The 56,075-nt window shown below is 70.1% G+C and carries 54 protein-coding genes and 1 tRNA gene (2 of these 55 running past the window's edge); 34 read left to right on the plus strand and 21 right to left on the minus strand.

Going from position 1 to position 56,075, the window contains the following annotated elements:
- Positions 1-147, plus strand: the 3' end of a protein-coding gene (locus ACFW22_RS07120) for a helix-turn-helix domain-containing protein (RefSeq protein WP_386400138.1). Its footprint begins 597 nt before the window's first position; 147 of the gene's 744 nt are visible here — the last part of the coding sequence; its start codon lies off the left edge, out of view; the stop codon is at positions 145-147.
- Positions 148-207: 60 nt separating this feature from the next.
- Here the strand turns inward: ACFW22_RS07120 and ACFW22_RS07125 are convergent, their stop codons facing one another.
- The 3 genes from ACFW22_RS07125 to ACFW22_RS07135 form a co-directional block, all read right to left on the minus strand.
- Entirely contained in the window at positions 208-744 is a 537-nt protein-coding gene (locus tag ACFW22_RS07125; RefSeq protein WP_386400141.1) for a hypothetical protein, read from the minus strand.
- Positions 745-784: 40 nt separating this feature from the next.
- Positions 785-1,270, minus strand: coding sequence for an Imm21 family immunity protein (locus tag ACFW22_RS07130; RefSeq protein ID WP_386400143.1), 486 nt, complete (start codon positions 1,268-1,270; stop codon positions 785-787).
- Positions 1,271-1,430: 160 nt separating this feature from the next.
- On the minus strand, positions 1,431-3,284 hold the full coding sequence (locus tag ACFW22_RS07135; RefSeq protein ID WP_386400147.1) for a TerD family protein: 1,854 nt from the start codon (positions 3,282-3,284) through the stop codon (positions 1,431-1,433).
- A gap of 712 nt (positions 3,285-3,996) precedes the next feature.
- Between ACFW22_RS07135 and ACFW22_RS07140 the strand changes: the two genes are divergently transcribed.
- The gene (locus ACFW22_RS07140) at positions 3,997-6,144 is read left to right on the plus strand and encodes a hypothetical protein (RefSeq protein WP_386400150.1); all 2,148 of its coding nucleotides are present in this window, start codon (positions 3,997-3,999) and stop codon (positions 6,142-6,144) included.
- On the opposite strand, the gene ACFW22_RS07145 is transcribed toward ACFW22_RS07140, so the two are convergent.
- Positions 6,068-6,487 (minus strand): SUKH-3 domain-containing protein, encoded by a 420-nt coding sequence (locus tag ACFW22_RS07145; RefSeq protein WP_386400153.1) that lies wholly within the window; start codon positions 6,485-6,487, stop codon positions 6,068-6,070. The genes ACFW22_RS07140 and ACFW22_RS07145 overlap by 77 nt on opposite strands.
- Before the next feature lie 96 nt (positions 6,488-6,583).
- On the opposite strand from ACFW22_RS07145, the gene ACFW22_RS07150 reads away from it, so the two are divergent.
- Entirely contained in the window at positions 6,584-7,333 is a 750-nt protein-coding gene (locus ACFW22_RS07150; RefSeq protein ID WP_386400155.1) for a DUF6928 family protein, read from the plus strand.
- 15 nt (positions 7,334-7,348) lie between these two features.
- Here the strand turns inward: ACFW22_RS07150 and ACFW22_RS07155 are convergent, their stop codons facing one another.
- Positions 7,349-7,834, minus strand: coding sequence for a DUF4265 domain-containing protein (locus ACFW22_RS07155; protein WP_386400157.1), 486 nt, complete (start codon positions 7,832-7,834; stop codon positions 7,349-7,351).
- Between the two features lie 61 nt (positions 7,835-7,895).
- Between ACFW22_RS07155 and ACFW22_RS07160 the strand changes: the two genes are divergently transcribed.
- From ACFW22_RS07160 to ACFW22_RS07170, 3 genes are all read left to right on the plus strand, one after another.
- A complete protein-coding gene (locus ACFW22_RS07160) occupies positions 7,896-8,408 on the plus strand; it encodes a hypothetical protein (protein WP_386400159.1) in 513 nt (170 codons plus the stop codon).
- A gap of 331 nt (positions 8,409-8,739) precedes the next feature.
- Positions 8,740-9,234, plus strand: a complete 495-nt coding sequence (locus ACFW22_RS07165; RefSeq protein WP_386400161.1) for a hypothetical protein — start codon at positions 8,740-8,742, stop codon at positions 9,232-9,234.
- A gap of 82 nt (positions 9,235-9,316) precedes the next feature.
- Positions 9,317-9,442, plus strand: a complete 126-nt coding sequence (locus ACFW22_RS07170; protein ID WP_386400163.1) for a hypothetical protein — start codon at positions 9,317-9,319, stop codon at positions 9,440-9,442.
- Positions 9,443-9,597: 155 nt separating this feature from the next.
- On the opposite strand, the gene ACFW22_RS07175 is transcribed toward ACFW22_RS07170, so the two are convergent.
- A complete protein-coding gene (locus ACFW22_RS07175; RefSeq protein ID WP_386400165.1) occupies positions 9,598-10,614 on the minus strand; it encodes an IS481 family transposase in 1,017 nt (338 codons plus the stop codon).
- On the minus strand, positions 10,611-11,789 hold the full coding sequence (locus ACFW22_RS07180) for a Cmx/CmrA family chloramphenicol efflux MFS transporter (protein WP_386400167.1): 1,179 nt from the start codon (positions 11,787-11,789) through the stop codon (positions 10,611-10,613). The genes ACFW22_RS07175 and ACFW22_RS07180 overlap by 4 nt, the downstream gene beginning before the upstream one ends.
- A gap of 2,359 nt (positions 11,790-14,148) precedes the next feature.
- On the opposite strand from ACFW22_RS07180, the gene ACFW22_RS07185 reads away from it, so the two are divergent.
- The 3 genes from ACFW22_RS07185 (at position 14,149) to ACFW22_RS07195 (ending at position 17,171) form a co-directional block, all read left to right on the plus strand.
- A complete protein-coding gene (locus ACFW22_RS07185) occupies positions 14,149-16,020 on the plus strand; it encodes a tetratricopeptide repeat protein (protein ID WP_386400169.1) in 1,872 nt (623 codons plus the stop codon).
- A gap of 129 nt (positions 16,021-16,149) precedes the next feature.
- Positions 16,150-16,593, plus strand: a complete 444-nt coding sequence (locus ACFW22_RS07190) for a winged helix-turn-helix domain-containing protein (protein ID WP_386400171.1) — start codon at positions 16,150-16,152, stop codon at positions 16,591-16,593.
- A gap of 11 nt (positions 16,594-16,604) precedes the next feature.
- Positions 16,605-17,171: an HD domain-containing protein gene (locus tag ACFW22_RS07195; RefSeq protein WP_386400174.1), complete on the plus strand. Its 567-nt coding sequence runs from the start codon at positions 16,605-16,607 to the stop codon at positions 17,169-17,171.
- Here ACFW22_RS07195 and ACFW22_RS07200 read toward each other — a convergent pair.
- The gene (locus ACFW22_RS07200) at positions 17,159-17,632 is read right to left on the minus strand and encodes an NUDIX domain-containing protein (RefSeq protein WP_386400176.1); all 474 of its coding nucleotides are present in this window, start codon (positions 17,630-17,632) and stop codon (positions 17,159-17,161) included. The two genes, ACFW22_RS07195 and ACFW22_RS07200, sit on opposite strands and share 13 nt — an antisense overlap.
- Positions 17,629-18,399 (minus strand): helix-turn-helix domain-containing protein, encoded by a 771-nt coding sequence (locus ACFW22_RS07205; protein WP_386400178.1) that lies wholly within the window; start codon positions 18,397-18,399, stop codon positions 17,629-17,631. The genes ACFW22_RS07200 and ACFW22_RS07205 overlap by 4 nt, the downstream gene beginning before the upstream one ends.
- Before the next feature lie 768 nt (positions 18,400-19,167).
- Here ACFW22_RS07205 and ACFW22_RS07210 point away from each other — a divergent pair.
- Genes ACFW22_RS07210 through ACFW22_RS07225 form a run of 4 tightly spaced genes read left to right on the plus strand, consistent with a single transcriptional unit; the run spans position 19,168 to position 20,787 of the window.
- Complete coding sequence (locus tag ACFW22_RS07210; protein ID WP_386400180.1) at positions 19,168-19,434, plus strand: DUF6284 family protein; 267 nt, start codon at positions 19,168-19,170, stop codon at positions 19,432-19,434.
- Positions 19,431-19,619, plus strand: a complete 189-nt coding sequence (locus ACFW22_RS07215) for a hypothetical protein (protein WP_386400183.1) — start codon at positions 19,431-19,433, stop codon at positions 19,617-19,619. The genes ACFW22_RS07210 and ACFW22_RS07215 overlap by 4 nt, the downstream gene beginning before the upstream one ends.
- Positions 19,616-19,921 (plus strand): hypothetical protein, encoded by a 306-nt coding sequence (locus ACFW22_RS07220; protein ID WP_386400184.1) that lies wholly within the window; start codon positions 19,616-19,618, stop codon positions 19,919-19,921. Before ACFW22_RS07215 ends, ACFW22_RS07220 begins: the two co-directional genes overlap by 4 nt.
- On the plus strand, positions 19,918-20,787 hold the full coding sequence (locus ACFW22_RS07225; protein ID WP_386400186.1) for a protein spdB: 870 nt from the start codon (positions 19,918-19,920) through the stop codon (positions 20,785-20,787). Before ACFW22_RS07220 ends, ACFW22_RS07225 begins: the two co-directional genes overlap by 4 nt.
- Before the next feature lie 13 nt (positions 20,788-20,800).
- Here the strand turns inward: ACFW22_RS07225 and ACFW22_RS07230 are convergent, their stop codons facing one another.
- Entirely contained in the window at positions 20,801-20,965 is a 165-nt protein-coding gene (locus ACFW22_RS07230) for a hypothetical protein (protein ID WP_386400188.1), read from the minus strand.
- Between the two features lie 41 nt (positions 20,966-21,006).
- Here ACFW22_RS07230 and ACFW22_RS07235 point away from each other — a divergent pair, with 41 nt between their 5' ends.
- From ACFW22_RS07235 to ACFW22_RS07280, 10 genes are all read left to right on the plus strand, one after another.
- Positions 21,007-21,396 carry a DUF6251 family protein gene (locus ACFW22_RS07235; protein WP_386400190.1) on the plus strand — a complete coding sequence of 130 codons (390 nt, stop codon included), beginning with the start codon at positions 21,007-21,009 and terminating at the stop codon, positions 21,394-21,396.
- Between the two features lie 81 nt (positions 21,397-21,477).
- A complete protein-coding gene (locus tag ACFW22_RS07240; RefSeq protein ID WP_386400192.1) occupies positions 21,478-21,690 on the plus strand; it encodes a DUF6257 family protein in 213 nt (70 codons plus the stop codon).
- A gap of 90 nt (positions 21,691-21,780) precedes the next feature.
- Entirely contained in the window at positions 21,781-23,853 is a 2,073-nt protein-coding gene (locus tag ACFW22_RS07245) for a cell division protein FtsK (protein WP_386400194.1), read from the plus strand.
- A gap of 149 nt (positions 23,854-24,002) precedes the next feature.
- Positions 24,003-24,248, plus strand: coding sequence for a hypothetical protein (locus tag ACFW22_RS07250; RefSeq protein WP_386400197.1), 246 nt, complete (start codon positions 24,003-24,005; stop codon positions 24,246-24,248).
- Between the two features lie 160 nt (positions 24,249-24,408).
- The gene (locus ACFW22_RS07255) at positions 24,409-24,597 is read left to right on the plus strand and encodes a hypothetical protein (RefSeq protein WP_386400199.1); all 189 of its coding nucleotides are present in this window, start codon (positions 24,409-24,411) and stop codon (positions 24,595-24,597) included.
- Between the two features lie 11 nt (positions 24,598-24,608).
- The gene (locus tag ACFW22_RS07260) at positions 24,609-24,962 is read left to right on the plus strand and encodes a hypothetical protein (RefSeq protein WP_386400201.1); all 354 of its coding nucleotides are present in this window, start codon (positions 24,609-24,611) and stop codon (positions 24,960-24,962) included.
- An 84-nt stretch (positions 24,963-25,046) separates the two neighbouring features.
- The gene (locus tag ACFW22_RS07265) at positions 25,047-25,919 is read left to right on the plus strand and encodes a DNA primase (protein WP_386400203.1); all 873 of its coding nucleotides are present in this window, start codon (positions 25,047-25,049) and stop codon (positions 25,917-25,919) included.
- 1 nt (position 25,920) lies between these two features.
- The gene (locus tag ACFW22_RS07270) at positions 25,921-27,396 is read left to right on the plus strand and encodes an ATP-binding protein (protein ID WP_386400205.1); all 1,476 of its coding nucleotides are present in this window, start codon (positions 25,921-25,923) and stop codon (positions 27,394-27,396) included.
- Between the two features lie 488 nt (positions 27,397-27,884).
- A complete protein-coding gene (locus tag ACFW22_RS07275) occupies positions 27,885-28,082 on the plus strand; it encodes a helix-turn-helix transcriptional regulator (protein WP_386400206.1) in 198 nt (65 codons plus the stop codon).
- A complete protein-coding gene (locus tag ACFW22_RS07280) occupies positions 28,082-29,479 on the plus strand; it encodes a tyrosine-type recombinase/integrase (protein ID WP_386400208.1) in 1,398 nt (465 codons plus the stop codon). The genes ACFW22_RS07275 and ACFW22_RS07280 overlap by 1 nt, the downstream gene beginning before the upstream one ends.
- A gap of 167 nt (positions 29,480-29,646) precedes the next feature.
- Here ACFW22_RS07280 and ACFW22_RS07285 read toward each other — a convergent pair.
- Positions 29,647-29,719: transfer RNA gene (locus ACFW22_RS07285), tRNA-Arg, on the minus strand.
- A gap of 302 nt (positions 29,720-30,021) precedes the next feature.
- Between ACFW22_RS07285 and ACFW22_RS07290 the strand changes: the two genes are divergently transcribed.
- From ACFW22_RS07290 to ACFW22_RS07305, 4 genes are all read left to right on the plus strand, one after another.
- Positions 30,022-31,632, plus strand: a complete 1,611-nt coding sequence (locus ACFW22_RS07290; RefSeq protein WP_386400279.1) for a dynamin family protein — start codon at positions 30,022-30,024, stop codon at positions 31,630-31,632.
- 1 nt (position 31,633) lies between these two features.
- Positions 31,634-33,445: a GTPase gene (locus tag ACFW22_RS07295; protein WP_386400210.1), complete on the plus strand. Its 1,812-nt coding sequence runs from the start codon at positions 31,634-31,636 to the stop codon at positions 33,443-33,445.
- Between the two features lie 169 nt (positions 33,446-33,614).
- Positions 33,615-34,106 carry a single-stranded DNA-binding protein gene (locus tag ACFW22_RS07300; protein ID WP_386400213.1) on the plus strand — a complete coding sequence of 164 codons (492 nt, stop codon included), beginning with the start codon at positions 33,615-33,617 and terminating at the stop codon, positions 34,104-34,106.
- Between the two features lie 224 nt (positions 34,107-34,330).
- Complete coding sequence (locus tag ACFW22_RS07305) at positions 34,331-35,773, plus strand: LAETG motif-containing sortase-dependent surface protein (RefSeq protein ID WP_386400216.1); 1,443 nt, start codon at positions 34,331-34,333, stop codon at positions 35,771-35,773.
- A 317-nt stretch (positions 35,774-36,090) separates the two neighbouring features.
- Here the strand turns inward: ACFW22_RS07305 and ACFW22_RS07310 are convergent, their stop codons facing one another.
- A complete protein-coding gene (locus ACFW22_RS07310) occupies positions 36,091-36,996 on the minus strand; it encodes a restriction endonuclease (protein ID WP_386400218.1) in 906 nt (301 codons plus the stop codon).
- Positions 36,997-37,389: 393 nt separating this feature from the next.
- On the opposite strand from ACFW22_RS07310, the gene ACFW22_RS07315 reads away from it, so the two are divergent.
- The 3 genes from ACFW22_RS07315 to ACFW22_RS07325 are packed head-to-tail and all read left to right on the plus strand — an operon-like array spanning position 37,390 to position 38,174.
- The gene (locus tag ACFW22_RS07315; RefSeq protein WP_386400220.1) at positions 37,390-37,593 is read left to right on the plus strand and encodes a hypothetical protein; all 204 of its coding nucleotides are present in this window, start codon (positions 37,390-37,392) and stop codon (positions 37,591-37,593) included.
- Positions 37,594-37,634: 41 nt separating this feature from the next.
- Positions 37,635-37,904 carry a hypothetical protein gene (locus ACFW22_RS07320; protein WP_386400222.1) on the plus strand — a complete coding sequence of 90 codons (270 nt, stop codon included), beginning with the start codon at positions 37,635-37,637 and terminating at the stop codon, positions 37,902-37,904.
- 9 nt (positions 37,905-37,913) lie between these two features.
- A complete protein-coding gene (locus ACFW22_RS07325; protein ID WP_386400224.1) occupies positions 37,914-38,174 on the plus strand; it encodes a hypothetical protein in 261 nt (86 codons plus the stop codon).
- A gap of 363 nt (positions 38,175-38,537) precedes the next feature.
- On the opposite strand, the gene ACFW22_RS07330 is transcribed toward ACFW22_RS07325, so the two are convergent.
- Together ACFW22_RS07330 and ACFW22_RS07335 are read right to left on the minus strand one after the other, a co-directional pair.
- The gene (locus ACFW22_RS07330; protein WP_386400226.1) at positions 38,538-39,431 is read right to left on the minus strand and encodes a hypothetical protein; all 894 of its coding nucleotides are present in this window, start codon (positions 39,429-39,431) and stop codon (positions 38,538-38,540) included.
- Positions 39,432-39,836: 405 nt separating this feature from the next.
- Positions 39,837-40,760, minus strand: a complete 924-nt coding sequence (locus ACFW22_RS07335; protein WP_386400229.1) for a restriction endonuclease — start codon at positions 40,758-40,760, stop codon at positions 39,837-39,839.
- Between the two features lie 348 nt (positions 40,761-41,108).
- Between ACFW22_RS07335 and ettA the strand changes: the two genes are divergently transcribed.
- The 3 genes from ettA to ACFW22_RS07350 are packed head-to-tail and all read left to right on the plus strand — an operon-like array spanning position 41,109 to position 43,860.
- Entirely contained in the window at positions 41,109-42,773 is a 1,665-nt protein-coding gene (gene ettA, locus ACFW22_RS07340; RefSeq protein ID WP_386400231.1) for an energy-dependent translational throttle protein EttA, read from the plus strand.
- A 5-nt stretch (positions 42,774-42,778) separates the two neighbouring features.
- Positions 42,779-43,204 (plus strand): acyl-CoA thioesterase, encoded by a 426-nt coding sequence (locus ACFW22_RS07345; RefSeq protein ID WP_384878603.1) that lies wholly within the window; start codon positions 42,779-42,781, stop codon positions 43,202-43,204.
- The gene (locus ACFW22_RS07350; protein WP_386400234.1) at positions 43,201-43,860 is read left to right on the plus strand and encodes a hypothetical protein; all 660 of its coding nucleotides are present in this window, start codon (positions 43,201-43,203) and stop codon (positions 43,858-43,860) included. Before ACFW22_RS07345 ends, ACFW22_RS07350 begins: the two co-directional genes overlap by 4 nt.
- Before the next feature lie 93 nt (positions 43,861-43,953).
- Here the strand turns inward: ACFW22_RS07350 and ACFW22_RS07355 are convergent, their stop codons facing one another.
- The 4 genes from ACFW22_RS07355 to ACFW22_RS07370 all read right to left on the minus strand — a co-directional run bounded on the left by ACFW22_RS07355 (position 43,954) and on the right by ACFW22_RS07370 (position 51,774).
- The gene (locus ACFW22_RS07355; protein WP_386400237.1) at positions 43,954-44,922 is read right to left on the minus strand and encodes an ABC transporter ATP-binding protein; all 969 of its coding nucleotides are present in this window, start codon (positions 44,920-44,922) and stop codon (positions 43,954-43,956) included.
- On the minus strand, positions 44,919-47,720 hold the full coding sequence (locus ACFW22_RS07360; RefSeq protein WP_386400281.1) for an FtsX-like permease family protein: 2,802 nt from the start codon (positions 47,718-47,720) through the stop codon (positions 44,919-44,921). Before ACFW22_RS07360 ends, ACFW22_RS07355 begins: the two co-directional genes overlap by 4 nt.
- Before the next feature lie 77 nt (positions 47,721-47,797).
- Complete coding sequence (locus ACFW22_RS07365) at positions 47,798-51,154, minus strand: FtsX-like permease family protein (protein WP_386400239.1); 3,357 nt, start codon at positions 51,152-51,154, stop codon at positions 47,798-47,800.
- Positions 51,155-51,369: 215 nt separating this feature from the next.
- Positions 51,370-51,774 (minus strand): globin, encoded by a 405-nt coding sequence (locus tag ACFW22_RS07370; protein ID WP_386400241.1) that lies wholly within the window; start codon positions 51,772-51,774, stop codon positions 51,370-51,372.
- Between the two features lie 190 nt (positions 51,775-51,964).
- Here ACFW22_RS07370 and ACFW22_RS07375 point away from each other — a divergent pair, with 190 nt between their 5' ends.
- Complete coding sequence (locus tag ACFW22_RS07375; RefSeq protein ID WP_386400243.1) at positions 51,965-52,939, plus strand: methyltransferase domain-containing protein; 975 nt, start codon at positions 51,965-51,967, stop codon at positions 52,937-52,939.
- A 3-nt stretch (positions 52,940-52,942) separates the two neighbouring features.
- On the opposite strand, the gene ACFW22_RS07380 is transcribed toward ACFW22_RS07375, so the two are convergent.
- The 3 genes in view from ACFW22_RS07380 to ACFW22_RS07390 are tightly spaced (at most 51 nt apart) and all read right to left on the minus strand, a layout consistent with a single transcriptional unit that may run on beyond the window.
- The gene (locus ACFW22_RS07380; protein ID WP_386400245.1) at positions 52,943-54,172 is read right to left on the minus strand and encodes an FHA domain-containing protein; all 1,230 of its coding nucleotides are present in this window, start codon (positions 54,170-54,172) and stop codon (positions 52,943-52,945) included.
- A gap of 41 nt (positions 54,173-54,213) precedes the next feature.
- A complete protein-coding gene (locus ACFW22_RS07385; protein ID WP_386400247.1) occupies positions 54,214-55,533 on the minus strand; it encodes a VWA domain-containing protein in 1,320 nt (439 codons plus the stop codon).
- 51 nt (positions 55,534-55,584) lie between these two features.
- Positions 55,585-56,075 carry the end of a PP2C family serine/threonine-protein phosphatase gene (locus ACFW22_RS07390; RefSeq protein ID WP_386400283.1) on the minus strand. It continues 835 nt past the right edge of the window, so only the last 491 of its 1,326 coding nucleotides appear in the window; its start codon lies off the right edge, out of view; its stop codon occupies positions 55,585-55,587.

The raw sequence follows: 56,075 nt of genomic DNA on the forward strand, positions 1-56,075 counted from the left end.
CACACCCCGGCCGCCGTCCGCCTCGAAAACATCGCACGCTTCCTCGACTTCGTCTCCGAAAGCATCGTCCGGGCGGCGGAGCAGGCCCGGGAGGTCCTCCACGCGAAGTCCGTCCCACCCGTCCCACCGGCCGCCGACCACCCGTAGGAGTGCTCCACCGGCACCGCGCCCCCCGGCGGAGGGCGTGCTCCGTGCCGGCGAGGGGCGTCACTCGACCGAGGCGTCGTACGGTTCGGCGTCCTCGGGGATCCGGGGAAAGGCGATCCATGGGTACGCGGTCGACCGGCCCCGCAGGTCGAAGGCGAGGACGGCGTCGACGAACTCCCGAGGCGGAAGGTAGTCGTGGTCCACCACGTAGTGCCCGATCGGGGAAGGCGCCGCATAGGCGGTCCCCGGCGTCCCGGGCACCCGGATCCCACCCGTACCGGCGCTCGCGCACCGGTGCCCCGGCCGGGGTTCGTACCAGGGGCGGGCGTCGTCGAGCGGTTCGGGGCACAGGTCGCACTCGTGCAGGCCCAGGGCCTGGTTCACGGCCTGCTCCTCCGGCACCACCAGAAGCTTGGACCTGAACTCCGCGGGTGCCGGCCCCGCGGTCCAGGGCCGCCCGGCCTCCCACCAGCCGATGGCGAGCCGCCGGTAGGCGTTCCGCACGGTGACGAACCGCACGCCGGTGCTGACCTCGGTGAACACGTCCCCGTCCTCGGTGACGGGGCAGGCGTAGGGACTGAGGTCGGCGTAGTGCACGGCCGCATCCCATCACGGGGCGACCCGACGGGTCCCACGATCATTCGGGCAGCAGTCGGTCCAGCACGAACCGCGTGTCCGGGGCGGGCTCGACGGTCAGCGACTGGACGCGGTAGCGCCCCGGCGCCAGTTCGACGCGCAGCGCCGCCACCGGCTGCCGTGCGCCCCGCAAGGAGCCCAGGATCTCATCGGCGTCGTACCCGGCGTCGGTCAGGACGTACCGGCCGCCGAGCGCGACGGACAGGACGTCCTCCCAGGCGTCGGAATCCACGGCCCCGTGGACCGCGGGCAACAGGCCCGCGTCGCCGTCGGCCTCGTACCAGCGTGCGAACGCGAGGGGTTCGGCGAGCCAGGTGACGGGCAGCGGCTCGCCGCCCAGCGTCAGGACGTCGTGACCGGCGAGCCGGAAGGCCGAGACGCACTCGTGGATCACGTCCTCCGCCTCGTTCCCCTCCCATCCGGGAAGGAGCTCTTCCGGGATGGGCGCGTAACGGGCGAAGTCGGTGCCGTCGATCCAGGTGGTCATGTGGGTGATCATCACCCCCGTGCCGGAAGGGCGTCGGGCGTGACGGCGGACCGGAAGGAGGCGGCCGCACGGAGGGGCCCGCACCGGCAGCACGGCAAGAACCGTTCCTCCCGGATCCGGCCCACCGGGCCGCCCCTCGCCGTCCGGTGGGCGACGGGAGTCACTCCACGTCGACGCCGTATCCACGGACGAGGGTCTCCAGGCCGTGGTCGTAGCCCTGACCGACGGCACGGAAGCGCCACTGCGGGCCCCGACGGTAGATCTCGGCGAGGAGCAGGGTGCGTTCACTGGTGGCGGCGTCCAGGGCGGCCTGGGCCGTGACCGGAGCGTCGACGCCCGGCGCGAGGGTGATCTGGATCGCCCCGATCTCCCCGAAGGCTGCGGCACCGTCGATGGCGGCGGCAATGGCGATCCTGTGTGCGGAGGGAGGGAGCGCCGCGAGGTTGATGCTGACGGTTTGTTCGGTCGGACCGTCACAGAGGAGACGGGTGGCTCCGTCGGGGCTTTCCGGCGCGCCGTAGAAGACGAAGTCCCCGTCGCAGGAGACCTGTTCGTCCTCGTCGAGGACGAGGGCGACGACGTCGACCTCGCAGTCCGTCCGCTGTGCCCAGGAGGCGCTCACGTGCCACCGGTCGGCGGTGAGGAGCGGGGGAAGGTCGATGACCCCGCCGCGCGGCAGGACATGGCCCCTCGCATCGCTCCGGGCGTGGATGCCGGGCGGCTCGGGGGCGAGCGCTGCTCCAAGCCAGGCGTGGGCGTGGACCGGGAGCTCCAACGCGGTGACGCGGGCCATGCGGCGGTCGAGTTCGCCCCCGGGAAAGAGGACGACGTCGGTGACGCTCGCCGAGAGGTTGATCGCGGCGGCCCCGCCCAGCTCGACGACCCTGGCCCGGGCGGCGGACGCCTCCTCGTGGGTGCCGCCCAGGACCAGGACCCGTCGGCGGCCGAACGGCTTGGGGCGGGGCGTGCCCCCGGGGCGCCCGGGGGCGGAGAGGTCTGCGGTCGCAGCGGCGGGGGGCGTCGTCGGCGTCGACGGTGTGGCCGGGGGCGTGGCCGGGGGCGTGGTTCCTGTGGGGCCCTGCGGTGTTCGATCCTGGTGAGGGGTCCCGGGGCGCACTTCTCCCAGCAGCTTCAGGAAGGTGTGCTCGTCGACGACCGTGACGCCTTCGGCCATCGCACGCCGTGCCTTCGCCGAGCCCGAGGCCGGGTCATTGGTGACGAGGACGCTGGTGTGCCGACTGACCGACGACATGACGTTCAGGCCGGCGTCGACGCACCGGGCCACCAGCTCGGCCCGGGAGGTCGCGGTCTCGCCCGTGATGGCGATCTTCATGCCCTGGACGAGCGGACCGTCGGGTGTCAGGCGGCCGGGGTTCCGGTAGGCGCACGGGGTCTTCGGCGGATTCGGCGCGAACTGCGGATCCTGCCGGGGAGGGCAGGCCACCAGCGGCAGCGGGACGTCCAGCCGCGCGGCTTCGGAGAGCGAGGAACGGAAGATTCCCGCAAGGACTCGCGTGTCGTCCAGCGCGTCGTGGGCGTTCGTCTGCGGCACGCCGTAGTGAGCGGCCAGCGACGCCAGGCTGAGGTCGACGGAGGGCGGATCCACGCGCCGGTTCAGCGCCAGGGTGCACAGCCGCTGGGCGACCGGGAGGTGGAGCCGTGCGCGGGCGAACTCATGGGCCAGGAAGTCGTAGTCGAACTGCGCGTTGTGAGCCACCATGACGCGGTCCTGCAGGAGTGCTCCGATCCGTCCGGCCACCTGCTCGAAGGTCGGGGCACCGTCCAGCCGTTCCGCGGTCAGGCCGTGGACGTGCACGGGGCCGGGGTCGCAGCCCGGGTTCAGCAGGGTGGAGTACTCGTCGATCCGGGTTCCGTCCGGCCCGAAGGTCAGCACTGCGATCGAGAGGATCCGGTCACGCCGTGCGATCAGGCCGGACGTCTCGACGTCGACCAGGGCCCAGTCGTACGCGTAGTCGGGCAGGTGTGACACGTCGAGCGCGGCGGCGGGAGACATGACGGCAAGCATGATCCCGGTGTGCTGACGGCTTCAACCAGAACGGCGATTTGTCCGCTCTCGTCCTGCTGGGGATCGCCTCGAAACCACGGGCCGCTTCCCTGGCCGAACGGCCGCCGAAAGCCGCTTCCGACCCGTTCCAGCCGACGGACCGGGCCGTACCCGAGCCCTTCCCCGGCTCCCGCACCGGCGCATTCGTCGTCGATCGCTGCACGCCGCCGCCACGGACACGTTGCGGCACGGCCGCCTTCGGACCGCGCCCCCGCCGGGGCAGTCGCGTACGGAGAGCTCCGCCACGGCGACGTCCCGCACCCGTTCGAGGCCGGGGAGGTACGGCGGGGTGTCCGGCAGGGGAGTGCAGAACGTGCCCCGGGCGGTCAGGAGGTCGTCGTCAAGGCTGCCGAGGGACAGCGACACGCCCGCCCGCACCTCGTCGTGGCCGAAGTGATCGCGCGTTGCCCGGTCCGCGGCTGCCTTCGAGCGTCGGCCCTGCCCGTGCCGCGGCCTCTTCGGCGAGGGGTGCTCGGGCCGGGGCTTCTTGGCGCGACGCCCCTCGCGCCTTGCCGACGGAGCTGCGCCGTGAAGGCCGTTCCGTGCGATGTGCCGTCGTGTGACGGGGCCGGTGCACTCCAACCAGTCGGAAGGGTGTCCGACGAGCCGTGCCACCGGCCGTGGGAAGGCCCTGTCAGAGCCGGATGGCACCATGCCCCGCATGGATCCCGCACACCCGCTCGACGGCCTGGACGCTTTGCCCTGGGCCTCCTTCTCCCACGCGTACGGCAGCGCGGAGGACGTCCCCGACGCGCTTCGGGCCCTGACGGGTACGGACGCCGCCGCGGCGTCCGAAGCGTTGTCGGAGCTGTACGGGAGCTTGCTGCACCAGGGGACGGTCTACCCGGCCAGCGCGGAAGCGGTGCCGTTCCTCGCCAGGGTCGCCGCGGCCGGCCACCACGCGGCTGACGTCCTCGGGTTCCTCGGTGACATGGCCGAGAGCGAGGACGAGCACGACGTGGCACCGGGGGGCGTTCGGGCCTCCGTGACCGCGCAGTTGGAGCTCCTTCTGCCGTTGCTGGCCGACGCCGAGCCGGACGTCCGGCGGACCGCCGCCTGGGCGGTTTCGCACACCTGCGCCGGCAGGACCGTCCTGTCCGCGCTGGGGACCCGCTGGGCGGAGGAGACCGAACCCGCCGTCCGGGCCGAGGTCCTGGCCGGGATCGCTCGGCTCGACCCGCAGCGCGGAGCGGCTGAGGCGGCTTCCGTCCTGGACCCGTCCCAGCCTGCCGTGGTGCGGCTGGCCGCCCTCTTCGCCCGCCTCGATGCGGATGCTTCGTGGACCGACTCCCTGCACGCGACGATGCTGTCGCTCCTGCCTGCCGACTCCTTGCGTTCCGACTTCGACCTCGAACGCGGCGAGCCCCTGGCCGCCGTCGTCGAAGCCCTCCTGGGTCGGGACCTCGGGCGGGAACGGGAGGCGGCGTCGGCCCTCGTCGACGCGGCCCTGCGTGACGATCGAGCGGAAGTCCGGGCCGAAGGCCTCTGGGCGGCCGACCGTGCCTGCATGCTCTCGCGCAGTGCCCCGCAGCAGTTGGTGGAGGGCCTGCGCGCGGCGGCCGTCGACGACGAGGCGGTGGTGGACATGGCGTCCCTCCTGGGGCGGCTGGCCCACGCTGCCGCACCCGCCGCGGACGTGCTCGCCCCCCTCGCCGGACGGAACCCGGATCGGGAGGACGATCACGCCGACCGCGCTCTGGCCGCATTCGTGCTCGTCGCACCCGAGCAGGCTGCCCCGCTCCTCGCCGCCGGCCTCGGGCGCCGCCCGCGTGCCCTCGACGCGGCGACCGGACTGTGGGACGCGGAAGGCGCGGCCTTCCCGTTCGACAGGGAACTCCTCGATGCCGTTCGCTCCTGCCTCTCCCGGCCCGCGGCGCTCAGCGGCAACGAACCGTGGCAGCTGACCAGCCTGTTGGCCGGGTGGGGCGCCGCGGCGGTGGCTGCGCTGCCCGAGCTGTGCGCAGCGGTCCCGCACTTTCCCGGCCAAGCCTCACGTGTCCTTGTCTCCGTCGCGGCAGACTGTGCTCCGTCGGATCGCGACATGGCCGTCGCCGCGCTGCGTGCGGCAGCCCAACGGGACGTCCTCCCGGCGGCGAAGGCCCTGTACGACCTCACGGGCGATCCCGCACCGCTGCTGCGATGCCTCGAACAGGAGCTCGGCCGGGGTGGCCGCGATCTGCGCGACGCCGCCAGGACCGCCGCCGCGCTCGGCCCCCGGGGAGCGGCCCTGGCGCCGCTCCTGCGCAGGGCGCTCAGCGACCCGGACCAGGACACCAAACCCGCGCTGGACGCGGACACGGCCCTCGCCGAAGCCCTGTGGCGCGTCACGAGGGACCCGGAACCCGTCGTCGCCGTCCTCGCGTCGGTCTTCGACCGCGCCGCGCAGGGCCAGTGGACCCGCTGGTCGGTGGCGAGGGCCGCCCGGACGACCGCGCTCCTCGGTCCTGCCGGTCGTCCGCTCACCGCCAGGCTGGAGGCGGCCCTCGACGATCCGGTGCAGGCGCCGACCGCGGTGCTGGCCCTCGTAGCCGTGGCGGACCCTGCCGCTCTGGATCACGCCGCGCTCGCCTCCGCCGCCCTGGCGTCCGCCGAGTCGGACGCCGACCCGGTGGGTGCCTGCGACGCCCTGGAAGCCCTCGGAAGCGCCGCCCTGAACGACGACCACCTGCGCCGACTCGAAGTCCTCGCCGACGGCGACGCCCGGGTGGTCCGCTCGGGAGTCGAGAACCGCATCATCCGCCAGGACGAAGCCTTCCGGGACCGCGCCCGGGCACTCCTCGCCACGTTCGGGAATACCGCGACGTCCTGAGCGGACGACCACGAGCGTCGTGCCGGCGGCTCAGGACGTTCTCCTGTGTCCCGGCCTGCTCGGGTTCCGGCATGCGCACGGGCATGACCCCGAGGACGAGGTTCTCCATGGCCTCGGGCATACGGCCGAATCGGGCCAGCCAGTTGGCGACGACGTACAGTTCACCGTCCTCGCCCAGGCCGAGGAACGCGTGACCACCGGCGAGTTCGCCCACCGGCAAGAGACGGTCACCGACTTCCTTCTCGCCCTCGCCGCACTCCGTGCAGCGCTCAGGCCTGCCTGTCGGAGCCGAGGCGGCACGTCGACGGCATTCACCCGGGAACCCAGCGGCAGCGGAGAACACGCGGACCGGAGCGAGGCAGGACAGCGGGCGGCCCCGAAAACTTCGGGCGTTTTCGGGACGGCGGGGCTGTCAGCGGTGGGGGCTAGCGTGCGTCGCATGGGAGCGAAGACGGCGCTACTGGCGTACGCGGACGGAGACGTGGCCTCGGCGTTGAAGGCGGCCGGTGAGCCGCAGGCAGAGGGAACGGCGGCGTTGGTCGCCCGGGTCTTTCCGGGCTGGGGGAGGGAGTCGGCGGAGGGCGACGTCCTGGGCGAATCGACGTACCCGCCGGAGGGACACACGTACGCGGCGAGCTTCCCGGGCGTGGACCTGGTCTGCGACCGGCGTCTGATGTTCGACCGCCCGTCGGAACTCCCGGCGCACCTTCTGGAGGCCGCCACAGGCCGTCGCGTGATCCTGCACGCGATGCACAGCGTCTCGGATCGGCTTGCCTTCGCGGTCTGGGAGGAGGGTCGCCTCCGCCGTTCGCTGAGCCTCTCGCCGGACGGCGGCATCGTGGAGAACATCGGTGACCCGTTCCCCTTCGAGCTGCCCTACTGGGCCGGTGACCGGCCCGTGGAGTCTGACCCGGCGTGGGGCGAGGAGCCGTACGCGCTGCCGTTCCACCCTCTGGAACTGGGCAACGAAGCCCTTCGAGCCCTCTTCGGCTTCCTCCTGGAAGGCCGGCCCTCGCCCGAGGACGTCGACCCGGACGAGATCCCGCTGCTCGGCTTCGACCTCACGGACCCGGATACGTCCCGGCGAGCCCAGGAGCGGGCAGCACTCGAAGAGGCGGCCCGGCGGATGCAACGCAGGAGTCTCCACCGCGGCCCGGACGGGAGCTGGAGCGAAGCCGTCGGTGGGTAGCGGGCGCGCAACCGCTCACCCCGAATGTGCTGCCCGCCAGGCGTCGGTGATACAGCCCTCTTTCATGTCCCACCATTCTCGGGCCACGCCGTGGTCGAGGAGCCGCCGGACCTTCGCGAGGTCCGCCTCCGGCGGCACGTCGAGGGCGACCATGCCGAATCGTTCGATCCCCTCTCCACCCACTCCCAGTTCCGCGAAGGCGTTCAGAACGCTCTGCCGTGCCGCGCCAGATCCTTTGTCCCGCAACACGATGAGTCGGATCGTGCAGTTCTGAGACGGCTCGATCACAGGGCCCGCCCAGAGAATGCCCTCCTCGGCGGGGTGGGTGGCGAGGACGTCTCCGCAGGCCACGCCGCGCACGAACCAGGGAGTGTTGTCGAGTTGCACGGTGCCGTCGCCTCGGTCGAGAGCCCAAAGACGCTCTACCGAGGCGGGAGGCCAATCGCCATCCGTCTCCAGGCGGAAGTGCACCTTCACGTGCTTGGCTCCGGGCTGTGCCATCGGATCAGGATGCACGATCCGGCGGGCTCGATTCCGTGCGGCCCCGTGCTTGAATCGGCGAATGATCGAGTGGCAGTCGCCGAGGTACGGGCGCGGACCATATGACGAGGTTCCGCCTGTTCTTGAGCGGGTTCTGCGTTCGCCGTCCCTCGACGGAGAAGCTTGGCGGGAACTCTGGCACCTCCTGGCCACCGAGGGGCTCACCGTCTCGGCCGCCAGCTTTGCCGCGCTCCCGTATCTGGGAGACCTCGACCGCTCCGGCGAAACGGTTGCGGTGGACCGGGCACTGGAACTGGCCGGGGCGATCGTCGCGGGTGTCCTGCAGGACCATGGCACCGACGAGCTCGTACGGGAAATGGCTCCCGTCATCGCTGAGCTCAGGGACGTACTTGCCCGCCGCATCGATGAAGGTGATCTTCCACCGCGGCTCGCGGTGGCGTTCTTCCGGGCGGATCTCGCGTTCGCCGGCGCGACCGGATGGAGCATGGCCGAGTACGACTTCTACAGCGTGAGCTGCCCCCACTGCGACCTGCCTGTCACCCGAACCTGCACCAGACCCTCGCCGCCAGCATGACCGGCAACGGAAAGCGCAACAACGCTATCCGTCGCTTCATCCGGCAAGCGGCACTCACTTTCCTCCTGGGATACCGCGCCGCCGTAGTACTCGGCAATGCACACGAGTGGGGAGAAGGCGGGAGAGTGGACTCCAGGATCGATCAGCGCAATAACACCCGCGCCAGAAACTTCGCGATCAGTGGACGAGGCAGGCGTGCGATGAAGAATGCTTGGCACTCGAAGACCGGGCTGTACGCGTTCCTGTACAAGTCCGGCCATACGAGGGCTGCCGGGTCCGCTCACAGCGGGCCTGGCAGCCTCAACCCACCTCCACACTGAAGGACGTCTCCATGAAGAACGCCTACAAGGTGGCCGTGGTTTCGACCGCCCTCGTCCTGGCAGCCGGTGGAGTCGCTCTCGCCTACGAGCTACGAGGAGGATGCGGCAGCCAGGAAGGCGAGGCCGAGAAGATCTCACGCCTGGGCATTCTGCAAGAAAGGCCTGAAGGAGCGCGCCCCGCTTCCGGGAACGAGAAGGCCGAGTACGGGTGCGCGGACGACGGAGGCGGCTGGTTGTACGCAGACCAGCACTATGCGTTCGAGGGTTCGAATCGGCAGGTAGTCGATTTCTACCGGGGTATCGCACGGAAACAGGGGCTGCCGCTGGACGAGGAAGGCAGGCAAGCACCAGACACCCTGGCCGGTCTCTGCTTCTCGGAGGAGGTCGACGGCAAGCCCGTGCTCGTACGCATCCGCTTCAACCCGCCCGGTGGCTCTGGGCCCGGGGACTACACCGTCGGCGCCGAGGCGGCTTTGGACGGCGAACGGATCCGTTGCTGGCAATGACCTCATGCTGGCCAGGTAGGAATGGAACTCCTCGGCGAGTAGGGCCTGCCTCCTCGTCGGCTCCGCCGGCAACGGCGTGCCCGTGCTTCTCTCCACCTACGCCCGCTGCATCACCGGCCAGATCGCCGGACTCCAGCAACGCGACGAAGGGCCCCCATGCTCCCTGGAGTGCTCGGACTCCAGCCCCCCGTGGCGCCTCGTCCTCTGACACGCCCAGGGCGCCGGGGCCTCCCAGCTGGAAGCGGAGAGGCGCTCTCCCAAGGCTGATCCGGCCGCCTCCGCGACCATGTCCCTTCGTCCTGTTGCCGGCGAGGCTATTCGGTCGGTCCAGCATGAACTGCGACTTCGGGTCGGGATCGATGATCAGCGACTGATGTTGCTGGCCATGACGTTGGTGACGCTCACGTGGAGGCGTGAGGCTGGAGGACGGTTGCCGGCGGCGGTGTGAGGCCGGTGGTAGTTGTAGTGGACGTTCCAGACCGCGATCGCCCGAGCTCGTTCTGCTTCAGAGGTCCACTGCCTGGCGTAGAGGAGTTCTTCGGCGAGGATGCGCTGGTAGCGCTCGACCTTTCCGTTGTGCCGGGGCGTGTAGGGCTTGATCCGCTGGTGGCGGGAGGCCCACGAGATCAGGGAGCGCACGAAGACTGCGGCGCGGTAGTTTGCGCCGTTGTCGGTGACCACGCGCACGACCCGGTGAATGCCGTGGGCAGCGAAGAACGCGCGGGCGCGGCTGAGGAACGCCACGGTGGTGGCGGCTTTCTCATCGGGAAGGGGCTCGGTGTAGGCCAAGCGGGAGAATCCGTCGACGGCAGAGTGCAGGTAGACGTACCCGCCCCTGGCGCCACCGGTCTTCGCGTGCTGTGCGGCCCTGGCCTGCTCGGAGCCGCGTCCGTGGGCCCGCCACCCGCCGCCGTCGGGGATCCGTCCGACCTTCTTGACGTCCAGGTGGACCATGTGGCCGGGGTAGCGGGCCACGATCCGTTTCGACGGGCGCCTGTTGGCCGAGCCGTCGGGGTCGAGGAACCGGCGGTGGTTGATGCCCAGGCGCGCCAGCCACCGGCCTACGGTGCGCTCGCTGATCTGCACTCCCTGGCCTGCGAGTTCGAGGGTGATCCGGCGGGCGGACCACTTGTTGTCCCGCCGCAGCTGCTCGATCCGTTCGACGACATCGGGTGGGGTCTGGGTCGGTGAGGATCGCGGGACGCTTGGGCGGTCCTGCAGCCCAAGTTCGCCGTGCGTGTCGTACCGGTTCTTCCACTTGGACAGGCAGGCGCGGGAGACACCGGCCTCGGCGGCGACATGCGCGATCGGACGGGTGCGGCAGCGCTCCACAAGCCGTCGGCGTCCCTCGATGTTCAAAGGGGCGTTCGCGTGTGTCACCGGAGCACCTCGGTGCTCCGGCCGGCCGTGATGGCGGTGAGGAGGGGGAACGCGATGAGCAGCGCGACCGCGACGAGGAGTCCGCTTGCCCAGAGAGGCCCGAGGTCCCCGGCTTCGGTACTGAGGGTGGCCGCAGCGATGACGGGGCCGACGGCGGCGCCCACGTTGAGCGCCGCGGTCGCATACGAGCCGGCCATGGTGAGGGCTCCCGCGGCCTCGTAGAGGACCCGTGTAATCAGCGTGCTGCCCAGCGCGAACGACAGTGCGCCCTGCACGAACACGAGGATGAACAGGGCGACCGGCTCGTTGGCCAGCATCGCCAGGGCCAGCCAGCCAATGAGCAGCAGCGGGCCGCCGACTGCGATGACCGGACCGGGACGCCGGTCGGACAGCCGGCCAGCGACGGTGACGCCCACGAAGGAACCGGCGCCGAAGAGCACCAGAGCGACAGAGATCCACAACTCGCCCAGCCCGGCGCTGTCGGTCACCACGGGGGCGAGGAAGGTGAGGCTTGCGAAGGTTGCCGCGTTCACCAACGCGCCGAGCAGCATCACCAGAATCAACCGCGGCCGTGTGAGCTGGGCGAGCTCTGCTCGCAACGCGGGCGTGGCAGTCGCCTCATCCTCATCACGTCCTGCTGGGATTCCCTTCAGGATACCGAGAGCCGCAGGCAGGCAGAGAGCGGCGACAGCCCAGAATGTCGCCCGCCAGCCGAGCAACGTGCCGAGCACCGAGCCGCCAGGGACACCGGCGATCGTGGCCACCGTCGTGCCTGACAGCAGCACGGCAAGCGCACGTCCCTTCCTGTCGGGTGAGACCAGCATGGCGGCAGCCGTCAGAGCGACGGCAAGGAACCCTGCGTTCGCGAGCGCGGCGACGACCCGGGTGGCGAACAGGACCGGGAAGCTGGTGGTCATGGCGCCCACAGCATGAACTGCCGCGAAAGTGAGGATGAATCCGAGAAGGCTGGAGCGCCTGGGCCAGTTGCGGGCAAGCGCGGCCACAAGTGGGGCACCGACGATCATACCGACCGCGAAGGCCGAGGTGAGCGTTCCGGCTGTCCCGACTGTGACATCGAGGTCTGAGGCGATGTCCGGCAAGAGGCCGGCGAGCATGAACTCCGAGGTGCCCATGGCGAAAACCGCCATGGCAAGCAGGTATAGCGGGAGAGGCATCGAGTGGCTCCGAGGTGAGGAGAAGCACGAGAAGGTCATCTCGCCACCGCGGCCAGCCCCCAGCGCCACTCGTCCCACCGCAAAAATCGGCGCGACGACTGGGCTATGAGCTCAGTGGTTCAGGGGGCTGACGGCGTGACCGAAAGCCCCCACCTTGTCTGACTCAGGACTCGACATGGCCCGCACGCTACCCGACCGATGCCCGTCGAAGCATCTTGGTTTCACTGACATCGGCCTGTGTCACCAACGTCATGTCCCGCAACAACTAGACGCGGTAGCGGCCGGGCGGCAGCTCGACGCGAAGCACCTCCGCCGACTGCCCTGCATCCCACGGGAGTCGAGAATCCTGTCGGCCTGGTAGGCGGCGTCGGCGAGGACGTCTCGGGGCTCGGCCGTGGCCGGGCCGCGCTGCTGAGGCAGTTCGCCGGAGGCAGACGGCAAAGAAGCCCAGGGCACCGGATACGGCCGTGCGGCCATGTCAACGTAGCCGACCGCCCCGAACCTCAACCACATGGAGGCGCCCTGTACCTGCAGCATCACGACGATTCCTCCCTCCCGAACCCGGTGTACGGGGTCACCCCTCGCCACCTGGCGGGCGACGACGACGCGATTGCCGACCACGTGGGCGCGGCCCCTTCGACCGTCGTCTGGAGGATGTGGCCGACCGCCTGAGACACCCTTCTCTACGTGAGCCCGAACAAACTGTGCGGCGCAGAGTGGATGCGCGCAGCTTGTTCGTTCGAGCGGGGTGACCTGCTGGTGGCCTGGCAGATCTCCGCCCGGTCGCATCCCGCCAGGGCCCTGCCGGAGTGGAACGCGTACATGCGTGTGTGCCGAGCCCGTGGTCGGAAGGGCGGCTTACGGTCATTCGACCGGGGGCTGATCGGTGCAGAAGAGCGTGCGGATCGCAGTGAGGCGGGCGGTGGGCGGCCCAAAACTTCGGGCCGTTTTCGGTCCGGACGGCCGGCGAAGGTCCCTCCTGGCCGGTTGCAGCCGGACAGAACGAGCCATCCGGGGCCGTCCCCCTGACGCCCCCGCCACCGACTGAAAATCGCCCCTGACCAGCAAAAAGACCCTCCCGAAGGAGGGTCTTGTGCGGAGCGCCCCCGGCAGGACTCGAACCTGCGGCCAAGTGCTTAGAAGGGACCCGAGCGCATCGCGTATGGCGAGGCGTTGACCTCAGCTTTTGTGCGTCACCGTACGGCCAAGGAAAGCGAGTTCTCACGTATTCACCGGAATCAGACGTTCCCGGGGGCGCAAGGAGCCACGGCCGCGCAAGGTCCAGAGCTTGATAGGTGCGGCCAGGCCTGTCTTGGAAGCCGTGCTGTGGTGGTCTCGGCCTGTGTGCTGCTACAGGGAGGCACGGACGTCTTCACCAACCAGCCTCGTTCAGTCGGTCGTTCTGGAAGCATGACGCTGTCAACGACAGACCTGGAGGGTGGCGAACATGGAACCGATCTCTACTGCGCTCCTGCTGGCGGTAGCCGGCGGGGCAGGGGGCGAAGCCGGAAAGCGACTGTGGGTGAAGCTTGCGGACCTCGTCAGGCGGGACTCGCAAGAGACGGCAGGCGGAGAGTTGGAGCTAGCCTCCCTGGAGGCATCACCTCAGGCGGCGGAGCGAGCCCAAGCCCTGAGCGAAGCCCTTCTCCTGCGGGCGGAGCGAGACTCAGCCTTCAGGGACGGTCTGACGCAGTGGCACCAGCAGGCGCAGGCGTTGCGTACCGGCGATGGGGAGACAAGCAACACCATCAGCGGAGGAACACAAGAAGGCCCTGTCCTTCAAGGACGCGACTTCTCTGGCATCAACTTCAACGGCTTGAACGGATAACTGGGAACGCCGATGGATGCAGGGGAAGCGAATGTGGGAGGGACACGTAATGAGATTCGAGGGGGGCTGTACCTCCATGCAGTGATCCAGGGAAGGAACGTAGTGCTCAACCTTCCCAGGGAGATTCGGCCTGCACTCCTTGGCCTTCCCGCTAAGTCCCCTGCATTCGCCGGTAGAGAGCCTGAGTTGCAGGCCCTTCTGGATGACCTGCCGCAAAGCATGGAAGGGGGTAAGTCTGCTGCTAAGAATCACATCCTCGTAGGCATGGGGGGCGCAGGGAAAACGGAGTTGGCCCTACAGGCTGCGCATTCCGCTAGAGCGGAGGGTAGCTGGTTCCCAGGGGGAATCCTATTTATTGACCTCTCCGGCTATGACCGCGATCGCTATCTCTCGGCTGACAGGGCACTTACGAGCCTACTTCTCTCTCTGGGCGTAGCCGAGGAGCAGGTGCCTGCTGACCTTCAGGATAGAAGTAGGCTCTACCGGTCGATTCTGGCTGCGTATGCCGAGGAGGGGTCGCGAATTCTAGTCGTGATCGATAATGCCTCGTCTGCAGCGCAGGTTAAGCCACTCTTACCTTCGGATGGAAGTAGTGTCGGGATCGTCACTTCACGGAATTTGCTCGACGTTGGTGCGCGGGTGCATCGGGTTGCTCCGCTTGACGCCATTCCTGCGGTTGATGTCCTCCGGGCGGTCCTTGAAGTATCGCTGGGCGCACCTGATGAGCGAATTGATGAGGAACTTGCGAGTGCTTACGAACTGGCAAGAATCTGTGGCTACCTCCCTCTTGCGCTTCGTATATGCGCGGCCATGCTGGTAGACACACCTCGGCGCCCGGTCTCATCGCTCGTAAAGTCTCTACAGGAAGGAAGTAACCTTATAGATCGCCTCAGTCGCGAGGAAGAAGGAGTGCGCGCGGTATTCGATCTATCTTTTGAGCGGCTTACTGAAACTCAGAAGACGCTGTTGGGGTTCATTTCTTTTACTCCGGGGTTCGATATCTCGACGGCAGCGGCAGCTCGCTTGATTGAGGTGACGGCTGATGCTGCCGAGGAACTTCTGATCGAGATGAGCCGCGCCCATTTGGTAGAGCAAGGTGCGGAATGGGGGCGCTGGCGACTACATGACTTGGTGAGACGGTATGCGCTTGAGGCGGTGGCTGATCTGCCTGGCCAGGAGGATGCCTTGATGCGTGTGCTCACTTACTACACTGATCACTCTCGCCATGCATCCCTGGCACTGGGGGGCGACCTGTCGTCTGAGCTTTTTAGCTCCCGCGACGCGGCGCTTAGCTGGTTCGATACTGAGTACGAGAATCTAATTTCTGGCGTCAATTTGACTGCCGAGCATGAGGGGCTCCGTTGGTTTGCTGTGGAAGTTCCTCATAGGTTGGCTAGGTATCTCGATGCTCGACGTCTGTATAGCGAGTGGAGAGATATGATGACCATTTCATTGCGGCTGCTTCAGGGGGAGTCTAATCAAGAGTTTGAGGCCAATGCAATGAACAGCCTTGGCATGGCTTACAGAGAGCTACACGAGATTGAAGAGGCTGTCAGGTTTCACAGGGAAGCGATTTCTATCGCGCGGCAAATAGATGACGATGAAATGCTGGCCCGATATCTCAATAATGCGGGAAATGCTCTTCTTGAAGCTCACGATCTGCGTGGGGCATTTGAGGCGCATTCGGAATCGGCGACTCTTTACTTGACTCTAAGGGATAACCTTGGTTTCGCCAGGGCTACGGATAATGCAGCCAGCGCTCTCCGTGAACTTGGGCGACCTTCTGAGGCGCTTGTCATGCATCAGGAGGCCATTGCGAAATTTCGGGAGTTCGGAGCTCATGGAAGTGAAGCGGTATCGCTAACCCTTCTGGGTAGCACTCTCCATGATCTGGGCCGTTATGGCGAGGCTGTAGAGGCGCACCGGAAGTCCGTGCAACTTCTTTTGGCGCAAGGTAGGAGTGGTGACGCATCGAAAGCGTTGAATAATCTATCAAATGCGCTCAGGGGGATTGGGGATATTGAAGCTTCGGCTGCTGCGTGCCGGGAATCTCTGAAGCTGTGCTCGCTGAATGAGGATCGTTTTGGTGAAGCTCAGGCGTTGAATCAACTGGGTCTGCTGTATACGGATGAGGGGAAGTTTACACAGGCGATCGATAGCTTCGAAGAGGGTATTCGAATTCTCTCAGGATTTGAAGGGTTGATTCTTTCGGCGTGTATGTGGGCAAACCTGGGACGCACCTACGGGATGATGGGAGATGTGAGGGCGGCCATCGAAAAATTCAGCAAGGCTAGCGCCTTGTTTTCTCGGTTGAACGCCGCAGGTGACGCCTATGCGGTCCAGCAGATTATCGATGCCCTGTCTAGCGGGCTCGCTGGTGAAGATTTCAACGAAGGTGATTAGGTCTCCCCGAGAGCCTGGTCTGCAGCAGGGCTCCGCCGTCTGCCGGAGGGGCAGATCGGCACGCGACAGTCTCTTTGTCGGCGTCACGTGCGACCCTGGCAGCAACCGAAGCTTGTGGAAGGAGGTGCCGTGGCGGAGGCCAGCCCGCGCGGAACCTATCTGCTCATTGCTGATGCGTTGCGGAGGGACATCGAGGAGGGCTCCCTCAGGGGTGCTATGTCTTCCGAAGCCGCTCTCATGCGGGCGCACGACGTCTCCCGTAACACAATCAGGCGCGCGCTCAAAGTGTTGGAGGCCGAGCAGCTGATCAGCTCTGTGCCCGGTGTCGGATGGCGTGTGTCCTCCAAGCCCCTCCAGTCTCTCACTGACCGCATGACCGATCTGATCACGGAAGACGCGCTGACGGTGGGTGACGCCTACCCGTCGGAGTCGAAGCTGTGCGCGCGGTTCGAGGTCTCCCGTACGGCGGTACGTCGAGCCCTTGCTCAGATGGAGGGCAATGGTTTACTCGACACCGTCCACGGCAAGGGGCGTACTGTGCGCGCCCTCCCGACCTCACATGTGGAGCCGTAGTCTTGGCAGACATGGGGCTTACTGAGTGGGCGTACTCGCTCTCCGAATCGCTGCTGTCCGAGCCGTTGCCGCGCCGCTGGGCGCACTCCCTCGGGGTTGCCAAGCGGGCGCGTTCTTTGAGCCCGATCCTGGGGCGGGACGCTGAGCTGCTGGAGGCCGCCGCCGTCCTGCATGACATCGGCTACTCCCCGTCCATCGCCACCACCGGCTTCCACCCGCTCGATGGGGCCCGGTTCCTCCAGGACCAGGAGGGCGCCGACGAGCGGGTCGTCCGGCTCGTCGCCCACCACTCCTGCGCGCTCCTGGAGGCCGAGGAGCGGGGCCTCCGGCACGAGCTAGAGATGGAATTCGAGCTGGAGCGGCCCGAGCTGGTGGACGCGCTCATCGTGTCCGACATGACGACGACGCCGACTGGCGAGTACACGACGCCGGCGGCACGCCTGGACGAGATCGTGCAGCGGTACGGCCCGGACACGATCGTAGGCCGGTTCATTCAGCGGGCGGCGCCGGAGATCTACGCCGCCAACGAGCGCGTGGAGGGCCGCATGGCCGCCGCGTCCGGCACTCAGCCGATGTAGGGTTTGCGCCGCGACTTGTCCAGGCCGTGCTGGATCCTCAGCCGCATGGACGGGTGAATATCCAAGTCATTGAGGTCCGCCGGAGCTATCCAGCGGACCTCTTTCGATTCGCTGCTCGTGCGGAGGGATCCACCGACCGGGTGCGCCCGGAAGCAGATCGAGAACTGCTGCCGCACCTCGCCGTCGTCGTACGCGAGCACGTGCTCGGGGTCGGTGTAGAGCCCGACGATCCCGTCCACCACGACCCTGATCCCGGTCTCTTCCTCCACCTCACGCACGACGGTGTCGGCGATCCGCTCGCCGATGTCGTGGCCGCCACCGGGAAGCGCCCACAAGTCGTTGTCGGTCTTGTGGATGACCAGAAGCCTCCCGGCATCGTCACGGACGACGGCCGTAACCGAGGGCACCACCGAGTTGGCCTTCGGGGCCGCAGGGTCGCGGAAGTAGTCGATCCGGCTCATGCGCTAGAACTTCCCAGGTCAGTGGGCGAGGAGATCAGCCGCGCCGTCTCCCAGACCCGTTCGACGCTCTCAGCGTAGGCGTCGAACAGCTCGCCTCCGGGGATGCGCCGGATGTGCAGGACCGGGGCCATGTACGCGCCCACTCCATACAGGTGCCCATTGGCGAGCATCTCGTCGTCCGCCCGGTAGATGGAGTTGTAGAGCGTCGTGGAATGGAGCCGGAACTCCACCCCGGGAAGTCCGAACAATGGCGCGTAGTTGACCAGCGCGTTTCGAATCTTGCTCGCCATGGCGGCACCGATCCCTTCGTTCGCCCCGCGCGTGGCGACGGCGGCAGAGTCGGGATCCCCGAGCATGAACCGGACCGGGACACCGGCGGCCGACTTCTCCTTGACCACCTGGTGGAAGGCAGCATCCTCGGTGAGCCAGAAGCCCGAGTAGACCAGCACGTCGAAGTGCCGAGTGGCCCCGGCGTAGAGCTGCGGCCAGAGCCGGTTCGGCACGACGGAGCGATGGGGGTACAGCTTCACCAGCTCCGCATTGCCCGCCTCGGTGACCTCGGCGGACGTCTGCTCCTCGGGCCACAGGTAGGACATCTCGCACTGCAGGAGCGAAGCTGCGGCGTACTTGAACCGGCGGTACGGCTGCCGCTTGGGCTCATTGATCCAGCGCTCCACCGTCTTGGCCGACACTCCAAGCCGCTCGGCGACTTGTTCGAGCGTCAGGCCACTCTCGATGATCGCGCCGCGCAGCCGCTCATTGGCCATGTCGTGCTCTCCCCCTGCTGGGACGACTTGGGACGACTTTCACCGTAGCGAGTTGTCTCGGAGCCGTACATCTACGAAGTCCAGCGTCTGCCCTGATCAGGCCACGCTAGGCACATCAAGCGGGACGGCATCGCGACCCATTGAAGAACCAAGGGACTTGACGATGTGAATCCTTCCCCGCATGATGAGGAACAGGTAGTACATGTACCTCACTGGGCTTCGGCTCGGTGATCCGTGCTGCCGCGCAATGCCCGGAGGGGTCCGGTGAAACGGCTCTGAAGGAAGCGACTGCCACGGTTGAGAACTGAACAGAGGACGCACCGCAGCCTTCGCTAGGGAAGAGCGGCCGTCAAACGTCAGGCACCTGCGACAAGCCGTAGGCCCTGCCGCACGAGCAGTAAGCACCTTGCTCCGGGTCGCCCTTCGGGGCGGCCGAGGAGTCCTCTACGTGCGGTGAGACAAGGGCAGAGATCGCGACCTACGCCACGCACCCATGTCCGCCCCGATGGAAGCCGACGTGAAGCGACGAAGACTCTGGGCGCCGCTTCCGCTGGACCGGCGGAGCGGCCGCGCCCACCGCGTCATCTGACCACCGCAGCCGCTCGGCGGCTGCGGCCGGTTGCCTCCTCCGCCCGTCCGGGCCCCGCTTGCGGGGTTCCGTACGGGCGGGGTTGAGGGGAGCCGGATGGTTCCAAACGGCGTGAGCCCCCGGTGCGGACACACCGGGGGCTCGGTTCGGGCCGTTCCTGACCGAGAGGAACACACCCAATGAAGTCCATCGCTGCACTTCAGGCCGTTGTTACGGCCGCCGGGTTCGACGGTGAGCCGTCGGATGCGGAGTTGGACGCGATCGAGCAGGAGATGCCGCTGATTCTGGCGGAGGTCGACTTGCTTGACGCGCAGATCATGACCCTGGATCGTCCGGCTACGGTGCTGGACGAGCGGCGGATTCGCCGGGCCCGCAACCGGGTCATGGCCGAGCGCTGCACCCTGACCAACCGCGCCGGCCTGGCGCAGGCGGGGGGTGCCGCGTGAACACCCTCGCCTACTGGCTCCTGATCGCCCTGGCCGTCGCCGTGGAGGTCTGGGGCCAGGTCATCGACAACCAGGACCTCACCCTCGCCGGCCTTTTCGCCGGGCTCGGCGTGGTCGCCGTCCACCGGCTCCTGCTCCGCGCCGACGAGTGCGAGGAGTTCCCCGAGGCGGGTGAGGAGCGATGACCGCTGCAGAATGCGGCATGAGCGGACGCGACATGCTTCCGGCGGACGTTGCGGAGCTGCTGACGGCGGTGCTGGAGGCTCTGGATATGCCGCTGCCGTCGAACGAGGACGGTGACGACCGCAAGTACTACCGACTGCTCGAACGCCGCACCTCGGGCGTCCGCGTCGCTCTACGGTCCCTGCTCGCCTACCCCGACTACCTGGACCTGCCCGGCGACGCGGCCTACATCCGTAAGTACACGGCCGAGCACCCGGTCACCTACACCCCCTTCGTCTCCTCCCGGACGGGGGAGGCGGGATGAGGAAGCAGATGGTGACCGCCGCGCCGGCCGTCGCCATGACGGTCGTGTCGATGGTCCTCACTTTGGCTGTGGTGGTGATGTGGCTCGGTGGTTCGATGCCGTGGCCGATTGCCCTGGTGGTCGGTCTCGGTTTGGACGGTGGGTGGCTGGCCACCCTCGCCTACGAACGGCGCCTCGCCGCCCAGGGCGACCACTCCACCCCGGTCACCACGGTCGGTTGGGGATTCGGCCTGGCCGCCACCGCCGTCCTGGTCGCCCACGCGCTGGGTGAGACCTCGCCCGGCCCGTGGCTGGCGGTGGCCTGGCTCCCGCTCGCGGCCAAGGGCCTGTGGCTGGTCCACGGCCTGTGGGAGCGCACCGCGCTCACCCCGGTCGCACTGGACGCGATCCGCGGTATCCAGCAGGAGGCCCGGGACGAGGCGGCCGTGGCCCGTGCCCGGCTGCGGGCGCAGGCGGGCACGGAGGAGACCCGGCTGACGGCCGTGACCGAGGCCGGGGCACGCGTCGCACGCATCCAAGCCAAGACCGCTGAACGGCTCTCCGGGGCCTGGTCGACGCTGGAGACGGCCCGGCAGGGCGAGGGCACCGCACGGGCCCTGACCTGCGTGACGGACCGCGTCACACCCACGTCACAGCCCCGCTGGGAACTGCCCGTCTGGGGCCCCTTCGAACCCGTCCCCGCCCTCGATCCGGCCCCCTCGCTGAGCGACGACGACCTGGATCGGATCGTCACCGAACTCCACACCAGCCAGACCCCGCCGCTGTCCTACCGCGAACTCTCGCTCCGCTTCCGCGCGGCCGGCCACAGCGCGAGCGAGACCCGACTACGGGCCGCCTGGCGACGCGTCACCACCACCGCCTCATGAGCACAGCCCGCGGCTAGAACAGCGTGTCGGCCACGAAGCCGACGAACTGGGCCACCCGGTACTTGAGCCGGTGCCACCGGTTGCAGAACCGCTTCAAGGCCCACCACCGGCGCTGCTCCAGTGGCCGCCCGCACCACTTGCACGGCAGCGGGTCCACCTCGATCTCGATCGCCCCCATGGCCCGTGACTCTAACCGTCACCTCTGACCTGGGAGAACCCATGTCGAACCTCCCCGAACCCGCCCCGGTCGTCCGGCTCCCGGACGGCACCTACACCTACGCCGACCACCTCCCCACCCCCATTCAGCCCGTCGCCCCGGTGCCGCAGGTGGTGCACCAGCACATCCACCAGGCCCCGCCCGACCGCACCGTCCAGCGGATCGCACTCGGCTCCGGCATCGGTGCCGGCACCGTCGCCGCCGGCGTCTACTTCGGCCCGCTGCTGGTCGGCGCCCTCACGGCGATCGCCGCGAACCTCGCCCTGCTCGCGTTCCTCGCCGCCGCCCTGTCCTGGGGCGTCGTGTCCGTCGTGAGGTCGGTGGGTGGCACGGAGGGGACGAACGCGGCGAAGAACGTGGGCAAGGCCGCGAAGTACCTGCGCCGCCGCTGACGGCTGCCCGCCCACCCCCAACCGAGTTGGTCGGGGGTGGAAGGGGAGCCGGGACAGTCCCGGCACCGGAAGGGATCAATCGTGGCCAGCAGGAAGAACAACGAGTACGACCCGAACCACCCGCCGCTCACCACGGGGGAGAAGGCCAAGTTCGGCTGGTACGTCGCCCGCATGGCCAAGCGCGGCATCGCCGGCGAGCACGTCCACCAAGACGACCTGGAGAAGAAGGTCGACCGCCTCCTCGACCACGCCCGCGAGCGCGCCGAGAAGAACGCCCGCAAGAACGGCAAGTAGCTGTGCCCCGGGGCGGCCGACAGCCGCCAAGCATCCCGACCGCCCCGGGCCCTTTCCCTCCACCCTTTCGAGCAGCAGGAGACACCCAGCATGACCGAGACGCCCGTGGCCGCGCACCTGCGGCCGGTCCCCGACATCGACCACGAGACGCCCACCGCCCCGCTGGCGGTGGACAACCCGGCCTTACCCGACCCGAAAGTCACCATCGAGAAGCGCAAGCCGGTCCTCGCCGGATGGCTCACCAACCGCCGCGACTTCCTCGCCACCGCCCGCCACACCGGCGCGAACCTCGGCTACGCCGCCCTCTTCCACGGCGTCCGCATCCCCGTCTACGCCGGACGCCTGGCCCTGATGTCGCCGCGGGGAACCTGCCGGTTCATCGCCTCCACCAACCGGTGGGTGTGGGACCGGGAGGCCGCCCCGCTGCGCGACTACGCGGTCCGCACGGAGGACGTGGAGGAGTACATGCGCCTGGCCAAGCTGCGTGCCGGACGGATCCGGCTGCGTGGTCTGGTCACCCTGGTGTCCCTTGTGTTCGGTGCCTCCTTCGCCCTGTGGCTGTACGTCGTCGCCCCCGCCTACCTGTTCGTCTTCGCCACGGGCGGGGTGCTGTTGCTGGGGATGGGCGGGCAGCAGCCCGATGCCCCGGTCGTCGGCCCGGCCGTGCTGAAGACCGAGATCCAAAAGCTCACCGGGTCGATCGTGCTGCGCGGTCTGGACTCGATCGGGAACGCGAAGATCTCCGCCGCCATCAAAAAGGGCGGCGACATGAACGGCCTGCGCTTCACCAGCGAGATCGTGCGTGACGGGCCCGGCTACCGGGCCGACCTCGACCTCCCCTACGGCGTGACGCCGGAGGACATCATGGAGGCCCGCAAGCCCCTCGCCTCCGGCCTGCGCCGCAAGGTCGGCTGCGTGTGGCCCGCCCCCGACCCGACTGAGCATGAGGGACGGCTGGTCCTGTGGGTGGGGGACAAGCCGATGAACGAGACCACCAAGCCCGCTTGGCCGCTGCTGAAGACCGGCACGGTGGACCTGTTCAAGCCGGTCGTGTTCGGCAACGACCAGCGCATGCGCGACGTCACGGTGACCCTGATGTTCGCGGCCGTCGTCGTCGGCTCCGTCCCCCGCATGGGCAAGACCTTCCTCATGCGGCTGCTCCTCCTTATCGCCGCCCTCGACCCTCGCGCGGAGATCCACGCGTTCGACTTCAAGGGCACCGGCGACTTCGGCGCCCTGGAACCGATCTGCCACCGCTACCGCGCCGGCGAGGAGGACGACGACATCGGCTACGTCGTCGAGTCGCTGCGGGAGCTGAAGGAAGAGCTGCGGCGCCGGGCGAAGGTCATCAAGTCCCTGCCGCGCTCGCGCTGTCCGGAGTCGAAGGTCACCCCCGCCCTCGCCGACGACAAGTCCCTCGGCCTGCACCCGATCGTCGTCGGGTTCGACGAGTGCCAGGTGCCCTTCGAGCACGCCGAGCACGGCGCGGAGATCGAGGCGATCTGCACCGACCTGGTCAAGCGCGGCCCCGCGCTGGGGATCGTGACCCTGTTCGGCACCCAGCGCCCGGACGCGAAGTCGCTGCCCACCGGCATCTCCGCGAACGCGATCCTCAGGTTCTGCCTGAAGGTCATGGGGCAGCCCGCCAACGACATGGTGCTGGGCACCTCGATGTACAAGTCGGGGTACCGGGCCACCATGTTCTCCCGCTCCGACCGGGGCATCTGCTGGATGGCCGGCGAGGGCGACGACCCCCGCATCGTCGCCTCCGCGTTCGTCGACGCCGTCGCCGCCGAACAGGTCGTCACCCGCGCCCGCAAGGCCCGCGAGGACTACGGCAACGTCACCGGCCACGCCATCGGCAAGGGCCCCGACAAGACCACCGGCAACGACATCCTCGCCGACGTCCTCGGCGTCATGACCGAGGGCGAGAAGGCCGTGTGGTGCGAGCGCATCGCCACCCGCCTCATCTCCCTTCGCCCGGACACGTACGCGGGGTGGAAGGGCGAGAACGTCACCGCGGCGCTGAAGCCCTACGGCATCAAGGCGGGCCAGGTCTGGGGCACCACGGACGAGGGCAAGGGCGCCAACCGGCGCGGCATCGACCGCACCGACATCACCGCCGCCATCACTCGCCGTAACGCCGACCGGGCCGCCGCCTAACCCCAGCAGCACCGCTAGACCTAGCAGGATCCGCTGCTAGGTCTAGCAGCCGCGCTAGCACCCCATAGGGTCGCTGACCTGTGATCTAGCGTCTAGCAGTCCACCTGCGAAAACCCCGGAATCCGCCCCTGGAGAGGAAACGGCCATCCATGCTCACCGCTAGTGCCCTGCTCCTGCTCGCCGCCCTCGCCGGTTACACGCTGTTGTGTGCGGCGTCCCCGTTCGGGACCTGCCGCACGTGCCGAGGGCTCGGCGGGAAGGTCGTCCTCGACCGCAAGGGACGCCCCAAGAAGGCCAAGCCCTGCCGCCGCTGCAAGGGCCACGGCAAGCGCCTCCGCGTCGGACGCCGCCTGCACAACCACAGCCGCGCGATCCACCGCGCCGGCACCCGCTGACCCCGGACACGAAAGCGGCCGACGGCGCCCGTCATGAGACGTACCCCGCTCCGAGCAGGAGCTAGGCGGACGCGCCGTCGGCCAATCCCCCGAGCTTGTCAGCACCCGAGGTACCCGCACCCTACCCAGCCCGCCGCACCCCGTCGAAGGAGATACCGCCATGGTCGTGACCGTCTCCCTGGTCGCGCTCTTCGGACTCGTCCTGTTCTTCCTCCTGCGCTCCCGCAGCCTCGGCCCCGGAGCCGCGTTCATCGCCGCCGGATTCGGGTTCTTCCTCGCCTCCACCGGCGCTGCCCGCCCCATCAACCAGCTCGCCGAATCCCTCATCCAGACCGTCTCCAACCTCTAACCGGCCCGGCCATGAGCCCTCTCCTCGACTGGGGCGATGCCCGGCACTTCGACCACACGCGGGACCGGCCGTGCTGCCTGTGCGGCCGGCCAACCCCGATGCGGTCCCACGCCGGTGAGGCCGTCCACAAGGTGTGCGCGGAGGCCTGGAATGACGCCCACCCGGGCGAGGCCCGCCGCTACACCCGAGCCGCCAAGGACCGGCCCCAGTACGAAGTCGGCACGTGGCGCTTCCACAACGACGGACCCATCACCGACCAGCGCGTCCCGGTCCTCGGTCAGGTCATCACCACCAACGCCCTAGACCACGGCCCCCGACAAATCACGGGCCCCGGGCAGGAACAGCCTGGCTTGTTCGCCGCCTGACCGCACAAAGGGCGGCCCCCGTCTCGCCAAAGCCGGGGCCGCCCTCACATCCAGCACGCTCACAACGAACTGGAGACACCCAGCATGACCCATGCCACCCCGATCCGGCGAGACGCCCGGACCGACCACCTCACCCTCGCCCTGCGCCTGGGGACCCTGGGCCTGCCCGTCCTGCCGCTCCGTGCCGGGAAGGGCCCCGTCGGCAACTGCCGCACCTGCGCGGACAACGCGTGCGGCGGACGGCCGAACATGAAGACCCCCGGCCCCTGCGCCTGCCCGCGCCCGTGCCACGCCTGGGCCGCCGCCACCACCGACTCGACCGTCCTCACCTCGCCCGCCTGGTCGACCGCGTGGCGCGTCGCCGGCGTCGTCGGCTACCACCCGGGCGGCGCGGGGGTGACCGTCGTCGACCTGGATGACGCCGCCGCCGTCGCCTGGGCCCGCGCGGCTCTGCCCCCGACTCGCACCGTGGCGACGACGCGGGGCGAGCACTGGATCTACTCCGGCACCATGCGCTCCGTGAACGGCGTCCGCCCCGGTGTCGACATCAAGTCCCTGATGTCCTACGCCCGCTGGCTCGGCCCCGGCACCGGCACCCTCGCGGAACTGCCGGACGTCGTCCGCACGCTCGCTGCGAAGAAGCCCACCACGGCCCGGCCAGTGCCCCGGGCCGTCACGGTGCCCGCTCTGGTCGGGGGCGGCCAGTGCCGTCACCGCTCGCCCGCCTACCTGGAGCGAGGCATCGCCATGGCCGAGCAGCGCATCACCGACGCCCCCAGCGCGATCCACGCCACGGTGTACCGGACGTTCCTGGCGGTGCTGTCCGCGCACGGCCGGTGCGGCTGCCTCACCGAGGCGCACATCGCCCGCCTGTTCACCGCCGCGCAGGCCAAGGGCGAATCCCCCCGGCACTGCACGGACGCCTGGTCCAATGCACAGGCCGCGCTGGGGATGTGACGTGGCCGAGGACGAGAAGAATCCGGCCCGCGAGGTCATCGGCAACTACGCACGGGAACACTTTCGGTACTTCCGCACCGCTGACGGCACCGTTTATGCCCAGCGCAACGGGCACCCCGTCGCCCGCCCGATCCGCTCCCAGGGAACGACGGGCAGCCATCGCCAAGAACTCATCGTCGGGCTGTTCAAGGACGGCTACGGCGTCTTCAACGGAACCGCACTCAAGGAGGCACTGGACTTGATTGAGGCACTGGCCATGAGTGAGCAGGTGCAGCCCGTCCACATCCGCGTCGCCCCCGGCTTTGACGGGGCGACGTGGCTCGATCTGGGACGCAACGACGGCCAGTCCGTCCGCATCCACCCCACCGGTTGGGACATCCGCACCCCCAACCCTGAGGAGGTGTGCTGGCGTCGCACCCAGCTCACCGGGGAATTGCCCCTGCCTGCCAAGGACACCGACGGCAAGGGCATCGACCTGCTGATGCGGCTGTGCAACTTCGCCAACGCCCAGACCGAGAGCATGGTCATCGCCTGGCTCATTGGCTGCCTGGGGCCGTCCGTGCCCGTCCCCGCTCCGTTCCTTACCGGACCCCAGGGGGCGGGCAAGTCCACGGGCGCGCGGATGCTCCTGCGGATCATCGAAGGCATGAGCAGTGACCTGCGCCGGGCGCCGAAGGACGAGGAGAACCTGATCGCAGCGGTCGCGGCCGGGTGGGTCACCGCGCTGGACAACCTCTCCCACCTGACGCCGGACATGTCCGATGCCATGTGCTGCATCGTCACCGGAGCCGAGAACGTCAAGCGGGCCCTGTTCACCGACGGCGACGTCGTCCGCTCCCGCTACCGCAAACCGTTGCTGCTGACCGGTATCGACGTCGGCGTCATCCGCCCCGACCTCGCCGAACGCCTCCTCCCCCTCCGCCTGGAGCGACCCAAAGTGCGGCGGACCGAGGCGGAGCTGTGGGCGGAGTTCGGGGAGATCCTGCCGATCATCCTCGGCTCGCTGCTCGACCTCACGGTCAAAGTCCGCGCCACCCAGGCCGACATCCCCACCGACCTACGCATGGCCGACTTCGCCCACCTGTGCGCGCAGCTCGACGCCGCCACCAGCTTCCGTGCCCTGGACGCCTACCGGGCCAGCCTGGACGACCTCAACGACGATGTCATCGAGGGCGACGTGCTCGCGCAGACCGTCCTCGACTACGCCACCGGCATTGCCCCGGGCACGGACATTCGAATGACGTCGTCCGAGTGGCTGCACTGCCTCACCCAGCTCTACACCCGCGAAGGCCTGCGCGTCGCGCCGAAGGGATGGCCGACCACTGGAAAGGTTCTCTCCGACCGTCTCAAGCGCCTCCAGCCCGTCATGGCCGCCCGCGGTGTTGTCGTCGACTGGGGCCGCACCAAGACCGCCCGCTACATCGAGATGGCCCGCCCGCCGCAGCCGTCGCCCGACGAGCAGGCTGGGATGTTCTAGACCGCGCCGCACGGGCCGCCGCACAAGCAAGAGGAGCACGGCCCCGCCCTGGCACGGGGGTGCTCCTCTTATTTCGGCGGCTTGCCGCCGCTGCAAGGAACGCGCCGCGTGGCGGCTCCCTGTTCACGCTCTAAGGCGCGCACAACAACAGACACCCCCCTCTTTTCCTAAGAGAGGAACACTGCGTCACCTGTGTCACGGGCGGCCGGAAGTGGCACCTGACCTGCCGCAACGGCGGTGACGCAGACGCCGAGGTCTGTGTCATTCCGCGTCATCTGCGTCACTGGCGACGGAGTGCCTGTGGGTTTCAGTGACGCAGGCCGAAGACCCCTGCGTCACTGAAACCCACAGGTCAGGCGGCCGTGTGACGCGAATGACGCGATGACGCAGAAATCCCCGCCTCGGACAGGTGCAGCGTCTGAACCCGCCCTGAGCCGCGACTCAGAGGACTCTCACTCCAACTTCTTCGCCCCGAGGAGGACACCTCGATGGCCAGCACGCCCAAGACCCGCGCGATGCTCACCGTCCCCGAGCTGTGCGACGAGCTCGGCATCACCCGCTCCACTTTCTACGACTGGCGCCTGAAGAGGCGCGCCCCCCGGTGCATCAAGCTCCCGAACGGAGCCATCCGCGTGCGCCGGGTCGATCTGGAGATCTGGCTGAGCGAGCACGAGGACGCCGCTTGATGGACACGACGTACGACGTGAAGTTCTGGAAGACCTCTGTCTATGAAGGGAAGACGAAGACCACGTACACGGTCCGCTGGCTGGTGGCGGGGGAGGAGTGGCGGAAGCCGTTCGCCAAAGTCGGCCTGGCCGACTCCTTCCGGGCGGGGCTCGTCGCGGCTGCCAGCAAGGGGGAGGCGTTCAGCCTCTCCACCGGCCTGCCCGTCTCGTACATCTCCCAGGCGGCCGGCGCGAAGTGGTACGACTTCGCGGTCCAGTTCGTCGACCAGATCTGGGTGCGGACGTCGGCGAACAACAGGAAGAACGTGGCCAAGGCGCTGACTCCCGTCACGATCGCCTTGCTCCGCTCGCAGCCGACGATGTTCGACGGCGTGGAGGTGCGCCGGGCGCTCCGGGAGTACGCCTTCAACACCCGCCAGCGGGAGCAGGCCCCGCCCGAGGTCGCCGTGATCCTGCGGTGGGTACAGCGGAACTCGCTCACCATGGCGGCCTGGGAGGACGAGGCCGCCGTGGAGACGGCGTTGCGCGCGGCCATGACGAAGTTGGACAGCACTCCCGTCGCCGCCAGCACGGCCCGGCGGAACAAGCGCGTGCTGAACGTCCTCTTCGAGTACGCCCTCAAGAAGAAGGTGCTCAAGGAGAACCCTCTTCCGAAGGGGAAGGGCGCGAGCACCACGGCGACGAAGACGTCCTCCGCCGTCGACAAGCGGTCGCTGCTCAACAGCGAGCAGGCCGCCAAGCTCCTCGGCTGGGTCTACGCCCGGCCGAGGGGCGGCCAGCGGCTGCACACCTTCTTCGCCGCGATGTACTACGCCGGCGCCCGGCCCGAGGAGGTCGTGGCGATCGATGTCGGGGACGTACGTCTGCCCGACGTGGACGCCGATGACCAGTGGGGCGAGCTTCTCCTCCACACCGCCCACCCCGAGGTCGGGAAGCAGTGGACCGACACGGGGGAGGTGCGCGAGCAGAGGGGTCTCAAGGGACGGGCCGCCGACGACACCCGAACGGTGCCCTGTCGTCCCGCCCTGACGCGGATCCTCCGGGCGCATATTGAGAAGGAAGGGTTGAAGCCCGGCGATCTGTTGATGCAAGGGGAGAAAGGCGGAGATCTCGCCGGGTCCGTGATCCGGAGAGCGTGGCGACGGGCTCGAAAGGAAGTGCTGACGCCGTACGAATTCGGGACTCCGCTCGGGCGGCGCGTGTACGACCTCCGGCACACCTGCCTGACGAACTGGCTCAACGCCGGCGTCCCGGCCGCGACCGTGGCCGAGTGGGCGGGCAACAGCGTCCCCGTCCTTCTCTCCACCTACGCCCGGTGCGTGGACGGGCACCTGCACGACCTCAAGCGCCGCATCGAGCAGGCGGGCGAGCTGCCGGACCCCGTCAGCCGAGGCTGAAAATTTCTCCGCGTATTCTCCGTGGCCACCCGCAGAAACTCGGAATCAGCCAGAAACCGCCGTACGCGCCCCGGCCCTGCCGGGGTCGTGTACGCCGGTTCCCCGGCTGCTCTGAAACCTTCCCTGACCAGCAAAAAGACCCTCCCGAAGGAGGGTCTTGTGCGGAGCGCCCCCGGCAGGACTCGAACCTGCGGCCAAGTGCTTAGAAGGCACCTGCTCTATCCGCTGAGCTACGGGGGCCGGGTAGTGGCCGGGCGGCCGGGAACCCCTGGTGGGTGGGGTGTGGCCTGCCGGGACAAGGATAGGGCTCCGATCACCTTGGCCCGGTTGCTTCACCTGCGTGGCACGATGTGGAGGTTCGGTGAAGCGGAACGATAATCGCAGGCAGGTGCGATTCGCGCAGCGCTTTTCACGCCGCTGGGCGCGGGTGTTGTGTAGTCGTTATGCCCGGGCTTCCGGCCACCACTCTTCTCTTCGGCGCGTAGGGTCGCCATACGCTTCAAAAACACTCATAAATTGGGCATTCTTCGCATGTGGTGACCTTGGACGAACGGCCTCAGCTGATCGACGCACTCTCCGCCCTGCGCGACCGAGTCGCCGCCGTGCGTCTCCCGTTGCCCCTGCCCGACACGCCCCGCGCCCGGCAGACCCGTGCCGAGCTGCTCGCCCAACTCGACGACTATCTGGTGCCCCGGCTGAAAGACCCCGACGCGCCGCTCCTCGCCGTCATCGGAGGGTCCACCGGGGCCGGGAAGTCCACCCTGGTCAATTCCCTCGTCGGGCGGCGCGTCAGCGAGGCGGGGGTGCTCAGGCCCACCACCCGGACGCCCATGCTCGTCTGCCACCCCGAGGACCACCACTGGTTCGCCGGAACGCGGGTCCTCCCGCAGCTCACCCGCGTCTGGCTGCCCCAGGCCGATGAGGACCGCCCCGTCGACGAGCCCGCGCCCGAGGAGAACGCCCTGCGCGTGGAGACGGCCGGCGCCCTGCCCCGGGGGCTCGCCCTCCTCGACGCACCCGACATCGACTCCCTCGTCGTCGAGAACCGGCTGCTCGCCGCCGAGTTGATCTGTGCCGCCGACATCTGGGTGATGGTCACCACCGCCTCGCGCTACGCCGACGCCGTGCCCTGGCACCTGCTCCGTACCGCCAAGGAGTACGACGCCACGCTCGTCACCGTCCTGGACCGGGTTCCCCACCAGGTCATCGGAGAGGTCTCCCGCCAGTACGAGGCGCTGCTCGACAAGGCGGGTTTCGACGAGGTGCCCCGATTCACCATTCCCGAACTGCCTGAGTCCACGGGCGGCGGCAGCGGGCTGCTGCCCGAGAGCGCCGTCGCCCCGCTGCGCGGCTGGCTCGCCCACTGCGCCGAGGACCCGGCTGCCCGGCAGCAGGCCGCGGACCGCACCGCCTCCGGAGTCATCGACTCCCTCGACGCCCGGCTTCCCGAACTGGCCGGTGCGGTCGCCGCCCAGTACGCCACCGCCGTCCGCCTGGGCGGTGTCGTCGAGACCGCCTACGCGGAACAGGGGAGGCGGGTGCGCAAGGAGCTCGGCCGTGGGGCCGTCCTTGCGGGTGACGCACGCACCCGTTGGCGCGCCTACCCCCGGGACAGCACCGCCGAGGAGCTCCTCGACGCCCTGGCCGAGTCCCTCGCAGCCCTCCTGCACTGCGCGGTCTCCGCCGCCGAGGAGCGCGTCCGGGACGCCTGGCGCCGCGAACCCGCGGCCGAGGCCGTCGGCCCGACCAGCAGCGGCGGAGACCGGGAGGCGGCGGAGCGCATCGGAGTGGAGGTGCGGCGCTGGCGGCGCGTACTGGAGGAGTTGGCGGAGGAAGAGGCACGGGACGTGGAGCGTCCTGCCGGCTCCCGCAGCGCCCTGCCCGAGGCCGACACCGTCGCCGCCCTCCTCGCCGCCTCTCTGCTCGGCGGACGTCGTGCCCGTGCGGCCGGTGACCGCCTCGCCGAACTCCTCGGAGCCCAGATCGCCCTGAGGCTGCGCGACAAGGGAGGCGCCCTGGTCCTCTCGTACGTCGATCGAGTCCTGCACGCCGAGCGCGACCGGCTCCTCGCCCCGCTCGACGCGCTCGACGTGACCCCCGAGCCGCAGGCGGAGCTGATCGCCGCGCTCTCCGTACTGCAGAAGGAGAAGTGACGTGGTGGACGACGAGCGGGAGCGCAGCCGCGGCCGCTGGGACGACGGGCTGATCGCGCGGAGGGCGGGCGAACGGCCCGGTTCCGGGCCGGAGGAAACGGCGGGGACCGGGGCGGCGGCAGACGCGGAGGACGTCCTGCCGCCCCTCGGCGGTAGCTACGGCGATCCGCTGCGGGCCCGCCTCTCCGCCCTCCACGAGCTCGTCGGGCTCTCCCGCACCCGCGTCGAGGGCGAGGCCCTCGACGAGGCCGGCCGCGTCCTCGACGAGGCCGCGGCCCGTCAGCGGCTCTCTTCCCAGCACACGGTGATCGCGCTCGCCGGGGCCACCGGAAGCGGCAAGTCCACCCTCTTCAACGCCCTTGCGGGCGTGCCCGTCTCCGAGACCGGACTGCGCCGACCCACCACCTCCGCGCCCCTCGCGCTCAGTTGGTCCGAGGGCGCGGCCGGGCTGCTCGACCGACTCGCCGTCCCCAGCAGGCTGCGGCGCCGTCCCCTCGCGGGCGGCGCCGGCGACACCGAACTCCAAGGACTCGTCCTCGTCGACCTGCCCGACCACGATTCCGCTGTCATCGCCCACCGCGACCAGGTCGACCGGGTGCTCGGCCTGGTCGACGCGGTGATCTGGGTCGTCGACCCCGAGAAGTACGCGGACGCCGCGCTGCACGAGCGCTATCTGAGACCGCTCGCCGGACACGCCGAGGTCACCTTCGTCGTCCTCAACCAGGTCGACCGGCTCGGCACCGAGGCCACCGACCTCGTCCTCGATGACCTGCGGCGCCTCCTCGACGAGGACGGCATGGCGCTCGGCGAGCACGGCGAGCCCGGCGCAACGGTCCTTGCGGTGTCCGCGCTGACCGGTGAGGGGGTTCCCGAACTGCGCGAACTCCTCGCCCGGTTCGTCCAGGGCCGCACCGCGCCCGAGAGCCGGCTCGCGGCCGACGTCGACGCCGCTGCCGCCCGACTGCGGCCGGTGTACGTCGCGGACGGCCGCCCCGGTCTCGACGAGGGGGTGCGGGACGCCTTCACGGACCGGCTCGCGGTCGCCGTCGGTGCACGGGCCGCCGGTGAGGCCGCCGAGCGGGTCTGGCGGAGGGGCGCCATCCGGGCCTGCGGCACTCCCTGGCTGCGGCTCTACCGTTGGTACGAGCGGATCCGCGCGCACGGCTCCACCGATCCGCACCTCGAATCGCCGACCGAGGACGAGTTGACGGCGCGCCAGCGCGTCGAGCAGGCGGTGCGGATCGTGGCCGACGAGTCCTCGCGCGGCCTTCCGGCCCCCTGGGCGCAGGCGGTCCGCGAAGCCGCGGTGCGCGGTGCGCGGGGGCTTCCGGAAGCCTTGGACGAGCTCGCCGGCTCCTTGGGGAACCCGGCGGCACGACCGCCCCGGCCCGCCTGGTGGCCCGCCGCGGTCCTCGCACAGGTGGTGATGACGCTCCTGCAGGTCTTCGGCGCGCTCTGGCTGGTGGGGCAGATCATCGGGGTGGTGCAGCCCGGTCTGTTGCCGCCGGTCCTCGTGATGCTCGCGGGCATCATCGGCGGTCCCCTCGTCGAATGGGCCTGTGAGGGAGCGGTGAAGGGACCGGCCCGCCGGTACGGGCAGGAGGCCGAGCGCCGTCTGCGGGAGGCCACCGCGGCCTGTGGTCGGGCCAAGGTCCTCGATCCGGTGGCGGCGGAGCTGGTGCGCTACCGGGAGGTGCGCGAACAGTACGCAACGGTGGTGGGCACGCGGCCGTCGCCGGCCAGGCTGGCCGGGAGCGGTCGTTTCGGCCCGACCCGACGGGGGGCGGTCAGGACGGCGGCGCGGGGAAGGTGACGGTGACGGTGTCCGGGGCCGCTTCGAGCTCCGGATTCCTCCTTCCGGGTGAGCGGGTTGTCCCCGGGGGACTGCCCGTCCACAGGCCCCGGCGGGGGCGTCGCGTTCGGCTCAGCATGGTCTCCACGGCGTTCCCGAGCAGCGGGGCGCAGGGAGTCGGGGGCAGGACATGAACGACACGATGGTGACGCTCGCCGGCAACGTGGCGACGGCGGTGGAGTACCGGGACACGCTGTCCGGCGGGGTGGCCCGTTTCCGGTTGGCGGTGACCGCGCGACGCTGGGACCGCGAACGGGGCCTCTGGTCGGACGGGGGCACCAGTTTCTACACGGTGTCGGCCTGGCGTTCCCTCGGGGCCAATCTCGCGGCCTCGGTGTCGGTCGGCGAACCGGTCCTCGTGCACGGTCGGTTGAAGGTGCGCGAGGAGGAGCGTGACGGGCGGCGGAAGACCTTCGTGGACGTGGCCGCAACGGCCGTGGGGCACGACCTGAGTCGGGGAACGGCAGCCTTCCGACGTGCGACGCGGACGGGGTCCCGTCCGCCGTCGGGGACGGAGGAGGGTGCGGAGCCGGGGCCGTGGACGGCGGCGGGGGAAGAGGGAAAAGAGCAGGGTGCAGAGGAGGGGAAGGCTGCTTCTTCTTCCCCGGTAACCGTGTCCTGACCTTGTGTGGTGTGGATTTGTCGACCAACTCGCTTTGCTGATAACGATTCCGATTCGGAATGGTTATCTGACCGTATGCCAGGGCACCGAGGGCCTTCGCGTCCCTAGGATTTCTGGGTACTCGTGTGGCACCTGAGCCCATCGAGTCTGTGAGTCTGCTGGCGTGTGCTCCCCCCACGCGAATCGACCAAGTTCGCGGAGTGACGCGCCCGGAGGGGAATCCAATGTTTTCTGTTCGTGGGCGAGGCGCCGCGCGCCTCGCCGCCGCGACCCTGGTCTCCGGCCTCGTCGCGGCGGGGACGATAGCGACCGCCGGCCCCGCGCTGGCCGATGAGGGCGCGCCGGGGACCGGCGGCGTCACGGCGAAGCTGCTCGGTGGCATCACCGAGGGCGGCCAGGTCGTGATCAAGGAGAAGGACGGCGGGAAGTGGCCCGTCGGCGGTGGTCTCTTCACGATGCAGGTCGAGGGTGGGGGAACCCTTCAGACCTACTGCATCGACCTCCGCACCGAGGCGAAGCACGACTTCGACTACAAGGAAGTCGGCTGGAGCGAGTCCTCGCTGCACAACAACGAGAACGCGGGCAAGATCCTCTGGATCCTGGAGAACGCCTATCCCAAGTTCTCCGCCGAAGCGCTCGGCGCGAAGCTCGGCGTGGACCTCTCCAAGGACGAGGCGGCCGCGGGCACCCAGGCGGCGATCTGGACCTTCTCGGACGACGTCAAGGCGACCCCGAAGAGCTCCGACGCGGCCAAGCTGACGAAGTTCCTCCTCAAGGAGGCGGTGAAGCTCGAGGAGCCGGAGGCTTCCCTGAGCCTCGCCCCGTCCACCGTCGCGGGCAAGGCCGGTGAGAAGCTCGGCCCGATCACCGTCACCACCAACGCCGAGAAGGCCAAGCTCCAGGCCGCCCCGGGCGCCCCGGCCGGCGTTCAGGTCGTCGACAAGGACGGCAAGCCGGTCACCGAGGCCAAGAACGGCGACCAGGTCTACTTCGACGTTCCCGCCGGCACCGCGGACGGCACCGCCGAGCTGACCGCGGAGGCCACCACCAAGGTCTCCCTCGGCCGCGCCTTCGTCTCCATCGACGGCCCGTCGCAGACCCTGATCCTGGCCGGTTCCAGCGACTCCACGGTCACCGCCAAGGCTTCCGCCTCGTGGGCCAAGAAGGGCGCCGTGCCGTCCGTCTCGGTCGCCAAGGACTGCGCCAAGGGCGGCCTGGAAGTCATCGCCGGCAACCAGGGCGACGAGGACTGGACCTTCGACCTGAAGGGCACCTCGTACACCGTTCCCGCCGGTGAGACGAAGACCATCGAGGTCCCGCTCGCCGAGGACGAGGCCTACAAGTTCACGATCACCGGTCCGAACGGCTTCGAGGAGACCTTCGAGGGCGTCCTGGACTGCAAGACGGCCACCCCGACCCCGACGCCGTCGGAGACCCCGTCCACGACCCCCTCGGCGACGCCGTCCACGCCGTCCACCACCACGGGCGGCACCACCGGTGACACCACGGGCGGTACGACCGGCACCACCACGACCGGTGGCGGCGACCTCGCCGAAACCGGTAGCTCCAGCGCCACCCCGATGATCGCCGGCATCGCCGTCGCGCTCGTCGTGATCGGCGGCGGCGCAGTGTTCTTCCTCCGCAAGAAGAAGACCGCGAACCAGTGAGGTGAGGTCCCGGTGCCGGCCTCGTCGCCGGCACCGGGGCGAGGCCCGGCCCGGCGGAGCGAAGGGCGTGGCTCCCGGAGCGGAGCGGTGATGCCGCGAAGCGATCGGCGTCGCGTCCGCCCCGCCCGTTGACCTCGGTACGACCCCGGACCGCATGCGCGTCCGGGGTCGTCGCACGTCCGCTCCCGGAGCCGCCGGACACCGGCGTTCCCGCCGGCCCCCGCCCCCGACGGGCGCCCCGCCCGGGGCGGACCACCGCCCGGCCCTCACCCGCCCGGGCCGTGGTCCGCGCGGGAACGCCGGTGTCCGGGCGGGCGTCAGCCGCCGGTGGTCGCGTACCCGTCCGCGTCGGGCCACACGACGGTCACCTTGACGTCGGCGCACAGGTCGAGGAGGTCCTGCCGCGGCCGGGAGGGGACGAGGATCGCCAGGGACGGGCGCGGGTCGATGTGGCGCCGGTAGTCGAGGAGCTGGCCCAGCGCCATCCTGATCGCCTCGCGGGTGACGGATCCCTTCGCCTCCGTCAGGGTCCCCGTGGTGAGGTCGAAGACGTCCGTGTAGAGCGGCTTCAGTTCGCCGGCCGGCGTGATGCGCTTCCGGACGACCTCGTGCCCCAGCAGCCGCAGGTGCTCGACGTAGTCGCGGACGAGGGAGGCCTCCCGGCGTTCTGCTTCGTAGGGCTCCCGCGACGGGTCGACGAGGGCGCGCTCGGTGTGGTGCTGTTCGACGTCCACGTCCTCCACCACGAGGGCCTTGGGCGGGGTGTGGGGCAGCTGCACGCCGACCGCGGGGGCGGCATCGACGGGCTGGAGCCGGAACATGATCACGCTGCGGATGGGGCCGTCGCCGGTCTCGGGAGCGTCCGTCAGGTACCAGGGGTCCTCGTCCGGCAGGACGAACTCGCCCAAGTACGCACAGGTGCCGGAGGAGACCCCGCGGAAGAGGCGCAGCGCGCGTCCCTCTTCCTTGTGCTTGAGGATCGCGAGGTTGCCCTGGGTCATCTTCTGGTCGCCCACCTGCCCCTCTCCGGCGTAGTGGTAGCAGCCGTCCTTGCCCCAGCCGTCGAAGTAGCCGTGCTTGTGCCCCTTGGCCGGGTCGGTGAAGAGCAGCACGTTGGCGGTGACCCGGGAGGGGCCGATGCCCCCCTGACGGCGTCCGCCGTAGACCTCGTGGATCTCGACCCGCTTGAGCGGCTTGCCGACCTCGATGTTCCAGTCCGTCATTTCATCCCCGAATTTTAGATTAGATGTGAGGGGTAAAAATTTAGCGTATGAAGGTTCGGCGGTTCAACCTAAAGGGCTTTTCCGGGTGTCGGAGCAAGGGCTTCCGAAGCGGGGTGGCGGGGAGCGGGCCGTGCACGGGGACGAACGCAGGGACGCGCGGGGGTCCTGGGGCGGTCGGCGGAGACCGACAGTGATCGAGTCGCTACCGGAACGGTCCGGGAACCCGCAGGTCAGGGCGTCACCCACCCACTGGTTCGCTCCCGGGGGTGGCGGTCAGGCAAGATGGGGGGCAAGGCGCGCCGTGGGGAAGGCCGGCGGACCAGTGGCCCACGACAGCTCCACCCAAAGCAATCCACCGACCTCCGCTGTACGGTGACTGCCGAGGGGGCGGGCATGAGCGAGCAGGACCTTTCGGCGTACGCATCGATGTGGACCACAGAACGCGACCAGTGGGAGCTACATCGCTTCGACGACACCTACCTACCGATCATGAAAGGGGACCCGCCGATGGCGTCACTGATCTGTGATGACGAACTGGCGGACGTAGTGGTCACGAGAATGCTCGCAGCGGGAGTCGCCGTGGTGACCTCGGAGTGATCCCAGGCGTGTCCCAGCCGACCGTCGCGTACCGTGACCGCGTGGACGACGAATCGGTGCTCATCAAGCTCACGCGCGACCAGGCGTTCGTCCTGTCCGACTGGCTCTATGACGTCATGATGCGGTCCGACAAGCTGGACGCCATCGTGCCGGACCGCGCGGTCTGGTCCGGGATCTACGCGATCTCCGGCACCCTTGAAATGACGCTGCCTGAAGTCTTCATGCCGGACTACGCCGGCCGCCTGGACGAGGCGCGGCAGCGTTTGCTCGATGCCATGGGCGGCGAAGAAGCAGACGACCGACCACGCTAGGGTCCAGCCATGTCAAACGGTGCGCCCGATCCCTTCAACGAAGTCATGACGCGAGAGTCCCTTGTGGCCATGATCCAAGGCCTTTGCGACGACTTCAGACGACGAGGCGAGGAGTGGGAGAACCGCACCGTGGAGGACTACCTCGATGCGCTCGCCGCGTGGATCACTGACTCGCCCGGCTCGTATCGGAACCTCGGCGAAGAGATGCCGTCGGGCGGCGACTGGACGTTCTTCGCTCGGGCACTCAGCGCGGCCGTCGTCTACGAGTAGCCGCAGGGCCGTGCCCCTGCCGTGCCCGATCGCCCGGTAACTGATGGGCAACTATGGCGGTTGACGGACAGCGCGCATGAGAGCGGCCCCCGACCGAGTTGCCTGGTCAGGGGCCATTCACCTGCGGTGGGTGTGGGATTTGAACCCACGGTGACTCGCGCCACGACGGTTTTCAAGGTCGCTCACGTGCGCTCGACATGGACGCCCGGCACCGCGCCTGCTCGACGGTGTTTGGGTCGACGGCAGATGGGATGGAAGCAGGGGTAGTCACGGGCGAGGGCTCCACGCCCCAGTTGGTCGTGGAGCCCCTGTTCAAACCGCACCCAGCCGCATCAGAGCGGGTAGGCGTGTGGAGTGCTGCTGTCAGTCGAACGCCAGCGAGAGGGGTGTGTCCCTCGCTACTGCTCCATTTCGCTGAAGGAGCACCAGGTCGCCGACCGTGGCCTGACGCGTCAGGCCCAGCTTCTCAATGGGGACTGTCCCCGGAAACTGAGTCGCTGCGATTAGCGTGACGTGGAGTTCACCGTCAGACGAGATGACTGCAAGTGCGCCAGAGAGCTCGTCGGTGGTGAGTTGTGCAAGGACCTTTTCAAGGGGATCCAGGAGTACCGCGCATACCACCTTGAGGCGGTGCGCGTATCTCCTTGGAAGCGCCTGAAGGTCCTCCATGAATGAGGAATGCTGGATAGCTTCCCTCAGTACATTCATGACCTGCATGCGGTCATCGAAGCGATCGTCCTGCTCGGCCACGACCTCGAGGGTCGGCCTGCCTGTCTGCTGGGCTTTGAGCGTCTGCAGGATGATCATGTCGATGATCAGGGCTTCGTCTCGGCTCGGACGACGGACGCCATCGCCAAGGTCTCGACTCTCCAACCACTCGTTCACCTCGGCCCAGCGCCAGACTTGGGACTTCCCTACGATTCCTTCAGGAGTGGGGAAGCTGTCAGGTGCATTGCGCGCGCCGGAAGCCCATTGGGCAACGTTCTGGCGAGTCCGATTGATGCGATTGGCGATATCTGAAATGCCAACGAGGTCGGCATCGAGTCGAAGGACTGAAACCTGCGGCAATTCCTTTTTCAGGGAATTGATGACCGCGTGGGCGGCCGTTATCGCATCGTTTCCCTCTCCTGTCACTACGAGGACTTCTCTCCCGGATTGGGAAAAGAGAAGGGCGTCGAAGTTTTCGTACAGGATTTCCAGCTTTTCTGCATCATTTACCGAGATGCCGTCGACGATAAAGCTGTACTCAAATTCCATCGTCGTCGCTCCCTCCATGCTCGGTATCCTGCCTGTCAGTCTCCGGCAGCGTTGCTCCGTTGTCAATTGACAACGGGCCGAACGGGCCGTCGCGGGTCGCCCTCGGGGAGCGGGCAACGCTTCGCCGCCTGAGAGATCCGTCGCGCAGCGTTACTGGGGTTCTTTGGGGTGCCTGGGACGGGGATGGTGAGGCAGGTGTCCTCGCAGGGGCAGTGCAGGGTTCCCCAGTGCCCGCCCGATGTGATCCTCCAGCCCGCGGCGACCAGATCCTTCAGGACGTCCCGGAGGTCCTTCTTGGTGTGGGATGACGGGTCCAGCTCGTGTCCCCCCATCGAGGGCCCCCTTACTCGTGCCGCGCGAATCGCACGATTGTACTGGCGTTGTCCGTGTTGCGCTGAACTGCTCTCAACCTGAGAAGAGTTGACTCAAGTCTGAGGAGCTTGAGAAGTCGTTGCCTGTGGGCCAGATGACCGCGATGTCCATGTCTCTGCAGAGGTCGATCAGGTCCTCCCGCGGCCTGACTGGCACTAGCAGGGCCAGTCGCGGTCGTGGCGTGATGTGCCGCCTGTAGTCCATGAGTTGCCCCAGGGCCATCCGGACGGCTTCGCGAGTGACTGAACCCTTCGCCTCGACGAGGACGCCGGCAGTTCGGTCGAAGATGTCCGTGTAGAGCGGCTTCAGTTCGCCCGGTGGGACGATTCGCTGGCGCGCGATGTCGTGGCCCTGTAGGCGGAGATGCTCGACGAAGCTGCGAACAAGGGCTGCTTCGCGACGCTCGGCCTCGTACGGCTCTCGCGATGGTTCTACGAGAGTGCGCTCCGTGTGCTGCTGCTCGACGTCGACATCGTTGATCACGAGCTCGGTTGGGGGCGTGTTGGGTAGCTGGACGCCCACGGCTGGCGCGGCCTTCACGGGGCGCAGCCGGAACATGATCACGCTGCGAATCGGGCCGTCCCCGGTCTCTGGGGCGTCGGTGAGGTACCACGGTTCGCCATCGGCCAGGGTGAACTCGCCGATGTACTCGCAAACGCCGGACGAAACGCCGCGGAACAGTCGCAGGGCGCGACCCTCCTCTTTGTGATTGAGGATCGCGAGGTTCCCCTGCGTCATGCGCTGGTCGCCCACCTGCCCTTCGCCGGCGTAGTGGTAGCAGCCGTCCTCTCCCCAACCGTCGAAGTAGCCGTGCTTGTGGCCCTTGGAGGGATCGGTGAACAGGAGGATGTTCGGCGTGACGCGTGAGGGGCCGATCCCGCCCTGGCGTCGCCCTCCGTAGGTCGCGTGGATGTCGACCCGCTTCAGCTGCTGGCCAACCTCGATCTCCCAGTCCACGAGACCTCCACTCCTCCCATGTAGGGCGACTTTTTAGGTCGGAAACGACGCCTAAAAAGGTAGCCCATGATCCAGGGGGAAGGGAAGCGGGATTTCTGAGGTGTGCAGGGAGGCGGCACCCCTGTGGGCGCGTGGGAGCCACGCGGGCGGGCGGAGGCCGGGTCGTCTGTGGGCCGTGCGAGGGGGCTCAGGGGTGGCCGGTGGCGACCAACGGTGACAGGTCGGCTACGAGGGTGACCCAGGAACGCGCAGGTCAGGGGGTCCCCCACCTACTGGTTCGCTCGTGGGGGTGGCGGTCAGGCAAGATGGGGTGTATCTGCCCACTCACTCTTTGCCGGACGGTTTCTCTTGGCTGAGTACATCTACACGATGCGCAAGACGCGCAAGGCGCACGGCGACAAGGTCATTCTGGATGACGTGACGCTGAGCTTCCTGCCGGGCGCGAAGATCGGTGTGGTCGGCCCGAACGGTGCCGGTAAGTCCACCGTGTTGAAGATCATGGCGGGCCTGGAGCAGCCGTCCAACGGTGACGCCTTCCTCACGCCCGGCTACTCCGTCGGCATCCTCATGCAGGAGCCGAAGCTCGACGAGTCCAAGACGGTGCTGGAGAACGTCGAGGACGGCGTCGCCGAGATCAAGGGCAAGCTCAACCGGTTCAACGCCATCGCCGAGGAGATGGCGACGAACTACACCGACGAGCTCATGGAGGAGATGGGCAAGCTCCAGGACGACCTGGACCACGCCAACGCGTGGGACCTGGACGCCCAGCTGGAGCAGGCCATGGACGCGCTGGGCTGCCCGCCCGCCGACTGGCCGGTCAACAACCTCTCCGGTGGCGAGAAGCGCCGCGTCGCGCTCTGCAAGCTCCTCCTGGAGGCGCCCGACCTGCTGCTCCTCGACGAGCCCACCAACCACCTCGACGCCGAGTCCGTGAACTGGCTGGAGCAGCACCTGGCCCAGTACAAGGGCACCGTCGTGGCCATCACCCACGACCGGTACTTCCTCGACAACGTCGCCGAGTGGATCCTCGAGCTCGACCGCGGCCGCGCCCACCCGTACGAGGGCAACTACTCGACCTACCTCCAGAAGAAGGCGGAGCGCCTCAAGGTCGAGGGCAAGAAGGACGAGAAGCGGCAGAAGCGCCTCAAGGAAGAGTTGGAGTGGGTGCGGTCGAACGCCAAGGGGCGTCAGGCCAAGTCCAAGGCCCGTCTCGCCCGTTACGAGGAGATGGCCGCCGAGGCCGAGAAGATGCGGAAGCTGGACTTCGAAGAGATCCAGATCCCGCCGGGCCCGCGCCTGGGCTCCGTCGTCGTCGAGGTCGACAACCTCAACAAGGCCTTCGGCGAGAAGGTCCTCATCGACGACCTGAGCTTCACCCTGCCGCGCAACGGCATCGTCGGCGTCATCGGCCCGAACGGCGCCGGCAAGACCACGCTCTTCAAGATGATCCAGGGCTTCGAGACCCCGGACTCCGGCGACATCAAGGTCGGCGAGACCGTCAAGATCTCGTACGTCGACCAGGGGCGCGCCAACATCGACCCGAAGAAGACCCTCTGGGAGGTCGTCTCCGACGGGCTCGACTACATCAACGTCGGCCAGGTCGAGATGCCCTCGCGGGCCTACGTCTCCGCGTTCGGCTTCAAGGGTCCGGACCAGCAGAAGCCGTCCGGCGTGCTCTCCGGCGGTGAGCGCAACCGCCTGAACCTCGCGCTCACCCTCAAGCAGGGCGGCAACCTGCTGCTTCTCGACGAGCCGACCAACGACCTCGACGTCGAAACCCTCTCCTCGCTGGAGAACGCGCTGCTCGACTTCCCGGGCTGCGCCGTGGTCGTCTCCCACGACCGCTGGTTCCTCGACCGAGTGGCCACGCACATCCTGGCCTACGAGGGCGAATCCAAGTGGTTCTGGTTCGAGGGCAACTTCGAGTCGTACGAGAAGAACAAGATCGAGCGGCTCGGCCCGGACGCCACCCGTCCGCACCGCGCCACGTACAAGAAGCTGACCCGAGGCTGAGGTCAGTGACCAGGCACATCTACAGCTGTCCCCTGCGCTGGTCGGACATGGACGCCTTCGGGCACGTCAACAACGTCGTCTTCCTGCGGTACCTGGAAGAGGCGCGGATCGACTTCATGTTCCGACTGGCGCCGGGGGACGGCTCCCCCTCGTTCTCCGGCGGGTCCGTCGTGGCCCGGCACGAGATCGACTACGTGCGGCCGCTGGTCCACCGGCACGAGCCGGTGACCATCGAGTCGTGGGTCACGAAGATAGGCGCGGCGTCACTGACGATCGCGTACGAGATCAAGGATCCCGACGTGACCTACGTCCGGGCGTCCACGGTCGTCGTGCCCTTCGACCTGGAGGCGCAGCGCCCGCGCCGCATCACCTCCGAGGAGCGCGAGTTCCTGCAGGAGTACGTCGACGACGGGATGAGCTCCGCCGCATGACCGTGCTCGCCCCGCTGCACTTCGCCGACGCCAGGGAGGCGGCGGCCCTCGCCGCCTTCCTCACCCGGCTCGTCCACTACGACCGGGCCGCCGCCGTCCGCCTCCGGGCCGGCGGCGGGGCCCTGGCCGTCTTCGGACGGCCGCCGTCGTTCGAAGTGCTCGCGATCCGCACCGCCCGGCTCGTCGACGAGGTCGCGTTCGACCTCACCGTGTCCGCCGGTGAATTCCTGGACGGCATCGAGGAGTCGGCGGGCAAGGCGGTCGTCCCCGGCTCCGTCACCGGACCGCCCTGGGCCGGAGTCCTGCCGCCGCGCGGCGGTTGGCAGCCCGTCTCCGGGCTGCCCGGCGTGCCCGAGATGCGGGCCGTGGTCGCCGCCGCCGTCTCCGAGTTCCGCTCGCGGGACGAGGAACTGCCGGAAGAGCTGCGGACCAGGGCGGAGCGCGACCGGATCGGCCGTGAGATCTGGGCCCGCACGCTCGGCTCCACCGGACTGCCCCTGCGGGCCGTGCACGCCGCCCAATCGCTCGGCTTCCTGCCGCCCGGGGAGGCACCGGTGGCCCTGTTCGCCTCCGGGCCGTGGCTGCGCCTGCGGACCCCCTACGGTTCGATCGCGCTGCGCACCGTGTCGATGTCGCTGAGCGTCGCCCCCCGCTGACCGGCGTCGAGGTCGAGGGTCGACGCGCCGGGGACGGGCCCGACGCCCCCCCGTCGTGCCGCGCGGCCCGGGCGCCGGGCCACGCCCCGGCCCTCAGCCGTCCGCTTCGTCCGGCCAGACCCCGATGTGGTCCCGTTCCAGTTCCAGGGCGACCCGGTGTTCCATTCCCAGGGCCTGGACGTAATCGGCCGGGAGCTGGAGGCGCCCCGCACGGTCGAGCATCGCGTACTCCCGTGCCACCAGGGACTCCTGGCCCTGCGCGTCGACCTCCGTGCGGCGCAACACCTCGGAGGACGTGCGGCCGTCCCGGATGGCGACCGTGCGCCGGACCTCGGAAGCGACGGCCTGGTCATGGGTGACGATCACGATCGTCGTGCCCAGCTCCTCGTTGGCGCGGCGGAAGGCGGCGAAGATCTGCTCGCCGGTGGCCGAGTCCAGCTCGCCCGTCGGCTCGTCGGCGAGGAGCACGGCCGGGTCGTTGGCCAGGGCGACCGCGATCGCCACCCGCTGTTGCTGTCCGCCGGAGAGCTGGTGCGGGCGCCGGTCGCGGAGCTCCGGGACGCCCAGCATGGCGAGGAGTTCCTCGGCCCGCTGGGCCTTCTGCCGGGAGCGTCCCCGCAGCTGCATGGGCAGGGCCACGTTCTGGGCGGCCGTCAGATAGGGCAGGAGGTTGCGGGCGGTCTGCTGCCAGACGAAGCCGACGACTTCGCGGCGGTAGCGCAGCCGCTCCTTGCCGGCCATGCCGAGCAGGTCGCAACCGGCGACCCGGGCCGCACCGGCGGTCGGCACGTCCAGGCCGGCCAGGATGTTCATCAGCGTCGACTTGCCGGAACCGGAGGCGCCTACCAGGGCCATCAACTCGCCCTCCTTCACCAGCAGGTCCAACCCCTGGAGTGCCTGCACCTCCACTCCGTCCGTGGTGAAGATGCGGACGAGACGGTCACAGGCGATGAGCGCGTCATGACCGTACGAGGGGCGGTCGCGCCGTGTGGTGGCCCGCCGCTCCAGTTCCTCCAGGGTGGTGTCGGAGGGGGCCGTGGGGGCCGTACCGGTCTTCGTCATCGTGCGTCTCCTGCCCTGAGTTCCTGGATCGAGCCCCTGCGCCCCGCCCACCAGGCCTGTCCCGCCGCCGCGAGCCCGGTCAGGGCGACGGCGGCGAGGGCGGGCAGCAGCAACGACCACGGGTCGGCCCGCAGCGGGGCGCTGCCGAGCGGCGCCAGGCCCGGGGTCGTCGCGAGCGCCAGCTGGAACAGGTCGATGCCGGGGGCGAGCAGCGGCACCGTCGCCCAGCCGACCAAGAGGCCACCAACCGCGGCGAGGACCGCCTGGGGCAGCGCCTCCAGGCCGAGCAGCCGTCTCGCCTGCTTCCTGGTGAGGCCCATCGTCCGGAGCCGGGCCAGCAGCGCCCTGCGCTCGGGCGCGCCGTGGAGGAGGGAGAGCAGGACGGCCACGACGGCGTAGCCCGCACCGGCCCCGATCGCACCGAGGTAGACCTCCTCGGCGCCCGACTGGAGCGGTGAGTTCACGTACGCGGCCCGCCCTTCGCCGCGCATCGCCACCGAGAGGGTGCGCGACTTCGCCTTCACGACGCTGCGCAGCGCATCGCCGTCCACCGGCCCGGTGACGAGCAGCGTGGTGGTCGCCCGGTGGGTGAGGTCGGCGCCGTTGACGAGGACGAAGTGTGCGCCGGGCACGGCCGGGGTGGCGGAGCGGACCGCGACCACCTTCACCCGGAAGGTGCCGGATGCCGAGACGACCTTCAGCGGTGTCTTGCCGAGCCGTTCGGCGACGGTGGACGAGACGACCGCGGGCAGCACCCGCTCGGTGTCGGCCACGGCCCCGGCACCGCCCTTCCCGGTGGAGGCGAGCAGTTCGGCGGGGAAGGGACCGAGGTCGGTGCCGGCCGTGAGCCGGGCGTACGAGGCGGGGTCGACGCCCACGAGCGGGGCGCTCGTCGACCCGGTGGAGCTGCTCTGCGGGGAGGACAGGGAGACCCCGTACTCGATCTGCACCGGGGCCAGGTCCCGCACCCCTGCCGTGCCGCGCACCGAAGCGACGAGCCCCTCGGGCAGCGGGGTCCACGCGACCGGTCCGTCGATCCGGGCGTCCGCGCCGGTCGCCAGGAGCGCGGCCCGGTCGCGGGCGTCGGCGACGCCCGCGAGGACGGAGCCACCGAAGGCCGTGGTGCTCAGGGCGAGGACGAGCGCGAGCAGCGGGAGCATGCCCGTGGACGGGGCGCGGCCGGCCCTGGCCAGGGCCAGCGGCCCGATGGCGCCGCGCAGTCGGCGGGCCGGGCGGGTCAGCCAGCGCAGCGGCAGCGGGTAGATCCGTACGAGCACCAGGGCGGCGATCGCGCCGACGAGCACGGGCGCGGCGCTCACCAGGTGGTCGCCGGAGTCGGAGGTGCCGCGCAGGCGCAGTGAGGCGACCGCACCGACGGCGAGCACGAGCAGGGTGAGTTCGAGGACGGCGCGCCGGGGAGAGGGGCGGGCGGTGACGAGGTCGTTCCTGCCTCCGTGGAGGCGCGGGCGGCGGTGCAGGACGACCGCCCGCACGGGCAGCACCAGCATCGCGAACAGGGCGACGGACAAGGCGGCGAGGAGGGAGGGGCCGAGGGGGATGCCGTCGGAGCCGCCGTCGGGCGGCCGGACCGTGGCCACGGCGAGGCCGAGGGCGAGCGCGGCGGTCGGGGCGGTGACGACGGCGGTTTCGCCGAGCAGGCGCAGCCCGATGCCGGTGAGCGAGGCGCCGCGGGAGCGGAGCAGGGCGAGTTCGCCGTCGCGGCGGGCGACGAACAGGCCGCCGGTCATCGCGAGGACGACCGCTGCGACCGCGCCGATGCCGAAGACGGCGACGGCGACGACCGGGCCGATCGCCCCGCGCATCGAACGGTACGCGTCGACGATCGTGTCGAGTCCGGTGGTGAGGCCTGCGGTGGGCCCGACGACCGCGCGCACCTTCACCAGGTCGGGGCCGCTGGACAGGGAGTCCAGTGCGGTGGAGAGCCGGTCCGCGTCCCGTCCGGTGAGGTGGTCGCTCGTCGGCGTGAACCTGAAGTAGACCTCGGGTTCGCCGGTGGTGGAGAGCACGGCGGGTGCCGAAGCGGGGGAGAGGAGCAGGGCCGCCTGCCAGTAGTACCTGATCTCCTCGCCGACCACCGGGGTGAACGAAGGGGTGCGCAGCAGCGGTTCCACGGCCCAGTAGGGGGACTCGGGGCCGCGGGGTTCCACGATGCCGGTGATCGTCACGGCGACCGGCTCGGGGGTGACCCCGCCCGGCACGTGCACGACGGAGCCGGGCTTCAGCCGCAGGGCCCCGGCGGTCTCGGCGGTCACCACGGCTTCGGGGGCGCGGGGCGTGCCGGCGGCCGGCCGCCCCTTCGTCAGCGTGCCGTGCTCGGTGAGGCCGGACGGGGAGGAGAGCACGAACTGGGGAGGGAGCCCGTCGGGGCGGGGCAGCCACGCGTCGGTTCCGGTGACCCGTTCGACGGTGCGGATGCCGTGGACGCTCTGCCCCGGGTCGGTCCGCAGTGGCTGGGGCAGCAGGGCGCGCACCTGGTCCCGCTGGTCCTGCAGGACGCCGGGGGCCAGGAGCTCCTCGCGCCGGGACAGCGTGAGGTTGGCGGCGGGCGGCTGGGTGGTCAGTTCGAGGACGGAGTCGCGCGGAGCGGCGCTCCGCACGTCGTGCCGGAGGCCTTCCGCCTCGTAGCGGTCGACGGCGCGGGGAAGTGCTGCCGCGAGGTACGCGGTGACCAGGACGAGCAGGGCGAGGGAGGCGGCGGCGCGGGGCGCGGTGCGCAGCCGGGTCCGCACCCAGGGAGCCACGGGGCGGGCTGGTGCGTCGGACCGGGACCGGGGCATGTCGGGGGCCTTCCTGCGGGCGGCGGGCACGGCGGTGCCCTCGTGGTCGTCCGCGCCGCGCGGGTCCGTCGGCGCCATCAGCTCTCCCCCCGGTGGCGCAGGGCCACGACCGGGTCGGTGCGGCGCAGGGCGATCGCGGCGACGGTGGCGAGCGGCAGGGCGGCGACCCCGGTGAGCAGCAGGGCCATCCGGTCGAGGGGGAGTTCGACGAGGACGGGGGGGACGGGGCGCCCGGCCTGGCCGGTGAGGACCACGAGCGGGACGACCGCCCGGGCCAGGACGGTGCCGAGTCCGGTGCCGACGAGCAGTCCGATGCCGATGAGCACGCCCTGTTCGGCGGCGATCAGACGGGCGAGGGTGCGCCGGGGGGTGCCGAGCGCCCGCAACACGCCGAACTCGGCGGACCGTTCCCGCATCGCGCCGGCCGAGCCGACCGCGAAGCCGACGGCGGCGAGCGCGGCGGCGGCAGCGGCGACCGCCATGAGGGCGGAGTGGGGACCGGCGCCCAGCGGATCGCCGAGGAGCTCGGCGGCGATTTCGTCGCGCACCAGGACCTGGGTCGGTTCGGTGCCGGCGCGGGCGCGCAGGACCGCGGCGACCTCGGTGCTGCGGCCGGGGGCGACGTCGAGCCACCATTCGGTGGGCGGTGCGGTTGCGGTTCCGCCGGACCCGGCCGCCAGGAACCGGTTGACCGAGGCCAGGTCGAGGAGGACCGCACCGCCGTCCTCGGGCGTGGTGGCCGTGCCGGGCGCGGCGGCGGCCCGGCTGCCCGGCCCGGTGGTCGGCAGCGCCTTGACCACCCGGTCGATGGTGACGCCGACCTGTCGACCGCCGATGCCCACCTCGATCGGGTCGCCCGGCTCGGCGCCGGTCGCGGTCATGAAGGCTTCGGTGGCCACACCGGTGAGCCGGGCGGGGGCCTCCGGCGCGGGGGCGGTCAGCCGCAGGACGAACCCGTCGCGCCCCGTGTGGGACCCGATCGCCGGGCCGGTGAGGGGGAACGGCAGGGAGTACGGGGCGGGCCGGTCGCCGGGGGCCGCCGTGTCGGCCCGGCCCTCGATGGTGCCGCCGTCCGTCTCGATGCCGTGGTCGACCTGTGTGACGGCGGTGGCCCAGGAGGCGAGGAGCCGCGTGGGGGAGTGGGCGCGGGGGGTGCCGTCGGCGGCCTCCGTGGTGAGGCCCTCGACGTGGAGGACCTGGGTGTGGTCCGCGCCGTCGGCGATCGTGCCGGCGAGTTCGAGACGGGTGAGGGTGAGGAGGCCGCCGGAGCCCCGGTTGCCCCCGGTGCCGGGCGCGGCGGTCAGGGAGCCGAGGTCCAGGCTCATCCGGTGGCGGCGGTCGTCGGAGGGCAGAGGGCCGAGTGCCTGACGGTACGGGACGCCGCTCGGATCCTCCAGGACGGCCGTGACCCGGGTTCCGGTGGTGCCGGCGGGGGCGGTCATCCGCAGGTCGAGGTGGAGGCTGCTGGTTCCGGCGGGCAGCGGAAGACCACGGGGTGCGGTGTCTCCCGGGTCCAGCGGGGCGAGCAGGGAGCCGACCGGGACGTCGGCGAGGTCGGGGCGCAGCAGCAGGCCGGCGGCTCGGGGGGTGTCCACGGCGAGGACGGTGGCGTTCTTGCCGGACACCTCCAGGGAGGTCCGGTGCACCGGGGCCACCGCCTGCACGCCGGGCACGGCGGCCAGTCGTTCGGTCCGCGTCGGCTCGCCGGGCCCCGCGCCGAAGACGCGGACGTCGGTGCCGGCGCGGAAGTCGGCCTGGTCCTGCTGCGAACGCTCCCACGAGACGCTCTGCCCGATGGCCAGCACGCCCATCGCCACGGCGAGGACGAGGAGGAGGACCGGGCCCGCGCCGCGCAGCGGGCGGCGGCTGAGCTGCCAGCCCGCGAGGGCCGCGGAGAGGCCGCGCCCGCCGGCCGCGTACCGTTCGGCGAGTTTGGCGGCGGGCGGCAGCAGGCGCAGCGTCAGGACGGTGCCGGCGAGCAGGGCGAGCGCAGGTGCGGCGACGAGCACGGGGTCGATGGAGCCGCCGCCGGTCGTGCCCGTGGCGGGGGTTTTGTCGGCCGCCGGCCGTTGGAGCTGCCCGTACGCGATGACCGCGACGGCGAGCAGGCCGAGGTCGGCCCCGGCCCGTACCGGGGTGGGCAGTGCGGCCGAGCGGGTCTTGCGCAGGGAAACGGCGGATCCGTCTCCGGCACCGAGCGCAGGGGCCACGACGGCCGCCGCGCAGCAGAGGGCGACCCCGGCGGCGACCAGCCACACCCGGAGGGAGGGCGAGGAGTCGAGCTCCACGCCGAGCGCGGCGAGTGCGGACCGTTCGGCGAAGAGCCGGGTCAGCGGTCCGGACAGCAGGGGGGCGGCGAGCGCCGCGGGCAGGGCGAGCAGCAGCGCCTCGCTGGCGGCGAGCCCCGCGATCCGGCGCCGCGAACCGCCGCGGGCCCGCAGCAGGGCCGTTTCCCCGGCGCGCTCGGTGCTGAGCAGCCGGGCGACCAGCAGCAGCGCGTACGCGGCGAGGAGCACCAGTTGCACGGCGACGACGAGGAGGGTGGAGCGGGAGACGAGCAGGGCCTGCCGGGTCTGGTCCAGGAGGGTCGGCAGCGCGGTCGACGTGGAGATCGTGGTGCCGAACGCGCCGGTCTCGCCGGCCATTTCCTTCGGACCCGCGAGCGCGGCGGCACGCAGGGCGTCGATCCGGTCCGTGCCGAAGCCGGTGTAGTCGGCGGAACCGAGCCAGGAGGTGTCGCCGGAGCTCAGTGCCCCCGAGGCCAGGACGGCCGGGTCGACGAGCAGCGGTCCGTAGGTGGTGAACGCGACCGTGCGGACGCCGCGCCCGCCCGCCGGATCCAGCTGCCAGTACGCGGAACCGGTGTCGCGGGGCCGGTACACGCCGGTGATCCGGACCGTGAGCCCGCGGTCGTCGAAACGGTCGGTGAGGTCGAGCAGGGTGTCGGGGCCGATGCCGAGACGCCGGGCGGCTTCTTCGGGAAGCGCGGTCTCCAGCACGCCTCCGACCCGGGTGGGCGAGGGCCAGGCGCCCTTCACGAGGGAGAGCTGCGTGCGGTCGAGCGCCGCGAAGTCGGCGAGGTCGGGGTCGTCCGTGCGGGCTGCGGATGGTGGGAGCCGGCGGGGCAGGGCGTACGGCCCGGAGCGTTCGAGTCGCCACACCGTCACCGGAAGCCCGTCGAAGGTCTTCCGCATCCCGTCCTGGACGGCGGCCTCGGCGCTGGCCCGCTTGTCGGCCGGCACCTGCCCGCTCACGAGGAGCGAAGCCGAGGCTGCGGACCGGCCCCGCAGCGCGGCCTGGAGCGCCGCGTCCCCGATCGCCGCGGAGAAGGCGGAGAGGGTGGCGAGCACCGAGGTCGTCAGGAGGACGGAGAGGAGTGCGGCGGAGAGCAGGAGCCGGTGCGCCCTGATGCGCAGAAAAACGAACCCCGTCACCCATCCCCCTGGCCACCCGGATCGGGGCCCGCCCGCCGAACGGTCTTCGTGCGCCCCCGAAAGTCTTTTCGGATGCTTTCAGAAGGCGTGCACCGGGGGAAACCGCTTGCAGGGCCACCTTGATCCGATCGTGACCGTCATGCGGGATCGCGGCTCCGGAATGCATTCATCCGCGGGTGCTCCGGAGCCGGGTGCTCCGGAGCCGGGTGCGGACCTCAGCCCGCCGTGTTCACCATCGAGGCCGCCGCGTACGTCAGATAGCGCCACAGTTCGCTCTCGTGCTCCGGGGCGAGGGCGAGGGAATCGAGGGCGGCCCGCATGTGGCGGAGCCAGGCGTCGTGGGCGGCCCGGTCCACGGTGAACGGCGCGTGGCGCATCCGGAGCCGCGGGTGGCCGCGGTGGTCGCTGTAGGTGCGGGGGCCGCCCCAGTACTGGATCAGGAAGAGGACGAGGCGTTCTTCGGCCGGGCCGAGGTCCTCCTCGGGGTACATGGGACGCAGCAGCGGATCCTCCGCGACGCCCTCGTAGAAGCGGCGAACCAGGCGGCGGAACGTCTCCTCGCCGCCGACCTGTTCGTAGAAGGTCTGCTCCTGCACCGTTTCCCCGGGAATCTCGTTCACCGTTCCATCGTCTCAGATGCCCGGACCGAGGACGTGGGGCTTAGGACCACTTCGGGCCACCGCCCCCGACGGCCCCGGACGCGCCCCGACGGGCGCGGACACGCCCTCGCCGGCTCCGGACGCGCTCCGGACGGGGCCGTGGCGCCGGCGGCCACTCGCCGGCTGGCCCGGACGGCGGGAGAGTGGGGGCATGGGTGCGCTGCGGGACGAGTTCGCGGAGGCCGGTGCGCGGGAGCGGCGGGCGCTCGTGCGGGAGATCGAGGCGAGCGGCCTGCTGCCCGATCCCGCCTGGCGGGCGGCCTTCGCCGAGGTGCCGCGCCACCTCTTCGTCCCGTACTACTACGTTTCCTCGTCGGGCGGCTACGAGCGGCTCTGGTCCGGCGACCCCGATCCGGAGCGGCGGGACCGCTGGCTGCGCGGGGCGTACGCGGACACGGCGATCGCCACCCGGATACGGGACGGGGAACTGGTCTCCTCCGCCAGTCAGCCCTCCCTGATGGCGCTGATGCTGGATGCGTTGGACGTGCGCGAGGGGAACGGGGTCCTGGAGATCGGCGCCGGCAGCGGCTATCACGCGGCCCTGCTCTGCCACCGCCTCGGTGAGGGGCGCGTCACCACCGTCGACCTGGACGGGGAGATCGCCGAGTCCGCCCGGGGCCACCTCGCCGCCGCCGGGTACCGGCCCGCGGTGTTCACCGCCGACGGTGCCCGCGGCTGCCCCGCGCGCGCCCCGTACGACCGGATCGTGGCCACCTGCGCGATGCCTTCGATCCCGTACCCCTGGCTGGCCCAGTGCCGGCCCGGTGCACTCGTCCTCGCCCCGCTGTCCACCGGGCTGCTCCTGCTGCGGGTGCACGGTGCCGCGCACGCGGAGGGGCGCTTCCTCGCGACCTCCGCGTACTTCGTGGGGCTGCGGGGCGCCGCCGCCCGGACCGGGGAGCCCCGCGGTCCGGGCCACGGCCCGACCGGAGACGAACGCTTCCGCTTCCTGTGGGGGCTGGTCGGCGGGGCCGCCCTCGACCGGCGCGAAGCGCTCTCGCTCTGGCTGCGCGAGGGGCGGCCGGAACGGGAGCGCTTCGGGGTGACGGTCAGCGACGACCGGCAGTGGGCCTGGCTGGACGACCCCGGGGGGCCCTATGCCTGGCCCCTGCCGGAAGCCGTCTGACGGTCAGCCGCGCCGGACGGTGATCGTGGTCCAGGCCCCGACGTGCACCCGGTCGCCGTCCTGGAGGGGGACCGGGACGTAGGGCTGGATCGGCTCCTCGCCGCCGTTGACCGTGGTGCCGTTGGTGGAGTTCTGGTCCACCACCGCCCACGAACCGTCCGGCTGCTGCACCAGCACCGCGTGCTGGTGGGAGACGCCGGGGTCCTCCGGCGGCACCGACAGGTCGATGTCGGGGGACTCGCCCGTGGAGTGACGGCGGCGACCGATGGAGACCTGGCCGCCCTGGAGCGGCACGTGCTTGTCCGGCGAGTACGCGGGCAGGTTCAGGCCCGTGGCCTCCGGGCCGCTGCGCTGCATCATCGCCATGAAGTAGGTGCGGTCGGGGCCGATGACGGCGGTCCAGCGCTGTGGCTGCTGCGGCTCCTGCGGTCTCGGCGGCTGGAACGGCTGCTGCCCCTGCTGCGGAGGCGGCCCCTGACGGGGCGGCTGTTGCGGGGCCTGGTGCTGGGGCGGGGCCGGAGGGCCCTGCGGGGGGCGGTGCTGCGACGGCGGCGACAGGACCCAGTCGTCGTCCGCGCGCGGCTGCGGCGGTGCGGGCGGAGCCGGGGCCTGCGCGCGGGCCGGAGCCTCGCGGTACACGGGCGGCACCGGCGGTTCGCCGCCCTGCTGGCCGCCCGGCGGCTGCTGGCCCGGCGGGCGCTGGGGCGGGTTCTGGTGGTGCGTGGACTCGGCGCCCAGCGGCTCGGCCGGACGGTTCACCTGCGAGGGCCGCGAGCCCTGGTAGCCGAACGGGTCCGACGGCTGCGGCGGGGCGGGCGGCGGGGTCTGGAAGCCGGGGGGCAGGTTCGGGCCGGGCGGCGGCCCGGGTTGCCGCGGCGGGGCGTTGTGCGGGGCCAGTGGCGTGTACGAGGTCGCCGTGTTCGTGAGGAAGTTCCAGCGGCACTCCTCGCAGAACGGTGCCATGTGCTCGCGCGGCGTGCGGCACTGGGGGCACAGTTCCGCCTGGGCCGTCGCGTTCGGGTCGCCGCCGGGACCGAAGCCGCCGGGAGCCGCCGGCGCACCCGGCGGTGGGGTCTGGCCGGGGGCGGTGGGGCCCGGGTATCCGTACGCGGGCGGCGGCGGGGGAGGCGGCGGTACGGCACCCGCCGGCGCACCCGCCCCGGCCATGCGGTGGCCGCAGACCTCGCACCAGTCGTCGGAGACCGACTGGTGTCCGTTCGGGCAGGTCGGCATGTCGGTGCTTCCCCCTCTCGTCGTCCGGCCCGGTGACCGGGCTACCTCTTGACGCGAACGGTCTTGGTGGAGCGGGTTTCGAGTGTCATCTCGTCCGCTTCCGCAACCTTCGCCTTCAAACGCACAGTACCGGTCGCCGCATCGACCACGTCGACCACCTTCGAAAGCAACTTGGCCGTATCTCCATTGCCGGAGGCCGCCGCGAGTTGCACGGCGCGGCCCAGCTTGGCCGTCGCGCCGTCGAAATCACCGGATTTGCGCGCGTCCAACCCCTGCTGGATGACGTCCGCGAGCTCCGCCTGGCCCGTGTAGTGCGCGACCTGGGGGTTGAGCGACGTCGACATCGCGAGGTCGTCGGTCCACACCGCCCGCACCAGCCCCTGAGACAGCGGGCGCGGATCCCCGCCCGCCGGGTCCGGCGCGATCAGGGACACCCGGGCGGCCAGCATCTCCTGGCCGACCGCCGCCCGCGGCACCCGCACGCTCACGTGGTAGTCGCGGGACTCGGCGCCCCACGAGCCCGTCGGATAGTCCCCGGCGCGCGGTCCGGCCTCCGCGCGCCGCCCGGTCAGGTCCTCGACGGTCGGTGCGACCTGCTTCACGAAGACGATCTCCGCTCCGACCGGGGTCCACAGGCGCAGCGCGACGTCGGCCACTCCCTTGCCCATCGCCTGCTCCATCATCGCCGTGAAGTCGGCGGCGAGCCCGGACGGGTCGGCGACGATGTCGGCCGTGCCGAGGAGCGCCGAGGCGATCCCGGTGACCTCCTTGACCTCCCAGTCGGTGCCGACCCCGCGCGCGTCGCAGGTGAACCGGCCCGCGCAGGCACGGAGCGCGGCCTGCAGCTCCTCCGGCGACTCGTGTTCGTTGCGGCCGTCGGTGAGCAGGATGCCGTGCCGGATGGTGAGCTCGGCGGAGGAGAGCAGCCGGTCCGCGAGCCGCAGCCAGGTGCCGATCGCCGTGCCGCCGCCCGCGGAGAGCCGGCGCAGCGCCTCCTTGGCCTCCGACCGGGTGCGGGCGTCGGCGACGGCGAGGCCGCCGTTCCCCGGGTAGACCTCCTGCGCCACGTGCGTACCGGCGACGAGGGCGAAGCGGGTGCCGTCGCGCAGGGTGTCCACGGCGGCGGCGGTCGCCTCGCGCGCGCCGCGCATCTTGGTCGACGGGTAGTCCATCGAGCCGGAGCAGTCGACCATGATCACGACACCGGCAGCGGTCGGGGCGTCCGCCTCGACCCCGCCGGTGCCACCGGTCGACGTGACCGTGACGATCGCGCTGACGTCCCGGCCGCCCTCCGGCAGGAACGCGTTCTGGTAGACGTCCACAGAGAACTGCGGCACGGTCGACTTGGAGAAGTTCGCCATGGGATTCGGCTCCTGGGACGACGAGGGGAAGGGACGGGGACCGGCGACCGCTCAGGCGGATCCTGCCCCTTGCGGCGCGGCGGTGAACGGGACGAGCGCGACCGTGATGTTGTCGTGGCCCCCGCCGTCCAGCGCGTGGCCGACCAGCACCTGGGCGCCGTGCAACGGGCGCTCCGCCGCGTCCGCCGGAACGACCCGGGCCATGTCCTCGGCGCCCTCCGCGTAGTTCCACAGGCCGTCCGTGCAGACCACGACCACGCCGGAGCGGTCCGGTTTGAACGCGGCCGTGTGCGGCTCCAGTTCGTAGGCGTCGGCACCGAGCCAGCCGGTGATGGCGTGGGCGCGCTCGTCCGCGTAGGCCTCGGCCTCGTTCATCAGGCCCGTCGCCACCATCTGGGCGGCCCAGGAGTCGTCCTCGGTGAGCCGGGCCGGTGGGGCGCTGCGGTCGTCCGGCACCCAGTAGGCCCTGCTGTCGCCGACCCAGCCCACGACGAGCAGGCCGCCGGCGACGACGGAGCCGACCACGGTGCACGCCGGAGCGT

Origin of the sequence: Streptomyces sp. NPDC058872 (assembly GCF_042743065.1) — a bacterium.
GTDB lineage: Bacteria > Actinomycetota > Actinomycetes > Streptomycetales > Streptomycetaceae > Streptomyces.

Bases quoted from the DNA above. Each gene is read 5' to 3' on its own strand.
- ACFW22_RS07130 (WP_386400143.1), bottom strand. From the start codon at position 1,270: ATGACCACCTGGATCGACGGCACCGACTTCGCCCGTTACGCGCCCATC.
- ACFW22_RS07135 (WP_386400147.1), bottom strand. From the start codon at position 3,284: ATGTCTCCCGCCGCCGCGCTCGACGTGTCACACCTGCCCGACTACGCG.
- ACFW22_RS07140 (WP_386400150.1), top strand. From the start codon at position 3,997: ATGGATCCCGCACACCCGCTCGACGGCCTGGACGCTTTGCCCTGGGCC.
- ACFW22_RS07150 (WP_386400155.1), top strand. From the start codon at position 6,584: ATGGGAGCGAAGACGGCGCTACTGGCGTACGCGGACGGAGACGTGGCC.
- ACFW22_RS07155 (WP_386400157.1), bottom strand. From the start codon at position 7,834: ATGGCACAGCCCGGAGCCAAGCACGTGAAGGTGCACTTCCGCCTGGAG.
- ACFW22_RS07160 (WP_386400159.1), top strand. From the start codon at position 7,896: ATGATCGAGTGGCAGTCGCCGAGGTACGGGCGCGGACCATATGACGAG.
- ACFW22_RS07165 (WP_386400161.1), top strand. From the start codon at position 8,740: ATGAAGAACGCCTACAAGGTGGCCGTGGTTTCGACCGCCCTCGTCCTG.
- ACFW22_RS07180 (WP_386400167.1), bottom strand. From the start codon at position 11,789: ATGCCTCTCCCGCTATACCTGCTTGCCATGGCGGTTTTCGCCATGGGC.
- ACFW22_RS07195 (WP_386400174.1), top strand. From the start codon at position 16,605: ATGGGGCTTACTGAGTGGGCGTACTCGCTCTCCGAATCGCTGCTGTCC.
- ACFW22_RS07200 (WP_386400176.1), bottom strand. From the start codon at position 17,632: ATGAGCCGGATCGACTACTTCCGCGACCCTGCGGCCCCGAAGGCCAAC.
- ACFW22_RS07205 (WP_386400178.1), bottom strand. From the start codon at position 18,399: ATGGCCAATGAGCGGCTGCGCGGCGCGATCATCGAGAGTGGCCTGACG.
- ACFW22_RS07210 (WP_386400180.1), top strand. From the start codon at position 19,168: ATGAAGTCCATCGCTGCACTTCAGGCCGTTGTTACGGCCGCCGGGTTC.
- ACFW22_RS07220 (WP_386400184.1), top strand. From the start codon at position 19,616: ATGACCGCTGCAGAATGCGGCATGAGCGGACGCGACATGCTTCCGGCG.
- ACFW22_RS07225 (WP_386400186.1), top strand. From the start codon at position 19,918: ATGAGGAAGCAGATGGTGACCGCCGCGCCGGCCGTCGCCATGACGGTC.
- ACFW22_RS07230 (WP_386400188.1), bottom strand. From the start codon at position 20,965: ATGGGGGCGATCGAGATCGAGGTGGACCCGCTGCCGTGCAAGTGGTGC.
- ACFW22_RS07235 (WP_386400190.1), top strand. From the start codon at position 21,007: ATGTCGAACCTCCCCGAACCCGCCCCGGTCGTCCGGCTCCCGGACGGC.
- ACFW22_RS07245 (WP_386400194.1), top strand. From the start codon at position 21,781: ATGACCGAGACGCCCGTGGCCGCGCACCTGCGGCCGGTCCCCGACATC.
- ACFW22_RS07250 (WP_386400197.1), top strand. From the start codon at position 24,003: ATGCTCACCGCTAGTGCCCTGCTCCTGCTCGCCGCCCTCGCCGGTTAC.
- ACFW22_RS07255 (WP_386400199.1), top strand. From the start codon at position 24,409: ATGGTCGTGACCGTCTCCCTGGTCGCGCTCTTCGGACTCGTCCTGTTC.
- ACFW22_RS07260 (WP_386400201.1), top strand. From the start codon at position 24,609: ATGAGCCCTCTCCTCGACTGGGGCGATGCCCGGCACTTCGACCACACG.
- ACFW22_RS07265 (WP_386400203.1), top strand. From the start codon at position 25,047: ATGACCCATGCCACCCCGATCCGGCGAGACGCCCGGACCGACCACCTC.
- ACFW22_RS07275 (WP_386400206.1), top strand. From the start codon at position 27,885: ATGGCCAGCACGCCCAAGACCCGCGCGATGCTCACCGTCCCCGAGCTG.
- ACFW22_RS07280 (WP_386400208.1), top strand. From the start codon at position 28,082: ATGGACACGACGTACGACGTGAAGTTCTGGAAGACCTCTGTCTATGAA.
- ACFW22_RS07300 (WP_386400213.1), top strand. From the start codon at position 33,615: ATGAACGACACGATGGTGACGCTCGCCGGCAACGTGGCGACGGCGGTG.
- ACFW22_RS07305 (WP_386400216.1), top strand. From the start codon at position 34,331: ATGTTTTCTGTTCGTGGGCGAGGCGCCGCGCGCCTCGCCGCCGCGACC.
- ACFW22_RS07310 (WP_386400218.1), bottom strand. From the start codon at position 36,996: ATGACGGACTGGAACATCGAGGTCGGCAAGCCGCTCAAGCGGGTCGAG.
- ACFW22_RS07315 (WP_386400220.1), top strand. From the start codon at position 37,390: ATGAGCGAGCAGGACCTTTCGGCGTACGCATCGATGTGGACCACAGAA.
- ACFW22_RS07325 (WP_386400224.1), top strand. From the start codon at position 37,914: ATGTCAAACGGTGCGCCCGATCCCTTCAACGAAGTCATGACGCGAGAG.
- ACFW22_RS07330 (WP_386400226.1), bottom strand. From the start codon at position 39,431: ATGGAATTTGAGTACAGCTTTATCGTCGACGGCATCTCGGTAAATGAT.
- ACFW22_RS07350 (WP_386400234.1), top strand. From the start codon at position 43,201: ATGACCGTGCTCGCCCCGCTGCACTTCGCCGACGCCAGGGAGGCGGCG.
- ACFW22_RS07355 (WP_386400237.1), bottom strand. From the start codon at position 44,922: ATGACGAAGACCGGTACGGCCCCCACGGCCCCCTCCGACACCACCCTG.
- ACFW22_RS07360 (WP_386400281.1), bottom strand. From the start codon at position 47,720: ATGCCCCGGTCCCGGTCCGACGCACCAGCCCGCCCCGTGGCTCCCTGG.
- ACFW22_RS07375 (WP_386400243.1), top strand. From the start codon at position 51,965: ATGGGTGCGCTGCGGGACGAGTTCGCGGAGGCCGGTGCGCGGGAGCGG.
- ACFW22_RS07380 (WP_386400245.1), bottom strand. From the start codon at position 54,172: ATGCCGACCTGCCCGAACGGACACCAGTCGGTCTCCGACGACTGGTGC.
- ACFW22_RS07385 (WP_386400247.1), bottom strand. From the start codon at position 55,533: ATGGCGAACTTCTCCAAGTCGACCGTGCCGCAGTTCTCTGTGGACGTC.